This window comes from Candidatus Nitrosocosmicus sp. T (genome assembly GCF_054408485.1).
On record NZ_CP166992.1, the window covers coordinates 1,384,115 to 1,441,785 of the forward strand.

The window sequence follows — 57,671 nt, forward strand, 5'->3', positions numbered from 1 at the left end:
CAAATCTTGGTATGCTGTTTTGAATATTGCCCCATTGAAGGTGGAATTGGTTCATCTAGTAAAGGGAGATTATAGTCTTTAATATCCACCAACTCATACTCAGCGTCGTCTCTACTCTTGGCTATTTCATATATCCATCGACTTACTGCTTCCCCGTTTCGTCCTGGTCTAGTACTGCCAATGATAATGGCAATCCTTAGTCTTTGGTCATTCACATACCACTTTACCTGCTCTATAAATTATAGTTTATGGGCCGGACAGATTCATCAAATCGTAATCCAATGAAAAAATTGAGTAAGACATTATGGATATATTTTATTCAACCCTCTAGCAATAACACAACTAGTTATACAACGAGAAGTATCAAGAGTAAATTGTGATCAGAAGTAGTCGGAGTTTGTGATTTCTCTATTTAGTCAGACATTTATCCGCCGCATACTATGCTAATATAAAAGATCAAAATAGTAAGAAATAGCATACATCAACAAGTAAAGTTCATAATAAATTAACTACTAGAATATAAAATTCAAGACTAAAAAATAATAAAGATCTAAAATGATAGCTTGTATATGAGAGTCCAATCGTCACCCTAGTCTTCACCATTGACTTATGGATTAGATTGTCCTAGTTATTATATCAGATGATAATAAAAGCTTTGGAATTTAAACAAATGTGAAAAATTGCGTTTTTATTCTCATGCTTATTTGATAATTAACATCGGACGTTTGCTAGGATAAAATACATTATGAGCAATACTCCCCATGGAGGCCGTTTTGATTTTTCAATGTTCTCTACTTCCGATAATCATAACTTTAACGTCATGCTGATCAGCATATTCAATTATACTAAATGCAATATGATGTCCTTTTACCAATCTTGGTAGATAGCTTACATCCAAACCTCGAAATTCTACATCAACTTTCTCAAATACTTTTTTTATTATAGACGTGTTAAAATAATTTTTTACTAAGGGTTTTGAACCTCTTATTAATATCGCTAATGAATTTAGTTTATTCCTCAAATTAATTTTTATAACAAAAGAAAATGTACTAATCTAGTTAAGGAAAATTGTTAGATTAAATACAACGCATTCTTAATATAACTATGAATATAGATGATAATCCTTTTGTTATCAATTCTTCAATGAAAATAAATCATGTTCACCTAAAAGTATCAAACTTATCAGAATCTGTTAATTTCTATAAAAAAATTCTTGGATTTAGGATTCTAAAAGAAGATCTATATGGTAATACTACATATTTGACACCGGGTCCTCATTATAAAGATAAGGACCAGATACTCGATCCTCAATCATCCCTAATTATTTTAACTCAGCTGGAAGATAACTTATATGATCCAAATTATTTGGGTAAAGTAAAAAGGGAAGCAGGCCTTTATCATTTTGCCATATTACTACCTGAAAGAGAATGTTTAGCAGCCTTTCTTCGACATATCAAAGAGAATCTTGAACCGAAATATTATGAGGGTATGGCAGATCATGCTGTATCTGAATCGATTTACATTCATGATCCTGACGGTATGGGGATTGAAATTTATAGAGATCGGTCGCCCTCAGAGTGGATCTGGAATAACAACAAAGTCCATATGGTTACCGAACCTTTGAATGTGACAGGTTTATTAAGTAGATATGATTCCAAAACTTGGAATGGAATGCCTGTAGGTACAATGATAGGGCATGTTCATCTGCATGTGTCAAATCTTAAAAAACTCAAAATTTCTATAATGGTGTACTTGGTCTGTATCACACTGCCACTTATCCTGGTGCTTATTTCTTTGCTGCTGATAGATATCATCATCATATAGCTACAAATACCTGGATTGGAACCAATATTTTGCCTGCTAATAACGCTGAACAACATGGACCCTGTCTTGATCATTATGCGATTGCATTACCTAATAATAACGGAGAAATAAGAAAATTAAGAAATAATTTTGCTAACCTAAGAATAGATATTGATAAAAATATGACTGATGACGATAAGCAATATCATAACAATACATTCTATGTCTATGACCCAGATGGAATAAAAATACAATTTCTATTTAGTTAGGTTTGTAGTATGAAATCGATTGACAATTGGTTGAAGAACTAGATGTATAAGTAAATAGCAAAAAAAATATCGATAGTCGACTTTATTATGGAAAACTAATTGTCACATCGGCCTCTTTTTAAGATAAACTTATCATATTGCTCTTAAAACATTAAATGTACACCATCCATAGTTTTTACCATTAAATAGAACGCATGGAATCATATACAATTCTGTTATCACTTTAACTCAAGAATAATTTATGAATACTTTCTTTGGTAATATTTATTTTGTAAAGCTCATCATCTTTCATCACAAGAATTTGTTGATGTGTTTGAAATAGCGTGAAGATATCTGATACAGATGTATTTGTCAGATTTTTTATTTTGTAGAGACAAAAAGCGAGACCTTCTAACTTTTTTTGATCATATGCTCTTTCAATTTTAATAGTCTCTTTAATAGATACCTTTGCGATATCATTAAGAAGAAAGTCAACACAACATAATTCCTTATTTTTGGACTTTTTTAAAATGTTAGGTAAAATGTTGCTAAAATATTTCATTATATTTTCTTGAGAATACTTGTAACGTGAGTTTGAGTCGTTTGTATCATACCAATCTAAAGCTTTTAGTAATTCTACAAAAGTTGCATCTGATGATGGTATAAAACATTTGAACCATTTATCTTCATCAACCATGAACCTGTCAATTAATTTAAGCAGGCGAATCAATGCTTTATCATCCTCATAAAGAAGTAAATGATGTCTCTTTGGAATTTCATTTTATTTTTTAAGCCATTGATCTACAGCATCTTTTACTATCGAGTTTACCGATACCTTTTTTTTCTTTGATCTATGGTGCAGGGATTCATAGGGATTAAGTTCCTAGTGGCAATGGGGTTCTATAAAATAAATGAATATTATTACAGATAACAATTTCTTATAACACCACTAATTTGATCATTCTGTTATGGTTACGAATTAAAAGATACTTGTACTAATTTATTAAAGCCACCAAATGACACTACTGAACCTGGAGTAATTAGTTGCATAAAATCTTTATAAAGTGGCTCCATACTTGTGTCGCCTTCCATGCTTTTAGAAAATTCTTTTACATGTTCTACATCTCTATAGGATTGGATCTCAAGCCATACCTCTTCCTCCTCAGAAGCAGAAATAGTTTTTGACAGATTTACAAATTCCATTATGTTGTTTCTATTTTCAAGAGAAAATACCTCAAAGTTAGAAGCCCCGTGTTTCATAAAGAAATCTCTAGATTTCCTGTTAACTTCCATCATTGCATCATGGTTTTTCTTTGGGGCACGGTAAAGGAAAATCTCAATATGTATATTGGGATATTTTTCTTTTAAGGAGCTAGTGCTTGCGTGGCTCATGAGGATTCATTCTCTTAAAGATATAAAAATCATAAAGGGATCAAAAGTATAGTTGTTCTATTACATTGAAGAGGACGGATTAGGATAGAATGCATAACTAAATTGACATGAATATTTGGAAAAAGGTAATAATCTCGGCTTGATCTACCTTCATTACAATAACACAGTATCATTCAGTTTGGGCACGTGAGGACCAGTGCCGATATCGGTATTTTAAGTAGGATTCCAGCTTTTTTAGCAGATGGTAAGTTATAAAGATTAGTTGAAGGAATCTTACAACTTGTAAGTGCGTAAATATAATCTATCTCCTTGAAATAATGGGTGTTCATATACAGATTCTAAAAAATAATCTTGAAAAGAGATAAATGAATATATAATCTTGACAATGAGTTTTTATGTGTACTTCTTATTTTTTGAAAAACAACGTTACAACGATTCAATAGACAATTTTTAGTTCTTACGAATGGATATAGTTTTTTATCGGATGATTTTAACGCGATAGATTAACCGAATTTCGTTCCAGATAGTCAAGGGTCATTATTCCTAAGTTCTGAGTTGTGAAGAAGACAGAAAAAGATTTGTTTTATAAAGATGAAAATTAAGAATTACCCTACTTCTTATGCCTTCCTATGTCGTTACTATAATAAGGTAGTTAGTTCAGTGAGATTAAGTTCCGTATGCTAGCCGAGTTCTATGATATGTGAAACAAATTTGGTCTGAATAGTGGATTTTACTGTTAACTTTTTTAAAAATCTCAAATGGATTTTGCATCTTAATTATCACGATTTTCTCGTACTAATCAACTTTCTCTTCTACTTTTTCTGACCTACCATATGTTTCATCTATACGAATTGATGAAATTATTCGTGGTATTCCTATACCCTGAAGAGATAGATGAGCATACTCTATTGCTTTCAAAATATCTTGAATTGAATCCGCTTCCATTTGGATACTAGTGCCAGTTACCATAATCTTAATTCCTTTAACTTTTTTGATACTATTAATAGCAATGGCTAATTCGTCAAGCATACTAGGAGGTAATTGATCATTTGAATAGTGTTTTCCTAAGAAGATTATATTCATCTCTGCAACTACTTTATGATTTTCTAGAATCATTTTTAATCTAACTTATTTTTGATAATTAAGGTTTGATTTCAGCTAATATCGATAATTTATAGGAAATTTATATGATTTGACAAAGAATAGGAATAGGGAGAAGTCCAAAGTCAAATTATGGTATTAATCTCGGTGACAAATTGGAATAGTCGTAAGAAATAATAATCATAAAAAGTAGACAGTTGAAATGAAAGACTTGTGGTTGTTGATATTTGAGAAAAATACAATATAGAATACTTTGGCAGTATTATCAGTTATCTACAAAAATGTAACTTATTAGAATCTTGCTGATCCTTCAATAAATGGTTATATGATATTTATGGAAAGGTGGATGGAAACTAATGAAAACGTTCACGTATGTTCTGTTTTAACAGTAGCACACGACAATAAATACAGACACATACAGAATTAAGACTAAATGTAAGAATCAGGAAATTGCGATTTTGTTTTATTATCTCCTTTACTTACATTACCCAACACCATAATGATATTCTTCTTTAGTTTAAAAATGCATGTTCTTTTAAATAGATTTATGGCTTAATATTGCGGGCTGCTCATGTTTGAAAGTAATTTCGATTTTATCACCCTGTTCATAGGTACAGTTATTAATTTGTCTTGGAACGTTGTCTGATGCTTCAACTATGCATGTTCCGTTCTGTTTTAGAATTACCGTAACCTCTTCGCTTATACCGGGAGACAAGACATCAAATATTTGAAATCCAGAAATAAAGAAGACAGCAATTACACCCACAGCAACCAAAGCCAATGCAATTACTTTCGGAGATAAATCCAAACAAAAAAGAATATAGATTAACTCCTATATTACTTTACCTACATACACACAAGCTCTGATTACTGAGAATATACAAAAAGCAATGAATAATTTACTATTTATAACGCCTTGTGTTATTCAATTGAATTAATCATAGTACTTAATTCAATAGTCTGATTTAGATTTTGCACTTTCTAAAATATCTTATGTAACAAATACTATCATGTTTTGACATTGCAATAACCATTTACATAAATCAAAAATATTTTTGAATATAGAGATCAAGGTATTAGTATGGATGGTGATAATTTCACGGATGCTCCTATTTTAGGTAAGACTATTCAAGATATCAATGATGGTATTTCCACAGCTTTAGTTTTTCCAAATTAGTTTGCTAAAGAGTTGCATATAGGAAAATCATGTTAAAGTCTGATTAAAGACTTAGATGAGAACAAGCATTTACTTATATCAAAAGCTTTTGTTGAAATAATTTTGAAGTTACCGATCAGGACCACCTGAAGCCAATGATAAATTCCGTTCGAAACTATAAAATTGGTGTTAAATAAGGAAATGCTAGATATATGTTATATAAACTATTACACGAAAGTTAATTCAAATGATATTTATAAAATTGTGGGGTATTACCCCTCAATCTAGTAAAAAAGCAATATCGATTACTATAGCAATTCTTTTGTTTACCGGAGTCTACGCTGTAGCCTTTTCAATAGAGCAATACGGGACTGCACAAGCTCAAGGACAACCAAATAGTACTAGCCCTATACTTATGAATGCCACACAAGTTAATGCCACTTCAGCCAACGTAACAAAGCCAGTTGACGGATATGGAGGTCCACCTACAGGTCCATTGACTGCCGTAAGACATGTATTTGATGATCCGACTCTGAGGGTTTATCACTTTTGCAAACCAAATGATAAGATAATGATGGTATGTCAGCTATATGACAGTAATTCTCCAAATGCAACGTTGATAGGAGTTGAATATATGATTGACTCAAAAACATATCAAGTATTACCAGATAGAGAAAAGCCAAACTGGCATTATCATAAAGAGGAATTTTTACCAGATAGAGCAAACCCCAAATTCCCATTGTTAAATGACCAACAACAAAAGCAGTGGCTAACAAAATTATCTGAATCTTATGGAAAAGTCATACTCAATTGGAATCCAATGGACTCACTACCTGTATTTCCTCCACAAATAGAACAGGTTCAGCATCCTTTCATGGTGAATCAGTCAGTTAACAACCAAACAGAAAAACATGTAGGTAGCTTTAACCAGACATTAAGCTACTAAACTATTTTTTTGAAATAGTTTTTAAAGTTATATAATTAATTTAGCTAGTCTGTCGCTATAGTCGTATGTTCAACTTCTAGTAATTTGTAACTTCTAAACCCGACGAATAATTATGAAAGAGCTTAATGACATAACAAAAGAGAAGATTAAACAGGGTATCCATTAATTAACAATCCTAAGAAATAGACTATTAATATGACAAAAATATAATAAACAGTATTGACCTTGACAAAATCCGAAAAACAACAGAAAGTGGGCAAAAAGATAGACAGTTTTTGAAGAAGTCAGTCAAATTGGAAGGAGAATGGAATTTTGATATTCAAAAAGGATATCAATTCAAAACAGAATTAGCATATGAGAAGGCCAAGGAAGTAATTGAAATAGATTCACCTTCATTCTTGGGAGGTAGTGGTAACAGACTAGGCCCTATGGGCTATTGTGTAGCAGGAATAACGTCTTGTTTTATAACCACATTCGTAAGTATTCTATCAAGTCATGGAATCAAACTTAATAAACTACGAATAAATGCAGAATGTAACATTAATTTTGCCAAAACATTTGATATCTCTGATGAACCTATTACAGAAGGGATAAATTTCGAAATTGATGCACACATGGAAGAAAAAAATACAATGGATAAGCAAAAACTTCAACAACTCATTGCTATGGCTGAGGAGAGATGTCCCGCTATTTACAGTATGAGTCATATAATCAAAGTAAGTGCAAAATTAAAATAGCAAAGTTACAGAAATCCAGAATTAATTTTAGGCAATAAAAATCGTAGATAACTGGAAATTTCTTTCTTAAAAATTTTATCGTAATTTATTATTATCCATAAATTTATTATTATCCATACGTAGTCTAGCAAATCGAAAGAAACCTATATACAATAAAATATGGAGCTATAAATAAAACAGACACCCTTATCGACTTACATCCTTTTTACAGCTGTATTTAATATGTCTATTGAATCTTAAGCATGTTACTCAAAATAGTAGCGCGTTCGGAGACTTTGAATCGATGAAGTATATAGACTGATTTTTTTATTTATACTTGTATAGAAATATGTATAGTTATGTATTCTCCCTCGATTTATACAGATGTTACAAATATCAATATCAGGTCTTTTCAGATCAGTTTATTATTAGCAGTTTAGACCATTAAAATTAATAATATAAAAATTAGATCCAACATTATAAAAATAACAGAATAATCATAAGTCATTATGAATTAAATCCGTCTCTATAATTTTTTATGGACTGAATTTGACAAACTTTCAATAATAAATGTCTGATTACCAAGAGCCATAAGAATAGATAAAGGGTAGAATTTAGTATATGAAATAAAATATGAATAATGAGTATCAAGGAAAACCTTCACCAAATAAAGGTGAAATACTGCGAGTTTGTATTCAATTATACTCTTACCATGATAGAAGAATTAATGAAACCGAGTTGTCTGTAGGTGAACTATATCATGAAATATTTGGTAATGATGGCCGGTTAGACTTTAATAATTTTAAAAGCGATATAGACTGGCTAAATTCAAATGGTCTAATATCCATAAAGAATAATATCATAGTTATCAATAACAACGTAGCAAAAACGTTGATAGATTACGTTTTTAAACATAAAAATGAAATCTAATTTTTTTAGAAGATTTAGATCTCCACGAACTTTTTAATTTAACGATAATAACTTCAAGTATTCAATCTTTAGTATCTTAATTTGAATTCCAAAGAGGTCTAAAAATGACCATATACGACTAGACGAATAAGAAACATTGCACAAAATAATGTTCCAAAAGTCTTTATACAAATAAACAAATTCGTATCGAATACCTAAAATTATCTCTGCATTTTTTGAAGAATTTGCAGTTAATTTCCACCATAGAATGTCAATCAAAGATTATATAAAAACTATACCTCATTTGTTTTGGCGGCAGCCTTCAAGAAATTTGGCCCGTACAAAAGGATAGCATTCAAACAAAAAGGATTTAATCTCTTTGTTCTTTTCAACCTGATATTAATAAAAGATGAGGTACTCCAATTACCGTGATATACTGTATCTATTTCTTTATCTTTCGTGTTGATTAGCCATCTGTAAAAATATTTTATTCTCCAGAGATAATCATTCCAACTGGTTATCCATTTTTTATCCGGATCTTCAGTATCCTTTTTTCTTTTTAAATCTAAGAATTGCATTATTTTTTCTTAATCCTGTACTTGATAAAATGTTCTGCTCTTTCCGAGATATTCTGCAAATCTAATGAGGACTTTGATCGATCCATTTTGATAATTGTCGGAGGTATTAATGCTTGTCAAATATTTATAAAATTCTTTTATTAGCTGCCTATTAGTTTCATTCTCTACTTTAATTTCTATATTCTTTATTGTTGTAATTAATTTAGCAGGCAATGATATCTCCTATTTGTAATGTATTCAATGAAATATTTGAACCCATGTGATTAACGGGCCCGAAGGGCTTCGATCCCTCGACTTCCGGCTCCCTTCTTAATTATGATATTAGATAGAAGGCAGGCGCTCTATCCATGCTGAGCTACGGACCCTTAAAAAACTTTGATTGACACTTCCCTATAAAATTGTTGGGCCTAAACTCGGTCGGGTTCATTTGAAGGTGCATATTTCATTTCACTATTTCAGGGCGATTACTTATCATTTCTATGATGCAAGTTGCGGCCACACAAACCAATGACAAAAAACCTTATGAGATAGGATTTTCAACCACCGAGATTTTACCCCGGTGAATAAAGCCTGACAGTATAAGGATGATTCTTGTTTCAGCCGACAAATACACTACAGGTAAACCAGAGTGGAAAAATGACATTATCTAACACTATGACTGGTTAAAGATGAGAATCCATTCATCCATTCATCCATCCATTAACGCGATGACACCTAGCCACTAGGTAGATTAGCCATCTTTTGAGTACCCCACTATATTAATGTCAAATTTTTTAGTTATTGCATAGACCTTTTATAGACTTCGGTAGATAACATGGGTAGGAATCCTAGTTTGTGCTCTTGAAGAATATTTGACGAGTTTAGAAAGCGCTTTTAGCGATTAAGTTCGGTATCTTGGTATGCGCCTAGGACATCACCAACCTTCAAAGAGTATTTTGTGTCTTAAAAATCATACATTCGATAGACGAAATATCCTACTTGACACCTTTAGTGACATCATATAGCCTAGAGCCCTAATCAACACTATTAATAGGACTTTGTACATCGAGTCTATAGGTTGATTGGATATTAGTATTCTATCTGATAAATCGCATTTTAAATGGCATGATATCAACATAATGCCTTGGTTTGAAGATCGAGCGAAAACAGGCTAGTCAAAATACATGACTGAAAAAGTAGATAGAACAGCACCATCTTTTATCATTCAAACTGCAATATGACTTTCTCCAAATCAGATGTTTATTCAGTTTTTTTACTTGATTGAAACACTTTTCAGACCAAAACCCCTAGGTTAGTATTATCAGGCATTCGGGTCCAAGTATCTTAACCTTAAAACTGTGAGTTGTTTTATAAGAGGGTTTTTAGAACAAGGTTAATAACCGCTGTAGACTTAAAAAAGATATCAACTTTAAAGCAAATCTTATTAATTACGAAAATTATGTTTACAAAAATGAGGTGAATAAAATAATTGCAATATGAAGAAAAGGACCAAAAGAACACGGAATATGATACGGCTAAACTACCATTCGTTAATGAAAAATTCGTCAATTTATTTGAAAACTTCTTCAAGCAGTTAACCGAATTAAATAGAATTTCAACAGTCGGTCCTTTTATTTCGATGATAAATGATCCTCAAATAAATATTAATAATATGCGAGAATATGGAAACGTTTTGATTAATTATCAAATATTTCTTAATAAATATCTGACACAAATGATTAACTCATATTTTCTAGCTCTAGATAAGGTTTCTGCCGGAATGCCGGGTAAAGATTCGCAAGAAACTCGTAAGCTAATAATCAATTCTTTTGAAGATGTTTTCTCCAATATGTTCGAGTCAACTGATTTTTCAATCAATTATAACAATTTAATTAATATTGTTATTGATCTAAACAAGAGTTATCAAAAATTTCTTGACTCCTCTGTTCCTTTCTTGAACAGGCAGTCACTCAGTAAAGAAGAAAAAGATTTATTGTTCAAAGATCTATATGAAATAAAGAAGACGACGTCAGAGATCAGAAACAGGATGAAAGAGAATAAAAATGAATAAAACAATTCTAGACCACTATTTGAATGAATATGTGAATTTTATAAATGAGCCAGAAAACTTTAAAAAATTAACAGAGATGAAAAGGTTATTATCAAATATTGAAAAAATCGAAACAGGGCAAACAGAGTATGAGATCATCAAGGAGACCAATCTTTTTAGACTGTTGCATTATAAGTCGAATAAAGAGCGTATATACAAATATCCTTTGATTATAGTATATGCCCTAATCAACAAATCATATATCTTAGATTTGCAACCTAACAAAAGTTGGATAAAAAATATACTAGATCAAGGTATCAACGTCTACCTTATTGACTGGAAATCACCGGGCAAGTTTGATAAATATACAACTATTGATGATTATGTTAATCGCTTTATCTACGAGTGCGTGGAACTTGTTAAAAGTATTGAAAATATAGATAAGGTATCCCTGCAGGGATACTGTATGGGTGCCACTATGTCGTTAATCTATACCTCATTATATCAGAAAAATGTTAAGAACTTGATAACCGTAGCACCGGTGGTAGATACCGATAAGGATAAGACAGTAATAAAGAACATGTCTCAGAATATGGACATCGATAAAATTTTATCCCATTACGAAAATTTTCCTTATGAGCTATTGTACAGCCTCTATGCTTCTTTAAAACCATTCAAACAGGGTGTTAGCAAATACCTTAACCTTTTTGATAATCTTAAAGATGAAAGTTTTGTCCAAAATTTCTTGAGAGTTGAAAAATGGTTGTATGATACTCCTGCTATTGCTGGAGAAACATTCAGACAGTGGATAAAAGATATTTATCAGAATAACCTTTTCTCTAAAAATAAACTGGTTGTGGGTGAAAACAGAATAAATCTCTCAAATATCAAAGTGCCTCTATTGAATGTAGTGGCGGATCAAGATCATCTTGTTTCTCCTGAGTGTAGCGTATCATTAAATAAGCTGGTATCTAGCACAGATACAAATTTGATGAGATTCTCAACCGGACATGTGGGTTTGATAGCAAGTGGGTATTCTCAAAATGTGGTGTTGCCAAAGATAGGCAATTGGATAAAGATTCATTAAATCAATTTTAGTTTTTATGTGAATTCTTTTGTTTGCGAGCAAGGGGTATGATAATAACTTGTACTAGGTCACCCTCTTCTATCCCAAGCGCTTGTCGTTCTGCTTCTGGGATTGAAATTCTACCACCGCTTTGAACATTAGTTTTGAACATAGCATTGTAATTGGTAAAGCCTTGAAGCGAGGAAAACATATTTTGAAATGCGTTATATTGAAAATTCGAAAATTGTCTAACTAAATCCTGCTGAAATTCTGTAGTTTTCTCAATCGTCTTTTTCAAGTCAATGGTCTTATCATTGTTTTCACTTTCATTACTCATAGAAAATTAAATATCCCATCAATATTTTAATGTTGTAAAGATTTTATTAGTTTAAATCAAGAGTCTATAAACTTTTCAATTATTTTATAAAATTCCAATGGCTTTTCAACATAGGGAGTATGACCACATCCTTCCATTATTAATGTCTCAACAATCGGCATCGCTTTAAAATATTCTATATTTTCTACTGGGATAGTTGTGTCATTTCTTCCCCAGATAACCAATGTGGGAATAGATATCTCAACCAATCTATTTCGTAAAGTCTGTTCTTTACGCATCGCAAGTAGTGTAGAGATGAGCGAATATTTTGCATTAGGAAGCCTCATTCTATTTACATAATCTTTAACGGTAGTTTCATCCACAGCATATTCTTCATTATTAGCCATCATTTCGAAGGCTCTATGAACATTTTCGATAGTTGGATATAAACCGGCGAATATATACTGGCTCAGAACAAATGTTGGCTTTTCCAGTGTACCTGCAGGAGAAATTAAGATGATTTTTTCAAAAAAATCCCTATATAACAAGCTGTACTCCAAAGCTAATTGACCGCCAAATGAAGACCCCATCACTACGGGATTTCTAATTTTCATTTTTTCAAAGAATTCTTTTAGGAATTTAACGAAGAATTCGATAGTGTACTCTACCAAAGGCTTTTCACTATACCCAAAGCCTACGAGATCAGGAATTATTACATTGTATTTTTTAAATAAAGGCCATAATTCCGCCCATCTTTCTGCGGATGCTCCTAAACCATGTAACAGGACTAGGGTTTTCTTTGATTCTGGATTATCTAACTTTACATACCTGACTTTGTAACCGAGTATTTCAATAAAATCCATACTTTGTTTGATGTTTTTGTGTTGATTAAATTCCAGACTCAATTTGTTGAATAATTGTGTATAATTGATATGTTTAATATATTTAATTTTCAAAAGAAATGCTAATTTTTATTAGCATAATATAGGATAAGACTCCATCAAATTATCTTCCATATAATTTTAGAAATTTTAACTAACGACCATTCTTTACGCATGAAATAGCAAGTTGTAGTTCATATTTTTGTGTGCGTGTAGTGCTTTGCTGCTGTTGTTGTTTTATGCCTTATGCCTTATACCTTCTATCTATCTATCTATTTTTAACCTACTTTTTTTTCTGTCGGTTGTAATTATTTTATTTTATTTTATTTTTAATTACAGATCAGGTGCGTTGGGCTATTGGTGATGGCAGGCTGAATATCTCGCCCGAAGGCTTGATAATTACACCTCCATTCCATCAACGCCATCTTCTATGGCCGCCCTCCTCCTTACGGAAGGTTGTCTTTTCTCGGGAAAGGCTTCCTCCTTAGATGCTTTCAGGAGTTATCCTAAACAGCTTAGCTGCTCAGCTTGCCCTGTCGGACAACTGATAAACCAGAGGCTGCGCTGCCCTGTTCCTCTCGTACTAGGGGCAACTTCCCCTCAGACAACCACGCCCCTGTCAGGCAGAGACCGACCTGTCTCACGACGGTCTAAACCCAGCTCACGTTCCCCTTTAATGGGCGAGCAGCCCCACCCTTGGCTCCTGCTGCAGAACCAGGATGGGAAGAGCCGACATCGAGGTACCAAACCGCGGGGTCGATGGGAGCTCTCGCCCGCGACGAGCCTGTTATCCCTAGGGTAACTTTTCTGTCACCACCAGCCCCCAATAGTGAGGACATGATGGATCGCTAAGCCCGGCTTTCGCCTCTGAATCCCGTATCATTGGGAATCCAGTCAGACTGGCTTTTGGCTTTGCCCTCACCGGCGGAGTTCTGTCCCGCCTGAGCCAATCTTTGGGCCCCCTCGATACATTTTCAAGGGGGTGCCGCCCCAGCCGAACTGCCCACCTGCCGATGTCCCTGTTAAACAGGTTAGCGATACGGTAACAAATGGCTGGTGTTACACTTTTGCCTAGATCAGTCCCGGAGAACTGACCATAACGGCTCCCAGCTACTCTCTGCATTTGACACCATATCGCAACAACAGGCTGCAGTAAAGCTCCACAGGGTCTTCTCTCCCCGACAGAGGTTCGGGGACTGTTCGTCCCCGTTATGTGGCTTCACCGGGTTGTAGGCAGGGACAGCGGGGCCCTCGTTGTTCCATTCATGCACGTCGGAACTTACCCGACAAGGCATTTGGCTACCTTAAGAGAGTCAGAGTTACTCCCGGCGTTTAGCGGCCCTTAGCCCAGTTGAACCCAGGTTTTAGGTACCGCCACTGGCCAGGATACAGAGGCCATACACATCCTTTCGGACTAGCGACCACCTGTGTTTTTATTAAACAGTCGGGACCCCCTAGTCACTGCGACCTGCAGTCCCTACTCCTCGTAAAAACTGCAGGCACTCCTTATACCATAGGTACGGAGCTATTTTGCCGAGTTCCCTTGCCATACGGTATACCCGATAGACCTTAGACTTCTCATCCAGGGCACCAGTGTCGGATCTCGGTACGGTCTTGAAAGTATCTTCCTATTTCTGCTTTCATTGTCTCCTGGAATCAAGCAAACCCTCCTTGCGGAAGGCCATTGGTATCTCGCTTTAATTCTCGCCATTACGGCACTCCTCAAAGCTAGAGTACTTAGACAGAACGACGGTTCTGCTTACCCTATCCGGAAGCGACAGAAGAGGTATAACGAACTTTCAAGGCACTGGAATATTAACCAGTTTCCCATTCAAACAATTCTGTTGAGGTTGTTTTTAGGACCGGCTAACTCCCGGCTGATGACGCATTGCCGGGAAACCCTTGCCCATGCGGTCGCCGAGATTCTCACCCGGCTATGCTGTTACTACCACCAGGATCTGCACTAGTAGTTCGGTCCACTGGACTTTACAGCCCAGCTTCTACCCAAACACTACGCCCACCTACCACGCACCGACATCGTCGGTGGTCTAAAGTATCGGTAGTCTACTTGAGCCCCGAACATTTTCGGGGCTTTCGAGCTCGGCAGGTGAGCTGTTACGCACTCTTTGAAGGATGGCTGCTTCTGAGCCTACCTTCCTGCTGTCTTTGCTCGAAAACACCCTTTGGTTTGACACTTAGTAGACATTTGGGGACCTTAACTTTAGTCTGGGTTGTCCCCCTCTCGGTTATGAGGCTTACCCCACATAAACCCGCCTCCTAGCTTCTACGACGCTTGCACATTCGGAGTTCGAATGGATGGCGAGCTCTTTCGAGCCCTTACCGCCCGATCGGTGCTCTACAGTACAAGCAATCTCAGCTAAGGCAGGACTGCGATCCACTTCGGTGGGAACTAGCGATCACCGGACTAGATTGGTTTTTGACCCCTAATCCCAGATCAGGGGACCGATTTGCACGTCAGGACCCTTGCAGACCTCCAGCGAGCTTTCGCTCACCTTCGTCTTATCCAGGACTAGATCGTCCGGTTTCTAGCCTTACTGCCATGACTCAAGACCCTTTCAGATCCATTGCCTCTTTTTTCAGATGAAAAAATGCGCAAATTCGGTTTCCCTTCGCCTTCCCTCTGTTAAAGGTTAAGCTCGCCATGACAGCAATCTCCCTGGCCCGTGTTTCTAGACGGAACGTATGACTCTAGAAATCCTTTCGAGCCATACACGTCTGTAACCGATTGGTTTCAGGCGCTTTTAACCCCCCTTCCGGGGTACTTTTCAACTTTCCCTCACGGTACTAGTATTCTATCGGTCTTGATGAATATTTAGCCTTGGATGCTACTTTCACCCATCTTCACTGGCCACTGCCAAGGCCAGTTACTCTGAATATGACAGAATCCTGCTCTCATTCGCCTACGGGGGTATCACCCTCTATTCCGGTACTTTCCAGTACACTTTAGCTTCGATTACAGGATCCTATACGTCATATCCGTAACACCACATCTCTATCATGTTACCATAACAGATTCAGTTTGGGCTGTTCCGCTTTCGCTCGCCGCTACTAACGGAATCTCAATTGATTTCTCTTCCTCGTCCTACTCAGATGCTTCACTTCGGACGGTTTGCTCTCCCTAGCTAACTAAAGCATGGGAGTGTATAGAGAGACCTCATTCGGAAATCCCGGGGTCGTCGGTCGCATGCACCTAACCCAGGCTTATCGCAGCTTGCCACGTCCTTCATCGCTTATCAAGCCGAGTCATCCACCAATCGGCGTCTTTGCACCAGTCCAGTAGTTATTATAAACTAATTTTTGGAGTTTTTTCCTTTCTTTCTTTGTCCTTTGGATCTAGTTAGTTCTTAGTTCCACTTGTGGTAGAAAAGTCTAATTCAATTCAATGGTTGGTATATGTATTTCGTATTGGTATTGGTATTTCGTATTTTGTATGATGTAAAAGTATATGCATATTTTTTATATACATATACATTAAATCTCTGTTTGCACTACAAACCAGTTACACATAATATTTTACTACATTTCACTATTCCATTATTACGCGAATAGAATATTATTATTATCATAAATAATTTTGAATTAGTATTATCTATTCTATGTATTTTACTTTGATAATTTAATGGAGTTTTCCTATACATGATGATTATTGTAAACTCACGTTTACTACATCAACTTCATTCTTTATCTTCTACTCCTTCTCATTTACATGAGACAAAGAATTGCATCCGATACTACATTTGCTGATTTTTTTTAATTGGAATGATCAGATAGATGATATCATAATTCTTCACTTTAGTGATATCTATTATAATATTTACACAGACTACACCTATAAAATTTGGGCTAGTAAATATAATTATTTTTTTGCATAAAATTACAACATACAATTCTAATTTTTCAAACCGTATGAAAAATGAAGGAATTGATTGATCAGTTTTGATTTGATTGATTGCCTTATCTTTATCATCCACTCCCAAGATTAAGATTAGGGATTTATTTATTTTATTAGTATAAGTATTGTAAAGTCTCGCAGATTAGAAAGAGCACAAGGCCCATTCTAACCCACTACCACTACTACAATATAATAACTAAGGAGGTGATCCGGCCGCAGGTTCCCCTACGGCCACCTTGTTACGACTTCTCCCTCGTTGCTGACCCCAGGTTCGATAGTACCAATTAGGCACCACCTCGCCAAGAACCAACTTCGATGAAGCGACGGGCGGTGTGTGCAAGGAGCAGGGACGTATTCACCGCGCGATAGTGACACGCGGTTACTAGGGATTCCATATTCATGAGGGCGAGTTTCAGCCCTCAATCATAACTGTGGTAAGGTTTAGAGATTGCCTCCTCCTTTCGGAATCGAAACTCATTGTCCTTACCATTGCAGCCCGCGTGTGGCCCGAGGGTTTCGGGGCATACTGACCTGCCGTAGCCCCCACCTTCCTCCGTCTCAGCGACGGCGGTCCCTCTAATTAGCTCCACTACTCCTGAGAATAATGGTAGCAACTAGAGGCAGGGATCTCGCTCGTTACCTGACTTAACAGGACACCTCACGGCACGAGCTGGCGACGGCCATGCACCTCCTCTCAGCTTGTCTGGTAAAGTCTTCAGCTTGACCTTCACTCTGCTGTCGCCCCCGGTAAGATTTCCGGCGTTGACTCCAATTGAACCGCAGGCTTCACCCCTTGTGGTGCTCCCCCGCCAATTCCTTTAAGTTTCAGTCTTGCGACCGTACTCCCCAGGCGGCAAACTTAACGGCTTCCCTGCGGCACTGAGTTAGCAATAAGCCAACTCATCACCGAGTCTGCATCGTTTACAGCTGGGACTACCCGGGTATCTAATCCGGTTTGCTCCCCCAGCTTTCATCCCTCACCGTCGAGCGCGTTCTGGCAAGCCGCCTTCGCCACTGGTGGTCTTCAATGGATCAACGGATTTTACCCCTACCCATCGAGTACCGCTTGCCTCTCCCGCCTCCTAGCTCTATAGTATCTTCCGCAGCCCATCTGTTAAGCAGGTGGATTTAACGGAAGACTTGTAGAACCGGCTACGGATGCTTTAGGCCCAATAAACGTCCCGACCACTCGGGGTGCTGGTATTACCGCGGCGGCTGACACCAGACTTGCCCACCCCTTATTCTGCACCATTTTTAGAGGTGCCAAAAGATCTCCTTAACGGAAATCACTCAGAGTAACCCTGTCAAGCTTTCGCCTATTGCAGAGGTTTCGCGCCTGCTGCGCCCCATAGGGCCTGGGCCCTTGTCTCAGTGCCCATCTCCGGGCTCCTCCTCTCAGAGCCCGTACCGGTTACAGGTTTGGTGGGCCATTACCTCACCAACAGCCTGATCGGCCGCAGTCCAATCCAGGGGCCATATAGATTTAAGTCATTACCCATTCCAGAAGTGATGACCTATCGCGGTTTATCCTCAGTTTCCCGAGGTTATCCACGTCCCCTGGGCATGTTGACTACGTGTTACTGAGCCGTATGCCACATATTGCTATGTTGACTCGCATGGCTTAGTCCCACTCTGATAGCAGTCGGGTCCGGCAGGATCAACCGGAGTCAAATAAAGTAAATAACGGCTGTAGAATTATTATTTACTTTATTATAAATCGTCGGTTGATTCTCATATAAATAAACAAACAAACTAACTTTTTTTTACGAGTTTGTTTGTCTGTTTACTTGTATGTGTTTATATAATAATTCGTCCAATTCTCTTCTTACTTCTTACTTCTTACTTCTTATCTCATTTAGATTTTAGATTGTAGACAAAATAAGGAATAAGGAAAAGTAATAAGATTTGAAAGGACGTTTATTGAGTTCTTTCTTTATTATTAAAGCTCTATTTTTTAGAGATTAACAATAAAGAGAAAGAGTACGATCGAAAAACTAGATTTGTATGTTGTTTTTTAGTTACAAATAAAAAATTACAATTAACTAGATTTGTTCTATAGGATCATCTTTAATGCAATTATAATAGCATTATAATGACCTATTATTCGATATCATCTATCTGATCATTCCCATGTCAGATTCAATCTATCAGGTCAGCACTGATTTTTTGATCGAATCTCCAATATGTTATGAATGAATCTATTTAGACGTATTCTAATACCCAATCCTTTTAGGATCGGTCTAGTATCTAAATACCCACGATTCTATGATTATTGTAAAGAGCGCATCTGGAGGTCTGTAAATCACATTATGGCATTAGCCAACTTCATTACCGACGCCGCCTTTTGTCTTGGACGCGTTCAATACTATAACGTTAAATGATAATATTAACTTTAGGGTTGGATAATATTTTGAGACAGAATTCCACTCAAAGTGAATACTAAATAAATGTACAATCAATTTAAAGAACTTTTGTATTGTTTTTTTCCGCTTTTATTTAAACCAAAACCATTTTACCTTAAAATCCTCTCAAATTTTAAATGGTATTAATTCATACAATTTGATATTTGAGACCCAATATATAATATTTAACAAATTATTCAAAGTATGATTAACTCTAAAAATATAAAATTAGACAGTGCTTTCGTAATCTGTAATTAATTGGAGATGAGATTAATCTTTTCGCCAAGTCTGAAAATACGCTTTTAATCAGAAGTATCTAGCATCCAAACCATTCATGTAAAGTCGGGTAGTTTCAATTATTTCCTAGTAATTTACTTGATTTGCTGGGCCGATACTCAACTAATTAATTTTTAAAAGGTATCATAAGATAAAGAATAGTGCAGCAAGTAAATTTGGCATCAGATAAGAAAGATGAATATTATTCAAAGAAACTTCCTGAGAATGTACCATCCTTACTTCTTTCTTCCTTTTATGTAGGGGAAAAAAAGTCTGTTTTCCTCAAATTTTATGATCCTTCTGAGTCACAAATCTATTTTTGGAGCGAGTACTTTTTTGAGAATGCTGACTCAAAAAAACACCAGCCATACTGTTTTGTTAAAAAAAAATTTTCAGCTGAAGCAAAGAGTATAGTAGATCAAGATCCAACTAAATTCAAAATTCAAGAAGTGAAAAAATTAGATGATATAGTAGACGAAGAAATAGAAATATTCAAAGTTTTGGCTCCTGACCCACTGTCGATTGGTGGAACGGATAATAGTTTTAGAGAGAAAGTTACTTGTTGGGAAGCAGACATAAAATATCATGAAAGCTATCTCTATGACTTGGGATTAATCCCCGGTGCCTTTTATGAAAGAGTCGGGAATAGCTTGAAATTTCATGAGTTCGCAATACCTAAAAAAGTTGACCAATATTTAGATAACCTTTTTACATCGAATAAATTCCAGAATAATTTCAACAGTAATGAATATGACAAGTTCTTACTAAAATGGTCACGATTATTGAATCAACCTATACCTGACATAAAGAGAGTAGCTATAGACATAGAAGTGGATTCTGAGGAGGGTAGGATGCCTACGGCAAGGGATCATGACCGAATAATAACTGCCATTGGCCTGTCTGCTTCTGATGGGTTCAAAAAAGTGTATGTACTCAAAAGAGATGAGAAAATAGACTTTACAACTTTAGATCCAAGCATCGTATTATGTAACTCGGAAAAGGAGATGCTTTTGTTAGTTTTTGATATCTTAAAAGAGTATCCTGTTGTATTAACGTACAATGGTGATGATTTCGATATGCCTTATCTTTATACAAGATCTCAGGATCCAGCGATTGATCCTGCAGATGGAAAGCCAATTGATAAAGACCAGGTACCAATTCTTGTGAAAAGAGAATCATTTATGAAGAGAGGTATTCAAGCCGATCCAGTCACACTTAAGTCGGGAATTCATATCGACCTATTTAGGACATTTCAAAATAAATCAGTACAAAATTATGCCTTTAGTCATAAATATTCAGAATTCACTTTGAGAGCCATATGTGAAGCCCTATTAGAAGATACAAAAATCGAATTTGAGGGCAGCATTAGCGATCTTTCGTTAGAAAAACTCGCAGAATACTGTCTTAAAGATGCCGATCTTACTTACAGACTGAGTGCATTTAACGATAACTTGCTTATGAAACTAATAATAATTATTTCGAGAATCTCTAGAATGTCTATCGAAGATATTACAAGATTTGGGGTGAATCAGTGGATTCGTTCTTTGATGTTTTTTGAACATCGACAACAGAACATACTTATACCTAGAAGAGATGAGTTACTTCAGAAAGGATCATCATCAACTACTGCTATCATTAAGGAAAAAAAATATCGTGGTGGATTAGTTGTTGAACCTCAGCTTGGCATTCACTTTAATGTGGTAGTAGTTGATTTTGCAAGCTTGTATCCTAGCATTATAAAGGTACACAATTTATCATATGAAACGGTGAATTGTCCTCACAAGGAGTGCAAAGACGATTCACTTAATCATATCGAAGGAACTACCCATTGGATATGCAGGAAGAAAAGGGGGATGACATCAATTCTAATCGGAACACTGCGTGATTTACGTGTAAATTATTATAAACATCTTTCTAAAGATACGAGCTTAAGCAAAGATGATAAACAACTCTATGGAGTTGTAAGTCAAGCCATCAAGGTAATCTTAAATGCTACATACGGAGTTATGGGAGCTGAGATTTTTCCACTCTATTGCCTACCTGTTGCAGAGGCTACTGCAGCCATTGGCAGAACGACTACGACTAGAACAATCAAAAAATGTGACGAAAATAATATCGAGGTAATATACGGTGACACAGACTCGCTATTCTTAAAAGACCCCAGTCCTGATGGTTTAAATACGATTTCTAATTGGGCCAAATCTGAATTAGGGGTTGATTTAGAGATAGATAAGCGTTACCGTTATGTTGTATTTAGTGATCTAAAGAAAAATTATTTGGGTGTACTTGAAGATGGCACTGTTGATGTCAAAGGACTAACTGGAAAAAAATCTCATACACCGCCATTCATTAGAAACGCATTTTACGGTATTTTGAACGTACTAAAGGATATCTATACGGAAAAAGACTTTGCAAATGCCAAAACAAGGATAAAAAAAATAGTACATTCTCTTGCAGAAGATCTTGAAAAGAAAAATATCCCTCTACCCGATTTAAGTTTTAATGTAATGATAAATAAATCTCCAGAGAAATACGGGATCAAATTTTTAGAAAATAAAAATCATCACGCCATATCTTTAGATGGTAAAGATAAGAATATGGAAAGTACAAAGGGTATCCCTCAGCACATAAAGGCTGCAAAACAGCTTGTCGAATTGGGTCGACAACTCAAAGCTGGAGACATCATTTCCTATGTTAAGACAAGGACTATTGAAGGGGTAAAACCTGTCGAATTAGCTAACAAAATGGATATAGATACTGAGAAATATTTAGACACCATGGAATCTACCTTTGATCAAATCCTGTCATCGCTTAATTTGAATTTTAAATCTATAATTGGAAAACCTAGGCAATCCAACCTTGATGAGTTATTTTGGACTTGAATATCATTCAAATAATAAATTCGTTGAAAACTAAGTAAGCAAGCATGGATATATTTTCTTATTTAGAACGGTTCTTTAATCCCCCGGAAAACACAAGTGCAGGATGCAGTTTTGGTGATATCCCTATTCCCATTACTTTTGATGAATCAAAAATCTGTATTGTTGGAATCCCCATAGACATTACAACAACATTTGGAAAAACAGCATCTTTTGGGCCCGAAGCAATTCGAACCACTTCAGCAAAGCAAATTGAAACACTAATTTATGAAATGGATTCTGAGATTTATGAAAAGGCTTTGATTTTCGATATGGGAGACTTAAATTTTGTGAAACCAAAAGAGGGTAAAGTAAGCGACATTAAAGATATTAACCAATTTTGGTTGGACTTTGATTCTATTATGTCTTCTGTAATGGGAACAATAATTGATTCAAAGAAAATGCCTGTCATCCTGGGGGGCGAACACACAATTACATATTCAGCGTATAAGCAGCTTTCTGAAAGACACCCCCTATTGATACATTTTGACGCTCATCGTGACATGAAATCAATCTACCAGGGTATGCCGATGTGTCATACAACTCCATTTTACCATCTGATTAAGAGAGGTTATCTTAGAGGGACTGATTTAGTTCAAATCGGTATAAGACAAGGTGATAGGGAAGAAAATAAATTCGCAACTGAAAATGATGTTACTACTTTTGATGCATGGGATTGCAACAGTTCCTTGGTAGAGATAGTAGACTGGTTAAATTCACACACATATAAACGGGATATTTATGTATCATTTGATATTGATGTTTTTGATATATCATATTTACCTTGCACTGGAACACCTGAACCGTTTGGCTTGGATCCCTTTCAAATATTAAAGTTGATAAATAGCATTAGCGACAACGCACGATTGGTGGGACTTGATTTTGTTGAAACAGGATTGAAAAATAATGATTATAGAGAAGGAACGTTGGCTACCCAAACTTTACTTCGGATCTTATCCAGACCATATATGTCTAATATTTGATGGTGTTCCTTCTAGTTCGGTGTTCCTTATACTTAGTTCCTTCTGGTCATTGTGTTCATTTAAGTAGTTGAAGCATTCTATGAAGCAATTTTAGGTCTTTTTGAGAGGTATTCAGGCAAATTAATGGGAAGAACAGGTTTGCCTTCTATTTGTTCTTTTATCATATCTATCAATTCCTCTACTTTTATGGAATGATTTACTTTTTTTAACCTATCTCGGACTGAAATCGAATTGGTGGTCACTTCCTTTTCACCAAATATTATCGTATAATGAATCCATTCAGTTTCTGCTTCTCTAATTTTTTTAGATAGAGTATCTTCCCTATCATCAATGTCTGCACGAATATTATTTATCTTCAACTGCTCTAAGAGTTTGATACATCTTGGGATAAATTCGTCCCTAACAGGAATTATCCTTACTTGGGTATTCATTAACCAATTGGGTAGATATGGAGTTTTACCTTCTTTCATCATTTTAGCAGATTTTTCTAGTAGTGCAAAAATGACACGCTCAATTGCTCCACTAGGTGAATTATGCAAAATTATGGGGTTTTTCTTATTGCCTGACTCATCGATAAAAGTTATTCCGTATCTTTCGCCGTTCTCAATGTCAATTTGATCAGTAGATAGGGCAGAAGCTTTACCGGAGTTGTCTAGAAAATTAAACTCCCATTTTAAGACAAAATAAAAGAACCTATCATCCCACATCTCTACTAGAACAGGTTTACCAATTTTAGTAACTAAGCACTGAACAAATTCTTGATTATTGCTGTAAAATTCATTAGTAAATCTGATGGCCATCTCTAAATCACTGTCAATGGATATTCCAATTTCTTCCATCACAGAAACTGATAAATCAAGTCGTTTCAAAAATTCGATTTTTGCTTGGTCAATATCCTGACAAAATGCATGACAATCAGGCATACTAAATGCACGCAATCGCCTTAATCCTACTAGCTCACCGCTCTTTTCTCTCCTAAAACTGTATCTTGTTAATTCGTATAAATTTAAAGGCAAATTCTTATACGAAATTTGAAAGTCTTTAGTCATTAAAAACTGGCCAAAACAGGCTGCAAATCTTAAAAACAAATCTTTTTGATCTGACTTGATATTATACTGTCTTGCAGGAAACCGATTAAAATAGCTCTCCATCGATGGATGGTGCGAATCATACATTATTGGTGTCTCAACCTCTAATCCTCCATATTGGGAAACTTTCTTAGTTACAAACTGTTCTAGCAATGATTTTAACAACCTGCCTTTCGGATAAAACCTCATGTTACCGGAATCAGAAGCAGGCTCATAATCTGCAATGCCTAACTTCCGCATTAACTTTACATGAGGGGGCTGGTCTTCCACTGTTCTTTTTCGAAGTATTTCATATTTGAATAGATTCTCAAGGTTGATTTCTGATTTTTTGAATTTATAATCATTGTAAGGTACCATCGACCCATCTGTATTTAGTACATACCATCTTGATTTCAAATCATTCTCGGCAGATAGGGCGTTGGAATACATTCCTTCGCTTTCATGAGCGTCAGATCTTGAGGGAGCAATTTCAACAATACCACCTACCTGTTTTTCTGGATTTTTTTTAACTATAAGGCGTGAATTTTCAGCTAATGGGTGCCCTTTTACCTTGATTCCTAGTTCTTTTGTCCATCCAAACGGAGCTCTCCTAACTACAATTGTGTCCGAACTTTCTCTTAAGGCATTTTGCAGCTGGACCAATATATTAAATGCATTTTTTGGAGGCTCTAAGGTCGAGCTAAGATGGGCATAGGGATAAATTAATACAGAGTTGCACTGGATTTTCTTGAGATATTCTAAAGTTTCCTTTATAAAATCTTCAATCAGACTTTCATCATCTCCTTTTTCTATCGATGTTAATATAACGACGCAATTTTCAAATCGTTCTTTTTCATTCTTCAACAATGGTTCAGCAAAATCTATTTCCTTTTTGACGGGTAAATATTCTACAAAATCTACATGTAACTGTAATATTCTCATATTTACTAATTGAAATATCTAGTTTGATATATTCCATACCTATTCGACGCCGAATGAAATGTTTTTTTCTTAGAATTAATGCTCATATAGTGTGGGAATAGTGGATTTCACAATGGCTTGCTCGTATGATGATTCTCTAGAATACTGTACATATGATAATCCCGCTTCTTATACGGATAATCAATTGGGTTATTCACTAATGTTTATCGCTTCCAAAGAATCAGAATTAACCAACTCTAAAAGCTTCACCAATATAGAAGATCTGATAGAAAGAGTAATTTCACATGAAACTATTCACATAGTTATCTTAGAATTAGAAGGAAAGGATTCATCGGATAAATTAGATGATCTTGAAATTTCTGTTACTTTTGGAGCAGGAAGGACCCATATAATTAGGATGAATTTCTTAGGATATGCTAATGATAATACCGGTTTAGTGACTGCTACTCTGTAAAATCTGTAATTTTGTAATTCTTATATTGTTTGATCGTCTTTATGATCTCTTTTTTAACGTTAATTTTTTGATTTATCGATGATAGTTCCTTTATGAATGCAACTTCGTCCTCTAGAAGATAATGCTCATCCTTGAATATCTGATTGTAGATTAACTTTTGATGTATTGATTGAAGCCTCCGTAAATTATTATACAATCTGGTCAAATTGATATTGCAATCTGTTTTTTCTAAAGTTTTGATGAGAGTTAATTTATTTATATTTAATAGACTATCCGAATAGACTCGGTCATGTCTATTTATAACTGCAAATTCATCAGTTTCATCAGAATATCCTATCAATGTGGAAGGCAAAATCTTTGCCAACCCATTTTTCGTTATCTTTGAAGCATGTTTACTGTCCAAAATTACTATGGAACGCCCAAATGACAGGATTGCTTCAATCACCTGATTAGCCAGCCTATTATCAAGCTTGTCTTTATTTGATTTAATTTCAATTGGATAAATAGAAATTTTCTGAATATTTACTTTGTAACTTTCAGATATTGTCTTTAGTAACATTGTTCTAACAAATATATTTTTTAGATCATCATCCATCTCAATTGTACCATTTCTAATATCCTTTACCTTGTGGTTTTTTGTTTTACATGCCGCCAATATGAAATCAAATTTTCTGTTTAGTGCTTCGTTTTTAATTTCAATATATTTTTCATTACGGTTGGAAGTATTTCCAAAAAAGTCGTTTTTTGGATTTAGATTTATAAAATCCAAGAATCTATTTTTTAATTGGATCTCATTCATATTCTCAGATTACAAATTATTACAAAATTCTCAGCTTGGGTGTTTGCAAACCGCCTTTAGTCCTTTTACAAAATTGTCTAATTCTGACATCATCTTACCTTTATCATGCATATTTTTTGTAATTATTTTAATCAAAGAACTTCCTACAATAATGCCATCTGCTCCTGACTTTATCATCCTTCTTGCATCCTTCGCGGTGCTGATCCCAAAGCCGACAGCTAAACGTTTTCTATATGAAGTAACAATAGTTTTTGATCGAGATATAGATTCGAATGTGTATTTTTCAAATTTATTTCTCGATCCTGTGATCCCAAAAACAGATACCATATAAACAAAACCAGTAGATAGTGATGCTATCTTCTTTAATCTAGGGATGCTTGTATTAGGAGAAGTAAGGAAAACTGTTGCAAGCCCTAATTTGCTTGTTTCTTTCAAATAATCATCAGCTTCCTCAAAATTCAAATCTGGTACTATGAAACCATCTAAATTGCTGGCTTTAGATCGAATTAAGAATTTAGACAACCCATTAGAATAAAGTATATTTGAATACGCCATCAATAGCAGCGGGGTTTCTTTGTGTCTTTTCTTAATTGATTCCACCAAATTCAAACAGTCCATAGGTGTAATCCTGGAACTAAGGGTCTTCGTGAATGCATCCTGAATCACTGGACCATCAGCCATTGGATCAGAAAACGGGACTCCAATTTCAATAATATCGACTCCAGAAAGTATTAGTTGTTCAATTATTTCCCTAGAAAGTTCCAATGTAGGATAACCACCAACAACATATCCAATCAAAGCCTTTTCATTCTTGTGGACTAGGTTATTAAAAGTTCGAATAATATTATTGTCCATTTTCAACTACTACCCGAGCCTTTTGTTTCTTTATTCTTTTCAATTCCTCCCTACCTTTGATCCAGCAAGATATTCTCTTACTATTTGCAAATCTTTGTCACCTCTACCGGACACGGTAACCACAACTGTATCATCCTTTTTGAAATTTCTCGCGTTTTTCATAATATACGCAATAGCGTGTGACGATTCCAAAGCAGGAATTATTCCCTCTAGCTTTGACAATAGAATAAAAGCTTTAACTGCTTCTTTATCGGTAATGTGAAAGTAATCTGCCCTCTTAGTATCTCTCAAATTTGCATGTTCAGGCCCAATTCCAGGATAATCGAGTCCTGCAGAAATACTGTATGCCTCACTTATTTGTCCATTTTCATCCTGTAAAAAATAACTTTTCATTCCATGGAATATACCCATCCTTCCCTTAGACAGGGTAGCAGCATGGAAATCAGTTTGTATTCCCTCCCCTCCAGCTTCTATACCAATCAGTATAACTTGTTTGTGATCGATAAATGGATAAAATGATCCAATAGCGTTACTTCCACCTCCAACACACGCTATTATGGCATCAGGTAATTTTCCCGCTATTTTTTGTAACTGGTCCTTTATTTCTTTACCTATAACACTTTGAAAATCCCTTACCATTATAGGGAATGGATGAGGTCCCATTACAGAACCTATCAAATAATGCGTATCTTGCACATTAGCAATCCAATCTCTAAGTGCTTCATTTATGGCATCCTTTAATGTTTTTGAACCTGAATTTACAGAGTGCACTTTTGAATTTAGTAAATTCATCCTAAAAACATTCAGCTGTTGTCTCTCTACATCTTTTGCACCCATGTAAATTTCTGATTTGAGATCGAAAACTGCTGATGCAATTGAAGTAGCCACTCCGTGTTGACCTGCCCCAGTTTCTGCTATGATTCTCGTCTTGCCCATTTTTTTGGCGATTAAAGCTTGTCCTAAAGTATTGTTTATCTTATGAGCTCCACTATGAAGCAGATTTCTCTCTTTAAATAAATTTTAGGACCGCCAAGATGTTTGGTTAAATTGCTAGCAAAATAAAGTGGAGTTGGCCTGCCTGCAAAGTCTTTGAGTAATCCAAACAACTCATTTTGAAAAGACTTGTCCACTTTCAATCTTTGGTACCATTTATCCAAATCTTCTAAAGCTGGAATTAATGTCTCTGGAACATATCTTCCTCCATACATTCCAAACTTTCCTAAATTACTGTTATTTTTCAAATATGTAGAAATGAAAATAGGTTATTGCTACATAATACTTTATCGATTCAAATTAGCTCTCGATTAATTCTTTTATTTTTTGGTCTATTTCTTTAGAATTTTCCATTAAGGTTGTCCCAATTAAAAATGCGTCAGCTCCCGCGTTCTTCAACTTTACTATATCAGATGGATCTTTAATACCACTTTCTGAAATCACAGTGTTATTGCTCTTGGAATTTTCAGACAGAATTCGAACTGTATTATCTAAATCTACTTCTAATGAATCCAAGTTTCGATTGTTGATACCAATCAGACCAAAAAGCTTGTCTGTTTTATTGTTAAGCTTGACAGCTTCATTAAACTCTATTTCATCATGAGTTTCTACGATCACTTCTAATCCGATCTTCTTCGCATATTCTGCCAATGTCTCTAAACTTCCCTCAGACAAATTGCTATCAAAGACTGTTTTTATTAGCAGTATGCAATCAGCTCCGGCTTTTTTTGCTGCCTTAATTTGGATGTCGCTAACTACGATATCTTTCATTAGAATGGGTACGGTAACATGCTTTCTTGTTCTAAATATGTTATCAATTGATCCATTAAATAAATACGGTTGAGCGAGAATCGATATGCCAATAGCTCCGGCATTTTCCATTGTCATAGCAATTTCCTCAACATTCTTTTCTCTATAGTCTACTAGCGTTCCCCTCGTTGGAGATGCATACTTTATCTCAGTGAGGAGTGGATTCTGTTTGCAACGTAGAATGCTGTTTCGCATGCTTATAGGTGTATGGCTGCTATAATCTCGGTCTCCTGTAGTATCATACATTCCGTTGTCAATGGCTTTAAAGGAATTCCTCACAAGTGTATTTAGCATGGATTTCGTAGTCGGAAATCTCAGATTATTTGGGATCATATTGACTGAATAAATTATAGTGTCATAAATTAAACTATACAATCGTCTAGTTGTAGAAGTTGATGTATCTATCTTTGATTTTAGTCTCTTTTTGATTTTTCATTATACTTATAAGAATATCAATACAGGTATTTTCGCTCATTTCACCAAATGCAACCTGGGTGGAAAGACTTTTTAAATCAAGGTGACTCTCAATAAAAGCACTCATACTTGACAATATTTCAGATTTTTCTATCATTTTTTTTAGTCGCAAAAAATGGTAGTTTACGTGAATTTCGTTTGCCTCTTCGTAATCTACTCCATATATATCTGAAATTTTTAAGCCAAGATTTTTTTCCTTCTCCTTGATTATATCTTCATGCAAAGCATCTAAGGCATTCTTTCCTTTAAATGGCTCCCTACTATCAATAACATTTTTGTTATTATCATTGCCAAAATAATTGTCACTATTTTCATAAGAATTCATTATGATATACTTATTATATGTAGAATACCATAATAAAACTTTTCATTATAGTAACATTTCCTTAGCTCAAAATAATAATAAACACTTAATTATAATTGATTCAATCAACATTTTCTATAAAGCAATCATGACCAATTCTCCAAAATTTATATTTGTAACTGGGGGAGTAATGTCTGGCTTAGGGAAAGGAATCGTAGCTTCATCTATTGCCAAATTATTACAACTTTGCGGGTTGAAAGTAACATGCACAAAAATAGATCCTTATTTAAATTATGATGCAGGAACGATGAATCCTCTCACTCACGGAGAGGTATTCGTTACCGATGATGGCGGTGAATGTGACATGGATATAGGAAACTACGAGCGATTTCTGAATATCAGTCTAAGATCCAGCCATAATTTGACAGCGGGACGAGTTTTTTCAAATGTGATAGGACTAGAAAGAGAAGGGAAATATCTAGGACAATGCGTACAGATAATACCGCACATAACCGATGAAATAAAAAAACAGTTGAGAAAAATATCCTTAGAAGAGGATCTGGATATTTTGGTAGTGGAATGCGGTGGGACGGTAGGAGATATTGAAAGCTTACCTTTTCTGGAAGCATTAAGACAGATGGAGTTGGAAGATGGATATACAAATACTTTCTTTGTGCACGTTACGCTGGCACCTGTTCTGGATGCTGTAGGAGAGCAAAAAACAAAACCCACTCAACATAGTGTCCAGGAATTACGGAGGATAGGTATTCAACCAGACCTATTGGCGGTGAGATGTAAAACTCCGTTAACAAAAGAAACAATAAGAAAAATTTCATTGTTTGCTAGTATTCCCACAGATTGTGTAATGTCTAGTCATGATGCAACTTCAATTTATTCTATACCTAAAATCTTATTAGATCAGGGGATTACAGATGTAATTTCAAAGTGCTTGAATTTGAACCTAACTCCAAAAATTTTAAAATGGAATAAGATTACAAACTCCTTCCTAAAATTCGACGGAAGTGTGAAAATAGGAATTATTGGAAAATACGTAAATCTGAAAGATAGTTACGTAAGTGTATCTCAGGCGTTACTACATGCAGGGGCCAAATTCGGTAAGGAAATTATTATAGACTGGATAGATTCAGAAAAATTTGAAGTACCCGGACATAACAAGACGAGTAGAAAGAATAACCCAAGGATCTTAGAATGTTTAAGGGAATATGATGGTATTTTAGTTCCCGGAGGGTTTGGAGGTAGAGGTAGCGAAGGCATAATAAATTCATGTAATTTTGCACGTGTAAATAATGTTCCTTTCTTAGGGATTTGTTTTGGATTCCAACTTGCGATAGTTGAGTTTGCAAGGAATGTTTGCAAGCTAACTGGTGCAAATTCAACAGAGATCAATTCTCAAACCAACTATCCCGTAGTGCTATATATGCCAGAACAAAAACAAATTAAAACAATGGGAGGCACTATGAGATTGGGCCTTCATGATATTCAGATTGAGTCTGATTCTATTGCTTCAAAAATATATCGTAAAAACATTGTCCAAAAGCGTCATAGGCATAGGTATGAATTTAATCAAGAATATAGAGATCTCCTTAAAAAAAACGGTATGAAATTTACCGGCTCCTCCGATGATGGAAAAAGAATTGAAATTCTAGAAATCCCAAGTCACAAGTTTTACCTGGGCATTCAGTATCATGGTGAATTTCACAGTCGCCCAGGATTCCCCGAACCAGCATTTGAAAATTTCATCAAGGCAACTCTTGCAGGAAAAAAAATTAATTAAAAGACTTGGTAAAATCCTATTATATCTTTAATTCATAAATTTTTTGTCTTGCATCTCTAAGTGAGATTTTCTTTTTTACATATCCCCGGTTTAACAGGTGGGATAGTGATAACCTAATGGTTCTTTCTGGTAACATAGTCTTATTAATCAAGTCCTTTTGAGTCATAGCGCCTTCATATTCTAATGTTTTAAGAATTAATTTAGCACTCGGTGGCATGCGTAAAAGATCCTCAGCATACTTTACTTTTTTTTCTATTATTTTGGTGGCTGAATAATTGTTATTAAGCGTTACCAACCGCGCAGGAAATTCATGCTTCCTACACTGCAATTTATCCGTTATTTTGACACGAGATGTTCCATCTAATATTACCTCACAATGGTGACTTGATGTTATATCTACTATTTCTATAAAACTTTCATCAGACACAATAAGCGGACGTCTAGTATTGTCCAACGAATTGACTGAAACTATTACGACTACGTGTGAATTTTGAAGAACAATAGGACCACCAGAGGACATCGCGTACGCAGTGGAGCCAATAGGCGTAGCCATAATTACACCATCACTATTATCATGCCAAATATCTTTATTGTTTATCCTGAGAAAATGTTCCATGAGAATAGCACTCTTATTTGAAAAAATTGCAACATCATTTAGAACTGGCTCTATTTCTTTACCATCTACCGTTACAGCCAGTCTCTCTTCTTCTCTTATTTCATAGTTACCGGACTTTAATGAATCTTTTATTAAATCTATACCTTTTACATCAATCTGGGCCAGAAATCCGGTCGAATTTGATTCATAAAGGCCCAAAACAGGAGCCGACTGCACAGATGTTTTATGAAAATAATTAAGAATACCTCGGTCGCCGCCCGGTACTAATACCATGTCAACTTCTTTGACAGCTTCTTGATTTGAACTATTCATAATTAATGTCTGTATGTGTGATTCTTCCAGTGTTTTTACCACTTGGCTTAATATCGTTGAATCTTTACCGGTAAATCCTGACAAAGCAATTCGCATTATAATGAATCTTTGTTTGATTAAGGTAATTTAATAAAGTTTGTTTTTATTTCTTTTTTTGTAACTAATTAACTACCTTAAACTTGATAGTGTTGTAGAAATAAGATGCAGATCTCTCGATATTCTTTATACTCTGCGGAACCTTATGAATTCCTCTCTTTTTTGATTCTAGAGAAGAAATTACAGATCCAGCCCCAAAACAAATAGCCCAAAGTGGGTCTCGCTCTTTTAAAAAAGCACATGAGAATCCAGTTGCTAGAATATCTCCAAGACCTGTGTGATCAGGACTGTCGATCTGATTAAACTTTATTGTATAAACGATATTCTTATGCAAAAAAATGATGCTATTAGTACCAGTAGATATTACAAATTTGAGATCAAATTTATCTCGTAATTTTATCATTCCTTCGACTGAACGAGTCCCCCCGGTAAGAGCCGATAATTCTTCCTCGTCAGCTTTTATGGCTGTTACACCTTTGAGATCCAGAGCAATACTTTTTCTGTTTAAGATTAGTCCTTCATTGTTTTTATAACGAAGAAATCCTTGCGGGTCAATCATTATGAAGCTGTCCCTGTAATTATCTAGTACTTTACGGAGAGTACTTTGAGAAATTTCTTCGAATATAGGACTAATTAAAACCGCGTCGCTATCTACAAAATCATTCACCTTAATTTCAGAACATCTTGATATAAGGAAAAGCTGCCGACCTCCGTTCCTATTTAGGATTAGCCTGAATTTGGTACTTGGACTCGCCATGTCAATTTGATTATCCTTTAAAAATATATTGGAATTTCTCAACATCTCTATTTTTCCAGACATATCGTTCCCAACTCTAGTTGCAACAAAAGTGTCAAAGTTGAATGTTTTCGCTAGTAAAGATCCATAGCAAACGGGTCCTCCTAGACTTTCGGTCTTTTCACCTTCCAGATCTATTATTTCATCTAAGGCTACATGAGAAGCAATACAGATTTTCATGAAATTTATCTTTCATTTTTCCAAAATTTTAAAGCAACATAATAAGGTTATCATAAGCTTTAAAGGATAGAAATAGATTCAAAAATAATGGATGCCTAAGAAAAGAACCAGTAGGGGAAGAACTAAGGGTGGAAAGGGAAGTTCAGGAACCGTTCATTGCAGTCAATGTGGCGCAATGGTCCCAAGAGATAAAGCAAAAAAAATTACAGGAAGAATCACCCTTGTAGAGCCTCAATTAGCTAAAGAACTAAAATCACAAGGTGCTTATATTGCCCCTTCGACTGATGTCAAATTTTATTGTGTTTCCTGTGCAGTACACCGAGGAATAGTAAAAGTAAGATCGGAAAACGATAGACGCAACTCAGGAAAATTAGGTTAAATAATTTTTTAATAGGCTGTCATGAATTTCTTAGCAGTTTCATGAGGTCTATTTACAATTAGGTAATCAATATTTACCAAATAACTCTAAATGATTTTTAGTTTAAAAAAAATTTGTTTTTATTGATTATTAGTAGTTTTAGACGATGACTTTGTAGTATCGGTATTGCTACTATCGGTATTACTAGTGGAGCTAGATGCCGTATCGGTATTGCTACTATCGGTATTACTAGTGGAGCTAGATGCCGCGTTACTCTTTGTAAATTTCTTATAGATCTCATCCTCACCCTCCTGTTCAAACACAATTTGAGCAACATTTCTTCCAGTTTCATTTGGATCAGTTGAATCTAAAAATTGAGCTTTAGTTTCAGGTTTTGAGGTTGATGGGGCAGGAGGAGGAGGAGGTAGTGTCGTAGATGTAGATGTTGATTTGGAAGCTCCATCAGTAGTTGTCCATTTCTTACTATCTGTCTTATCGAGATAATCATTAACATTTTTTGTGATTCTTGATAATGAAGTTGATGGCTCATTAAGCCTAGAGGTCATAGTACCAGCTGATAGCTCGTAATCATGATTTCTACTGCACATATCTCTGAATGTTTGAATTGAGAACAGAGGGGTACCGAACTTTGCGGATACGACTTTCAATCTCTCAAGGACGGTTATAGCAGATAAGATTGAAATTATCCATAGTGCTACAGAAATATTATCTTGGAATGGTATAAATCCAAGAATTACAATTATGAGTATTCTTTCAGCTCTCTCTGCAATGCCTTTTCCTTTTAGGTCAACGCCTAAACCTTCACCACGAGCCCTTGTATAACTTACTAGCATTGAAAGCGAAAGAGCAACCAGAACGAGTACTGGGTTTGTGAAATTGCCTATGAGGATACCTACAAAGACGACAATTTCTGACACCTTATCCAAAACTGAATCAAGATATCCACCCAACGGTGAGGTTCTCTTTGTTACACGGGCAACCGCTCCATCTACGACATCGAAGAAGCCTGCCAAAATGAGGAATAAACTACCTAAGAATGTAGCAGTATACCAGTCCACTCCTATGGCAGGAGAGTGTAAAGAAAACATAATAGCTGATATTATCGAAAGACCTAAACCTATCCATGTCCAGAAGCTCGGTCCAAAGCCTAAACTTGCGAATCCTCTCCCTACCTTTTCAAATAAAGGATCAAATTTCTCTCTTAAGTTGTTAAGCACGTAATAATTTGACCCGTGTCGTAATATATAACCTTTTACTATTTTCTTTTTGGTGTTATAGACTACTTATCTAATTTCTACTAGTTTCAGAATTTAAATAATATAATATTATAGAGAAATTAATTTCGTGCTAATTGTATCTTAATTCTTTAATAATTTATGATTTGACTATGACTATATTTGTCCAACGAAAATAAGTTAAAAAATTTATCATTTACGTACAACAAAGTAGTTATTATAGGACTAGGCCAGCTTGGTCTTCCAGTTGCAAAATATGTTAAAGAACATGGTTTTGATACCTATGGATACGATATAAATCAAAAAACCATGCAATCAGCTGAGACCAATTATGGAATAAAACAAGCAACAAACTTTGGTGATTTTGACGTATTAATTATCTGTGTATCCACACATAGACCAGATGATATGTTTACACCACAAGTAGATGGTTTGATGTCCGTTGTTGAAAAGATATCTAGAGAAGCAAAGACAGGTGCACTAATATCAGTTGAAAGTACTATACCAAAAGGTACATCAAAAAAAGTATTTGAAAAAGTAGATCATAGACTACACGTTGTACATGCACCACATAGATGGTATGCATTAGAAGAAGAAATTCACGGTGTAAATCAATTACGTATTGTAGGAGGTGTAAGCAACTGTTGTCTACAACATGGTCTTAACTTTTATGATGGACGTGAGGTAATCCCACAACAAAAAACCGAATCTACCAATACCGAAACGCTTGGACTAAAAAGTCTATCAATTCCAATGCATCCAGTATCATCAGTTGAAGTAGCAGAGCTAACCAAAATAGTAGAGAATGCTCATAGATATCTCCAAATAGCATTTGCAGAAGAGCTTTACCTTTACTGCAAGTCTAATAGTATCAGTTTTTCGGAATTACGTGAATCACTCAATACAAAATGGAATGTAGAAGTACTAGAACCAAGAGATGGGATAGGTGGTCACTGTCTTCCCAAAGATACAAAGATGTTTATTAATTCATCTAATACAATAAAAAGCAAGATTTTACAAGCAGCCATGGAAATTGATGAAGACTATAGAGGGTATTTTCAGAATGTTAAGGGATTTAAAACATCCCAAGAAGAAAAAGACTTTGAAATAATAAAAGCTTTAAGATGAATTAACCAATGTCGAATGATCCAAAAAGTAAAAATATACTAGTATTTGGTGCGCATCCAGATGATTTGGAAATAGGCATGGGTGGAACTATAGCAAAGCTGTCTAGACTTGGCTATAGGGTGAAATTAGTTATTGCAACCCTTCCTAATTTTACTCAGAGTGATAAAAAAGATGAAAGGAGAATGGAAGCAGTTCGATCATCAAAGGTAATGGGATGTCCAGAACCTGACTTTCTAGATCTTCCTCCAGCGGAGATGACCCATAGCAGGAAATTAATAGGAGTAATGGACAAGTACATACTTGATTACAAACCTGTAGCAGTCTTTACTCAATGGATCGGGGATTCCCATCAGGATCATCAAGCCCTCACTAAATCTGTAATTTCAGGTAGCAGGGATACTACAGACTTGTATATGTATGAAACAACGATCCCAGGAGGGATTACTGAGCAAGCATTCAGACCTCAGTTATTCATAGATATGTCCGACTACATGGAGCCAAAAAAAGCTGCCCTGGAATGTTTTGAATCACAACAACTAAGATGCGGTCCGATTTGGATAGATGCAATCATCGGTAGGGCTGCTTTTAGGGGATATCAACTGAATTGTAAATATGCTGAAGCTTTTGAAGTAATAAGGATTTCAAAGTGGTAATGGTAATTTTTAAGTTTTTTCATTTGTTGTATTTTTCTTAGAAGTAGTCTACAATAGAAGAGTTTAATGTCTTGACAGATTTTCTTTGCATCATTACCCTTTCATATTTTTTCATATCAACGTAAGTTTCGTTCCAATATCTGAAACAAGCAAGTGATTTATGGTCCTCAACTTTTACATTCTCGTTAAGTAGAACGTTCCTGACCATTATATCGGGTTCATTCACGCCTGCGACTGTTCTCATAGGACCAGATGCCGAAAACCGAGGATTTATTTCTATAATTTTGACTTGATTGTCATCAATATCGATTCGAGATTGTATATTTAGAGGACCAAATGTTTTTAATTTTCTGGCTATTTTATTGCAAATGCTTGTAACCTTTGGATATTTGTCTATAAATGCCTTATAGGTCTGACCGTGCTTCAATATTTTCTTGAGAGTTATTGTTGACATGATGTGATTCTTGTCCTTAGAAAGAGTTAATCCCGTGGTATACTCGTTTCCGTCCCCTTGCAGATACTTTTGGATCATTGGTTTCCATCCTATCTGATTTATTGCTTTAATGGCAAATTCTAATTCATCCATCGAGTTAACTATTTGAAATAGCTTTGAGCCAAACCCCTCTCGCGGTTTTACCACTAGTGGGAACTCGTAATCCTTCAAAAAACCCTCGATTTCGTCGTACAAACAAGTTGGAATGAAATTCAAATTATTTTTCTGCAACAATTCATTTGTCTTATATTTGTCTCGACACATCTCAATAATGTGGGGATGGCTGGTTATGACGACTGCACCGGTATTATCCTCAATGTAGTCTTTATTATTACATAATATTGGCAATTCTACATCTGAGCCTATGAATAGCGCTTGAATTCTATTTTTATTGCACAAATCCACAACTGACTTTAGGTACTCTTTTGCTGTAGGCTTTTGAAGAATGGAGAATTTGTGAGCCCTGTATAAACCGGCTGCCTCATAGCTAATATCGGTTGCCAAAATTTTGTACTCATGACTTTTACTCCTGGCATATTTATTATGATATTTCAATGATTTGATAATACCCTGTGCTACTATTCCACCAGCTGATGTAACCACAACATTAATGCTTTTCATGGAACTTTATTATTGAGTGATATTTCACTTTAGTAGCACTGGTTCAGCCAAGTCGTTACTGTTAACTAATTTATTAGACCATTTTTGCTCAACTCGCTCGATCCCAAAATTAACGGCATAATCAATTATACATGATTTTAATTTCAATGCATTTTTAGATTTTTGGGTGTGCTTTATTATATCCTTAATTTTCCTTTGCTCTTGTTTATAGTAAAATAATTTTTCTAATAAACTTTCTAATTCGTCTTTATTTTTGTAAATTCTGTTTCTGCTTAAGATTAGTGGTTCAATTATTTTCCTTAATTCATCGTTCTTCTGGTTGATTTCAATAAAGAATTCAGAGATGTTAGATATCCCGTTCTCCTCTAAATATTTTGATGCTTCTCTTTGGGCAAATCCTGTATAAAGATCATTTCCAGCCCAGAGGACCATAGTAGGCAATCTTATCTCTAACTCATCGAATACTCTCTTCCCTACAATGGTATATCCTATACTTCCCCCAGTGCCAGAAATGTAGCCAGAAATTGCAAGTTCTCTTGATAGCAAGAGTAAAATTGGGATTGCTCGTGGCGAAACCATATTGAGCATATTCTCTGGTATTGATATTTTCTCATTATTGCCTATTGATAACGATAAATTTTTCTTGCATGAAATGCATTTGCCCATCAATACTACTTCTCCATTAGCATGCTTGCTAATCTTAGATGAGGCTTTGCTCCCACAATCACAGTGTAACCACAAAGGTGAATGCTTATTTGGGTTTGCGCTAACTCCAGTAAATATACCATGTTCTCTAAAATAACTTTCTGATTTTTCTAATGAATTTAGGTAAATTTCATTTTCAGATAGGAGGTAATTATATCCCCTCTGAAACACTTTAGATAAATCTGACAAATTTACAAATAGCGTTCTATAATTCCAAATAGTATTGGCGATCTTTGACATGATGACTGCATTGAATTCGGAATAACTATCTGATATTAAAAACGACTCTTCAATTATTTTCCAGAAGTTTTGGAATCTTGCATACAGAGCCTTAACTTCAGATTTTGACAAATCATTATTATTTTTTATCCAATTATAGATTTGATTTTCCCAATAATTTATCAAGGAGCGAGTAGGTGGATCTGTTCTACTAGAGATTTTCCACCTCTTAGAATCATTAATTGGATATCTTATATCAAGAATACCGGTAGCATTTTTAATACTAGGTAATTTTGCTACATGCATCCATTTGTCATCCATGAAATCATGGTCGACTACCAAAAATAGAGGGACAATATTGTAATCTTGTTTATTGGAGTGATTAGCTAATGATTCTAGTAAAACTATTTTCTTAAAGACACCGCTAAAAGCAAATAAATTAGGTTGATGAATTCCTACGAAAATTTTTGATTTTTCATCAGATAAAAAGTCAATCTGGTTTTTTATCTTTTCATCCAAGGTTCCTGCCTTGGTATGAAAATTTGTAACGGCCTTTTTAAGAAGTTCACGATTTAGATTAACAAATTCATCTTTCGTTGGTAAGGGGCTATTGTCCAATTTTTCAATTGCTTCGTCGAACTTTGACGGAATGGATTGTATAAATTTACTAATTTCCGAATCTGATGAATTCAGATACTTGGAAAATATTGTACTAAATTTACTGTCACCGTCAATAGTGGCTACCGTATTACTTCCCAAACCTTTTAACCATTAATATCTATTTAAGTTTCTTTTTAACTATATCTCATTTTCGTTCTATAAGATTTATCAAATCTTTTATTCTATTAAAATTCCCTATATCATTAATAGAGTGCGCATCGCTACCAAGATGAAATTCTACACCATATTCTTTAAAGATTTTAAGAAAATCTTTGGGTGGACGTATATATTTTGAATTAATCTCAATTTTTTTCTTATTGGCAACAACTAATTCAGCTAAATTTCTTATTTCATCGTCATTGACTTTGAAGCCAATTTCTGGAGCCAGATGCCCGATCACGTAAACGTAGGGATTTTCAATTGCTTTTATCAAAGCCTCGTACCATTGTTCTTTGTTGTATTTTGTATGAAAACTAGCCACAATGAAATATTGCCCATTTAAGAATTCAGCGGGGCAATCGATATCTCCATTCACTAGAATCTTTGCCTCAAACCCTTTGAGTATCTTGATTTTAGATTGGGAGATGTGGTGGTTTAGTTCATCTATATATTTTTCAGTCCATTCAGAATTTTTTCGTACGTGTTCGGTGATAGCTATCCTTTCTAAACCTAAATGTTCTGCTTTTGTTATGATATTTGGTATGGTCAAATCCTTTGAAGAATGATCATTATAGTTACAATGAATATGCAGGTCTTCTTTTAAATTTAACATCATAATTTTATCAGAAAAAGTTATATGAATATGTTTTATAATTTTTCTTGATTATAACAGTTAAAAATATTTATATCTTTAACAAAATTAACTTTATTTAAAAACGGATGCCGATTGCGTAGAAAAATATCCACAGTTTTGATTCCGGGTGCCTCTGCACCAGCTGGAATAAATACAATAAAATCATTGAGATTATCAGATTTTAGTGGTAAAATATTATCGACGGATTCTAACAGTTTATCGGCAGGGTTCTATTTATCTGACTATTACGAGGTGATACCAGAAGCCGAAGCAGATGATTACTTGGAGGTATTGCTTAACATTATTGACAAATATAATATTGAGGTTTTAATGCCTTCATCAGGTTATGATATATTTCCGTTTAGTGAATTTAAATCTAAATTAAAAAAGCATGGAGTGTTTCCGGTTGTAAGCGACAGGAAAATCTTAGAAATTTGCAGAGATAAATTAAGCACTTTTAATCACTTAAACAAATTTTTTAGACTTCCACAGACCACATTAAATCCCGATGAAATAGATACTTATCCAGTAATTGCAAAGCCCCGTTATGGAAAAGGCAGCAGGGATGTGGTCAAGATACATGACGAGCAAGAAAAGAAATTCATTAGCTCAAGATATCTCAACATGATTTATCAAGAATTTTTGCCTGGGGATGAATATACTATTGATGTGTTAAGTGATCTGGAAGCTAATCCTATAATATCTGTACCACGTGTGAGATTACAAACTAAAAGTGGTATTTCTACTAAAGGTAAAGTTGTTCTTGATAACGAATTAATTGAAGAATCAATGAAAATAGTGAAAAAACTTAAAATAATTGGACCCTCGTGCGTTCAAATGAAAAAGGACAAATTTGACCGTTTCCAGTTGGTGGAAATAAACCCTCGACTCGGCGGAGGTACTATTTTTACCACACTGGCCGGCGCTAACTTCCCTAAAATGGTGCTGGATCTAGTGGAAGGAAAGAAAATAGATCCACCAAAGATATCTGAAATAACGGTCCTAAGATACTTTGAAGAAATTGTATTAGATGAGCGTAATAAAATTAATTACATTGGAAAAGACCTTTTAACCAGTAATGCATGTCATATCTGATTTTGTTTAAAGGATCTGTTGAATCTTTGAGCGTGTCGACTGGGATATGTTGATCTATAGCCGCCAACAGGTTACAGGGCCACAAGTCTGTCAAATGCATGAGAATAACAAAAAAGGCTATTATCATAGCCAAAGCGACAAAAATTACGTCGACGTTTTTAAATTCAAATCGTGATTTCAAATAGATCCCTTTATTAAATATTTTTAAATCTTTTCAGCCTGCAAGCATTATCTCCAACCGGTTTTCTTTATAGTAATTGCAGCATATATCAGTAGCCATGTGTAGACGTAGGTCGACAAAAGTGTAAAGAACGGTCTATAAAGCCAATTTTTATCACCAGGGTTTCTTAGCCTAAAATCAACGGCATAAATCATTCCAGTAAACAGTACTCCTGCAAACCATACAATGGGAGTCGTGTAATCACCCATAAGAGGCATAAAGATAACCGTAGAGGCTACTATGTATGGTCTGATAAATTTCATTGCGGTTTGCAAATAATATAATAGTGCAACATACATTGGCCTTTTCCAAAAAATGCCCCCAGCAGCAAACAAACTTCTGATAAAACTTTTCCTCCATCTTACCTGTTGTTTTATTAAAGAGACAAGCGTAGGTGGAACTCCAATATTTACTCTAATATTTTGAGAATACAAAACCTTCCAGTAACCATTGACATCTTGCTTAGATTTACCTGCGTTATTCTGGTTCTCAAACATATTTTCGGTCGACGACCTCTTGGCCATGCCATCCACGTTGAGAATTGGAACTGAAGAGTATTGTTGGTTAGTTGATATGTTAGATATTTTTGGAGGGCGTGTCGACAGAACATGAGCCGTCATTCTCCTGTCAGTAGCAAACTTGAATTCCATCCCAAGAAATCTATCTCGTGCCCATTGAGGGATAAATTCTTGGATGGCAGCTCTTTTATAGAAACTGAGCGACCCTGCACAACAGCTTACAGATGAAAAAACACTTTCGGCTCCTTTTTGCGCTCTACAAGCGCCGTCTGCGTAAACATCCTGTAATTTCTCAAGAAAGTGATCCCAGAATCCTCCTGCATGTCTATTTTTAACTCTTCCATGTCCTGTGAGGGCTCCCACTTGGTTATCTGAGTGGAAAATTTGCACAGCCTTTTCAGTCGCATCGATGGCCATATCACAATCGCTATCCATAAAAGCGTATATTTCTCCTCGGGCTATCTTGCTAGCAGCTTCAATCGCTTTCTTCTTTCCTACACTTTCTTTCAAATGTACTATTCTAAGGTTAACTGATTTGTTTTTGTCTTTTATGCCGTCTAGAATCTCACCAGTCTTATCCGTACTGCCATCATCAACTACAATTATTTCCTTTTTTTGATATGTCTGGTCTATACAGGACTGTACGCATGTACTAATTTCAGCTTCCTCGTTTTTTACAGGGATGACTATTGATACCAAGGGCTTTTCGTTTTCAGGAATTTTTTTATCGAAATACTTTAGATAGGGGTCTCTATATCTGAAATAAGAAATAAATAAAATATTAAATAATACAAATGAGGTTAAAATACTATAGATTCCTACTCCCATGTCTATTACGTAAATGGTCAAAAGAATCTTTGTACACAAAATTGCTAGTACGGCTGATAAGAGTAATGCCCTAACAAACCATCTTTTGTTATCCAATTCTTTTGTTTTTGTGAATTTAGGTAAATTACTCAAAGCCAAACATGAATCAACTCGTCGATAAATTAATTGAAATAAAGCTGTTTATTACTTTTTTCTTATTAGCTTCCTAGGGTTAGTTATATAAGATTCTTATAGTAGAAAGAGAGAAATTAAAAAAACGTATTAAAAAATTTTTTCAAAAGCAGACTATAATCTCTAATTCCATCTCAATCTTTCATTTTCTCTATCCTCCTTTGATGATTTTTTCCAATCCTTGTAATGATTTCTACATAAATAAACACGCTTTTTTGAATTATCGAAATCTAAATCTTGTGACATTTTTGCCTTTGCCAAACTCATTGATCTATCTGCAGACTCTTCGCAACTTGAAACACTACAAGTAATTCCCTTCTCTACTTTTCCCATTAGAAAGCAAAAACCATGATAATATAATAAAGTTAATGGAACCTGGATAACATTCTATAATGTGAAATATTGTGCCTCTGGGTTATGCACAACAATTGCAGCGGTAGAGAACTCCGGATCAATCTGACCACTTTCAGTAAGATTCATCCCACTAATCGATGGGTTCAACAATTTCCATACCAGGAAATGCTGGGTTATATCTGGACAGCTCGGATAACCCCAGCTGTATCTCAATCCTCCCTCCATTAGGCTAAGTTCCTGCTTGATTTTGTAGTTTATCCAATCTGCTAGAGCTTCTGTTGTTTCAACTGCCAACCCGTGCAAATAATATGCATCGGTGTATAGGCCTTGTTTGTTCCATTCCTCTATTATCTGGGCAACCTTATTTCCCATTGTTACTGCTTGAAATGCAACTACATCATCAGCATCTGAGTCAAAGTAATCTGCAAGACACAAGTGCAAAGAATTACTAGATCGTGGAAACTCAAATATGACTTCCGAATCATTTTTGTTTTCATCTTGATATTTTACTAAAAGACTGTTATTTCCAATCTTCCTACATCGGAAGTAAGAATAAACTGCGTTAGGATCAAATAATTTCTCCTTTACAACTTTTAATTTCCATTCTTTAAGGAGTTCTTCAAACTCTTCTTTCAATTCTGTAGCTTTCTTTCCCCTCAATCCCCAGGATAAGACAAAAAGCGATTTCTTATTCAAGTATTGCCAGATTTCATCGAGTAAGAGATCTGTGTTCCCCAAGCGGGTAACAAGATTAAAATTAGGTGCAACAGGCTTTTCCTTTACTGGTTTCACACTGCTTACAATATCGCCTAGATTTTGCAAATTGGTTGTTTCATTATATTTTCTCTCCTTCCAACTTGTCAAGTTTTGTAACCACTTTTTCATGTATTCTTCTTTATTTTCTGTCATCAAATTGTTCATCACTTTTAGCCCATCAAAGGCAGTTTTGCAGTAGAATATTCCAGCTTTGTAAATATTGCCGTCTCCCTTTGCTATTCTATTGATATAATCACTATTTATTGCAGCACCTCCGCATAGAACCGGAATATCGATCTTATTTTCTCTCAGAAATTCTGAGAAAAGCTGCATTTGTTTTGAAGTAGAAACCAATAACGCAGATAATCCCACAGCATCTGCATTTACTTCTTTGATTTTGTTAACTATGCTAGGAATTGGAACTTGTTTTCCTAAATCAAATACTTCATAGCCATTATTGACCAAAATTGTCTTTACCAAATTCTTTCCTATATCATGCACATCTCCGTAGACGGTGCATAAGACGATTTTACCTTTGCTAATCCCCTCTTGTTTTATCAAGTATCTTTCCAGCTCTAAAACTGCAGCCTTCATACATTCGGCTGACTTTAGTACAAATGGTAAGATCAATTCGCCTGCTCCAAATTTATCTCCAACTTCCTTCATCGCAGGTAGGAGCACTTCATTTAGTGTTTCTACAGCGCCATCATGCAATTTTTCTTTATCACCATTTAGTGTTTTTCGCTTTATACCATTTTCTAATATTTTTTCAGAAATGCTAAAGGCATCTTTGGATGGAATTCTTTCCGATATGGCCAAAACCACATCATTTTCAATCCCATCCTTTAGCCTATTGACGATTCTAAAATAACATTTTTTACCAGAATCCCAACTTGCATCCATTTCCATCAAATTGTTCTGTTTTTGAATACCAGAAGTTCCCGTTCCCGTTCCTTTGACACCATCATTGGAACTAAAATAAGATATCAATTCAGACAATGCGTTACTATTAGTGTTAAAAATGAGGTCTTCGCATATTCCTTTTTCCTTTGAATTAATTTGCGGATAAGGTATAATGTCTTTTGGATTAATTATAACAGTATCCAGGCCACTTTTGATTGCATGAAATAAGAAAACGGAGTTTAAGTATTTCCTAGCCAGTGGTGACAATCCGAAGCTAACATTACTTAATCCTAGAGTGGTTAAAGACTTTGGGTATTTTTCTTTTACTAACTTGATTCCCTCTAAGGTATGAGAGGCAGAAGCAACATATTCATCCTCACCTGTTGCTAGTGTAAAGGTTAATACATCAAAAATTAATTGCCAGGGCTTCAAACCAAATCCAATTGCTTTGTCATATAAAATGCCTGCAACTTCCAATTTTTCTTTGCCAGTCTTTGCCATCCCATTCGGGCCTATACACATAGATATTGCAGGCGCCCCGTACTTTTTCATTAGTGGAGTAATATCACTGAATCTACTTCCATCGCCTTCAAGATTAATGGAGTTGATTATGGGGACTCCAGGAATCTGCTTGAGAGCTGTAGCAATAACCTTCGAGTCCGTTGAATCGATTACTAAAGGAGCCTCTATTTCTAAACTAAGTCTCTTGACAATTTTTTGCATGAAATCTTGTTCATCTGAACGTTCTGTTGTTGCAACACATATGTCCAGACAATGTGCGCCATCCTCTACTTGATATCTGGCTAACTCTATTAACCCATCAAAATCATTCTCTAATACCATTTTCTTGGCTTTTCTTGAACCTTGGGAATTCAATCGCTCTCCAATGATCAACGGACGCGGATTCTGATGTAGCTCTAGGGATGTTAAAGCTGAAGATACTTTTGGATTTTCATTGTAAATTTTTTTCATCTCAAAAACACCTCTGTATCATTATATGTTAGATGTCCGTTCCTCTGCCAAGAGACTTATCGTGGATAGATTCTTTTCTTGAGTCGAGCATGGAGCGTAAGTGCTTTACATGATCTGGAGATGTACCGCAACATCCTCCAATAATTTTTAGCCTTTCATATTTATTCACGAATTCAGAAAGTTTTAAAGTGATTTCATTCGGGGTCATTAAATATTTAGCTAAACCGTTTTCATTGATTGGCATTCCAGCATTGGGCATAACTAAGATGGGTAACTCATTTTGTTCACATAACCAATGTACACTAGGCGTCATTTCAATTGGACCAGTCGAACAATTCAACCCAAATACATCTATGTCTAGATTACTTAAGGTTGTATAGGCCGATTGGACATTAGTTCCTAAAAGCATTTTTCCATATTGGTCTAGGGTAGCATTAGTAATTATTGGTAAAGATTTTTCTAACTTGTTCAGTGCACGGAAGCAGCTCTCTACAGCCAGTTTCATTTCTAGGACATCCTGACCTGTTTCAATTAGGAGGGCATCACAACCTCCGATTATCAGTCCCTGAGCCTGAACAAAAAAAGCTTCTTCTATTTCTCCCAATGATATGTTACCTAGATCAGGATCGTTTGAACTTGGTAAATATCCTGATGGACCCATCGAACCAATTATGTACACTTCTCGACCTAATTCTCTGGCTGACTCTTTTACAAGTTTTACGGCTTGAACATTAAAATCAATGGTTTTATTACCTTGTCCATACTCGTCTAATTTGAGCTTATTGCTACCAAATGTATTAGTTTCAATACAATCACTGCCTGCTTTGATGTAGTTCTTATGGATAGTCTTTATCCATTCGGGACGGGTAAAATTCAAGCTGTCGTTAAATCCCTCCTTGTTATTAAGATAATCGTTCTCTATGGGTTCGTATTTTTGAATTTCGGTACCCATGGCACCATCAAAAAGCAGAACTTTACTATCTAGGTCATTAAGAAAACCATTCAATATTATTATTATTTATGTAAACGTCTCTTTTGTTTATAATCCTTTCACATAGACACAAAGCAATTAAAAAGAGATTTATAGAAAATTACTATTTAGAATACTGGGTTCATAGTTCAGCATGGATAGAATGACTGCCTGCGGAGCAGCTGGTCGAGGGTTCAAATCCCTCTGGACCCGATCTAATTCTATAGAGACACGACTCCGCACCAGCCCATCAACTTTTTTTAATTGGCTTCAGGTCAATAATAAATGGAAAAAATATGATTTGCTGCAGTAGATTGCAAAATTATAGACTTTTTCTAGTTTAAAAGATCGAGTTAATCTAAATGCATTTTGTTTAATCGGTCTCTTAATTCTCTCAGTAATGTCTTATCCAGGACCATTTCTTGAACATTGATCAACTTTCTATCCTTTTTGACCTTTGTACCTATTAGATATTGTTCTTTGTACTTGTCTGTCCTATGAATTCTGTATAAGTCATTAATAAACAACTCTTCAGGATATGAATCTAGATTATCTTCTGCTACCACCATCTAATTAAACACCAAATACAATTCTTAACCCGTAGTTAATATGCTTAGACCGTCGTTTATAGTCTATATCACTGATTTTGAAAATGACAAGATATCGGTCATTATCTTTCAAAACAGTTAATATCTGCCTTTTCAATATCGGTTAAACTTGACATCTCATTAGTGTGCGAGTTTGTCCATTCAATTACCGATGCTCGTTTGACATGTTATATGGCCAGCGAGAGACACCGAACTAAATTTAGTGTCTTTACCTTACCTCCAGTTGTTCATAGGTCTCATTCTCGTCAGACCTAGACAAATTCAGGGTAGACAATATAAAATTGTAATATCTTCAGCTAACCTTGCCAATTCCATAATCTTTTCTATATTAATTATTACAAAAATTACAGTCAGGTATCTATAAACTTGTTCTGACCTTCTGCCAGTGGATATTCAAATTTATTCAAACTGGCTTTCCTATGAATAAATAATATGCGAATTCTCTAACCTAAAAATAGGAGTCAATTAATGAGTATTAGAAAACATATTCTATTTTAGAGATTGTGAGAGATAAATAATCAGTTTTTCATAAAAGGTTTAAGTATACTATTTCTGTCTATATCCTAGATGACTTCAGGTAAATATTTCAATAAAGGTGTTAAGGCATTAGATGAACCAAATGTAGGTTATGTAGTCAGAGAAACACCAGATAAGATAATAGTATTTGGGGAAAAAAATGAAAGATATGATATTCCTATAAAGGAAATTCAACAAGTAGGCGCCAATGTATTAATTGGATTAAATACAGCAGACCTTCGTAAATATGCTGTGCGACGAGACGCTCCACTTCCAGCAGGCAGGGAAGATCCGTGGGGAGAAGCAGACAGGGTGGTTGATCTAGCATCTTATGAAGGTAAATATCCTAATACTCTCTTCAACAAAGGGGTCAGAGCGAAGAATGAAGATCATGTTGGTCATGTAATGAAGGAAACTAATGATAAAATAGTGATTTTCGGACAGAATAATAAAAGATTCGATGTTTCCAAATCTGAGATTTACCAGGTCGGTATGAATGTAATATTAAAAATCGATTTTCCTGAAATATTCAATTATGAGGTACCAAAGGAAGCACCGTTACCAACAGGCGACCCAATTGAAACAGTTGAAGCAGATGCATTCCCCGACGAATATCATGGTCCTAAATAATAAACCAAATTAGCCTTTTTTGCCAATTCTTTTATTTTTTTTTTATACTAGTCCATATTCTTTCTATTTGGGACAATAAATTTAGAATTTGATATTCCTGAGGAGATTCTACACTTTAATCACATGAGATTACCGAATAAATCTAAAAAAGTCTAACTAATATAGCATTATTAAATAAATGCACTATTTTGAAAGAAAACAGAAATTCCCTTAAATGATAAAATCAAGTTACAATGTACAAATATTATTAGGAAATAATCCGAAATATAGGATATAAAATACGACCAGGTGGTATGTATTGGCAAATTTGAATGTCAGAATTTTTGGCTATATTTTGCTATATTTAGTAGCAGAGTTCTGTTGGATTGTGCTCTATAACATGCAAGTCGAGAAAAAGGTGGGATGTACATACGAAAAAGCACACTTGAATATGAATAAATCTAGGCACAAAATAATGATAATACTATATGATTAAGGATAAAGTCATACTAATCACAGGTGCAAGCAGTGGAATCGGTTATTCAACTGCCTTAACTTTGTCTAGAGCAGGAGCTGCTATTGTCGCAGGAGCGCGGAGGCTTGACAGATTGGAAAGCTTGAAGAAAGCAGTTGAAGAACAAAACGGCAAGATTTTAATAAACAGATTAGATGTAACGAATAAAGAAGGTTGTACCCAATTTACTAATTCAGCTATTAATGAATATGGAAGGATTGACGTTCTCATCAACAATGCAGGACTGATGCCATTGAGTTTTGTAAAGAATCTCAAAATAGACGAATGGGATAGAATGGTTGATGTAAATATTAAAGGCGTGTTATATAGCACAGCATCCGTCATTCCGCATATGCTAGCAAATAAGTCTGGTCATATAGTAAATGTATCCTCGATAGCAGGCAGGATAGTTTTTCCAGCTGGTAGTGTTTACTGTGCAACAAAGCATGCAGTTACCGCCTTTAGTGAAGGATTGCGACAGGAATTAGGCCAACGTTCGAACATTCGTGTAACTTGTATAGAGCCCGGCGTAGTTGATACGGAACTTAACAATACCATTACTGATAGTTCTCTACAAGGGTTTATAGAAACCGTTAAGAAAATGCAGCCGTTGCAAGCTCAAGATATTGCTAATGCTATTCTATATGCAATAGACTCACCAAATCATGTGAATGTAAATGAAATTATGATAAGACCAGTACAACAAGAAAGGTAACGAATGCATTCTAGGCTAGCTCTGAACTAAATTTATTAAAGTAAGAATATTCATTATGGATTATTACTTTTTCTACTTAGTTGAAGTAAATTTAACGCTTATCTTTGTTATATCTCTTAATTTTCATCAAATCTACTCAAGTAATCTTTCTGGATTGTATATACCTAAGGGTTAACATAATTTGATAAACCCCACCACCTAAGCAAGATAAGATGGAAACTGTACAAAGTATATCATGTTTGTCCTTGACCTTTTTGTTTGCTTTGTTAATATTCTTTGGTCTTCAAGAAGGTATATCATTAGGGCAGATAGAACCAACGTGGATTAATTATACCTTCTCGGATGATAATGCAATTTCTTTCAGTTATCCATCAATTTGGACATTTATTAATGATACAAGCAAGCATAACGATGTTATTGTTACTTTGGTGCCTCCAAATAACTTTGACTTGTTTGCAGAAAAGATGATATTCGGAATGGAAAGGTTACGACCAAACACGTCTCTTCATGACTACTCCAATAATGCAATCAAAATTCTGTCTATGACTATGGATAATTTTCAACTGCTCGATTCAAATTCATTTGTTGTTTCAGGTACCGAATGGGAAAGAATATTGTTTACCCATGAATCAGATAAAAGAGTAATTAAAGTTTTGCAGTTTTGGTCCATCAAAGATGATTATGTTTATATTGTTTCATTTGGCACCACGTCAAATAGTTATCTCAGTTACCTTCCAACAGTTGATAAAATAATTTCAAGTATTAAGATTATTACAAAAAATACAACAGATAATATTGTCAATGGTACCGTCAATGGTACTATTTTTCAGTCTCCAGAAGGGTTTGTTTTAGAATATCCGAGCAGCTGGAAGCAAGTATCGGGACAAAACCGAGTATCTTTTATATCAAATCAAGATGATCCTCAAGATCGATATTTGGAAAGAGTTGATATATATCATTACCGGAACGATGACAATTATCTGTCTGATAACATAATGGTCGAAAACAGTTCCTTAAACTTTGATTTAATCAGTGAAATTAACTACTTGGCAAATAATTTAAAGAATCTTGATTTGATTTCGCTGAATAATATTAATTTCTCTAATGTTTTGAATGGAAAAGAGCTGATATACACTTTTGATTCAAATTTGGGCCCTACCAAATCGAAAGAAGTAATGGTAAAAAGCAAAACTCATTTGTTTGTAATCATATTTACAGCTCAAAAAGATGAATTCGATAAATTCTCTCCCAATATTAACAAAATATTACATGGCTTCCGACTAAACCCTTCTAATGTGTCTGAGTAGGTGGATTTTTGAGAATTGTAGTACATTTATATATTTACCTTGGGAAGGGAATTCGAATAAGATGGATAGTACGGGATGCAAAGATGAACGAAAATATCATATGTAGAAAAACTCAGGATGACTTGATAAAAAAACTTGACAACCCTCCCTTATTTTCAATTATTATTCCAACTTTTAATGAATCTCAAAATGTAGTAAAATTAGTAAATTCCATTAATGAATGCGTCAAAGACCAAGGCTGTTATGAGATAGTAGTAATTGATGATAATTCTCCTGATTGCACAATTGATAGAATTATGGAAGCTTTTGATGAAAAAAAAGGGTTCTATTTATATAAAATACGAGATACGGTGGGAATTCAATCTCATAAGCATTATTTGATATATCCACGTAAGGAGGAGAGCTTTTTTATAAAAATTGTAAAGAGAAAAGAGCGTTCGGGTTTGATATCAGCTATTTATGAAGGATTTAAGTCATCAGTTAGTGACTACCTCATAGTAATGGATGCTGACTTCTCTCACACTCCTTCACATATTAATAGTTTGATGAGGGAGATAAGGACTTCAAACTGTGATTTAGTAATTGCCTCACGATACTTGAAAGGAGGCAGGATAGTGGGATGGACTTCGAAGCGAATTTTTTATAGTAAGTTTGCCACCAACTTATCAAAACTCTTATTTAGATTATCCGATGTGTCCGATCCATTGTCAGGATTTTTTGTAATCAAAAGACAGGTCGTTAGGAAAATGGAGTTTAACACTTCTGGTTTCAAAATTCTTCTAGAGATATTGGTCAAGTCAAGATCATTAAAGATTAAGGAGATCCCTTATACTTTTACTGATAGAACAAATGGTTCAAGTAAGCTTAATTCAAAAGTCACTATTGATTTTTTTAAGAGCTTGTATATTTTACATAAACATCATTGAAAATGAGGAATTTGCTAAAATGATTGTTGTGCGTACTAGGCAGGTGAAATTTTAATACCAAAGTATTCTAAAATCTTGTCCTTTTTACCCAGTGCAACTGAAATTTTGTTTGCAGTAGGTCTTGAAGGTCTCCTCAGAGGGGTTACTCACGAATGTACCTATCCCGAAAAAGCTTTGTACATACCAAAAATAATTCAACCAACTCTAGATTTTGATCAAATGGATAGTTCCCAGATAGACAATAAGGTAAGGCAGATGTCAAGCAAAAATCAGCCTTTATTTAAAATTGATGTGGACAAAATAATGGAAATAAAACCTGACTTGATTATTAGTCAGAATCTATGTTCAGTATGTGCTCCCTTTGATAAAGAAATACAAGCTACTTTTAACATATTAGGATATAAACCACATAATTTAGTATTGAATCCAACGAATCTCTTGGAAATATTTGAAAGTATACTGTTAGTCGGTAAAGTATTGGATAGAGCAGATAAAGCTTTAAACATTATTAATAGTCTTAAAGAAAGAATCAACACAATAAAATCGATTATCGTAGAACCTGGTAACCAACATCTTGTTGATAATCAGCCTAAGATAATGTGCTTGGATTGGTTAGATCCATTTTATCTTGCTGGACATTGGATACCGGATATGCTGAACATATTTGGCGCCAAGAGTTTAAATGGACAAAGTGGTTTAGATTCACGCCCAATAAATTCGCGGAAAATTTCAGAATTAGATCCCGACAAGATGGTGTTAATGCCATGTGGATTTGATACTCTCAGGTCACATAAAGAATGTGAACAGATTAAGGATTCCTACTGGCTCTCTTTAAGAGCAAATAAGAAAAAGGAAATATATATTGTAAATGCCAATGCCTATTTTAGTAAACCAAGTCCTAGAGTTGTGACCGGCGTCGAAATATTAGGCAAGATTATTTATCCTGAGGCGTTTGAGAATATAAAAGTTCCAAATAATAGTCTGGTTAGAATCTGATTAATTACTGTCTTTTAGGAATAAGCCAAGAGATAGCATATATCTAATTTACCAAATAACAGATACACCCGTTCCTCCTAGTGATATCAGAGAGTTTTGCAGGATACGAGCGGACCGTATTATCTTTGTTTTCATAAATCGAGGAGATAGGGAAAAACACTTTGGAGTTCGGATCTTCTAAATCGTCGTTATACCCATACATCAAGTTTGATATTTCAACTTCATACCTGATTGGATAAGGATGATATGAAATCCTGTTCCACCATTCAAGCCCCGTGAAACTTTGATGAAACTGAAAAGTAAACAAGCCCCTATCTACGTTAAGAAAAAATTTTTCGTCTTCATTTAAATTGATATCTTTTAAATAGAATTCCAACGTTGAATCTTTATCGACGAAATTTATTTGTCTATGATATGAATGTCCTATTTGTGGTAAGACTTTCTTAAATCGATACTGGTTATGACCTTTGAAAATTGCCTCAAAATAGTTCTGGTTATCGAATTGGCATATCAGGTTTAATTCTACTGCAACATGCTGAGTATTGAATATTTCTAATAAATATAGCATCCAAGACTTGTCTGGGATGCTATTACCTTTGTCTCTAATTATTCGTAGATTATCTGTGATAATTCTAAATTTTGACACATATTTCCTGTAGTCATTATGAGGAGTATCAATACATCCATACCAATAGTGCATATTGACTTACAGTAGATTCAATATTTATTCTTGAGTACTTTTATTAACATGACTTAATTTTAATAGACTATAAAAAATTAATGAAAAATCAGAACTGAATCAACCTGTTTAAAAGCAATAAAATAAAAAAAATACGAATTCACAAGTTCCTAAATGCATCGGGAAGATATTTAAATAGTCTATTTTATAATAAGTAATGTCAAAATCTCAACCATGGTTTTCAAAGCCTGTTACTATTATGATCCTACTATGAGAATACAAAGATTGCATAAACATATGCCATAATCCTGAAATCTGTAGAGTAAAATAAAATATAGGATGGCCACGACTTAATTACATGGTTGACGAAAACATGGAACTAGATCAAGTTGCAACTAAGAAAAAGATTTCTCAGCCTCCTTTAAATTTACTTTTTAATCCCTCTTTGATAGAACGAAATGATGTCTGGAAGATTGATATCGTAAGACTCTTAGAAACCCTACTATCCACTTTAACTAAATCTTCATATAAAGACTTGCGCGTATGCGGTGTGGCAATCTTAACCTCGACTTTGATACATAGACTCAAAGTGGAATCGATATTTCGATTAGAAAAAATTGCTAGTAAAGATCAACAAGGTATATCTGAACGGGACAAGGCATTCAGTGAAAAAGTGCCCATCCCACAGATTTCTAATATTACATTGCCTTTTAGAAAAGAACTATCATACCCGGTCTCATTAGAGGATCTTATTTCTATTTTGGAAACAATGATAACCGATCTTACTAATCCTGTTGTAAAACGAACTAGCCTGAATTTGGAGCCAGTCGAAGTTATAGACTTTCAGCATTATCTAATCAAATTTGAGAAAGTAATTGAAGATTTCGAAAATAGGCTAATGACAAAACTACAAAATAAAAGCGAATTGGACTTTAATGAAATGATGGTTGGGTTAGATAGAATTGAAATAGCAAGATACTTCATTGCTATGCTCTATCTTAGTATGAAAGATAAAATAAACATCATAACAGGATTTACAGACTTGAATTCGGGGATAGAATATTTAGATTCTTCATCACCGCCTTTTGAGGCAATTGAGACCACAAAGAATGTTACAGATTGGATCAAAATCACCCTCAAAAATACCTTGCAGGAATAATTAAATGACTAAATTACCTACTGACGAAATCATTGCGCGCATTGAGGCATCGCTTTACTCTGCCGGGCGTCCTCTTACAATAGATGAGATACTAAAGGCATCAGGGACGGACTCTAGAGAGAGAGTAAAGAGACTATTAAATGAACTTATAAACAAAACTAAAGTCGCATTTAAAGCGTTAGAGATAGCTAAACTTGAGGACGGTACATATGTATTTCAATTGAAGTCCAGTTATGCACCAATCATAAAGAAGTTTTCTCACAAGCCTCAAATTTCTAATTCTGTAATGAAGACGCTATCATATGTAGCATATGAACAGCCCGTTACTAGCAAGAGATTAGTTGAAATTAGGGGCTCAAAAGTTTATAATCACCTAAAGGAACTACAGGATTTGGAATTTATTAGTCACAATAATTCAGGAAGAGTCAAGGTATACAATACTACATCGAAATTCAAGAACTATTTTGGAATAAGCGATATAGCGATGCTTAAAAAAAGTTTGCTGCTCAATCCTGGAGAATTTGCAAAGAAAAACACTTAATTATAGTTTCGCTAAATTTGAACTGTGCGTAAGTCTAGCGAAAATTTGGGAGGCAGGAAATTAACAGGTGGAAGGATATTTCCTAGTCGAATTAGAAGGAAATATGAAATAGATAGATACCCAAATGAACCAATTGTAGGCGAAACTAAGAATGTTATTCGAAGGGTTCGTGGAAATAATGTTAAAGTAGCTTTCAAGTTTGCCGAATTCGCAAATGTAAATGATAAGGATACCAAGAAAACAACCAAGGTCAAGATAATTAGGGTCACAAAGAATCCTGCCAATAAAGATTATGAGAGAAGAGGCGTAGTTACCAAAGGCTCAATTTTAGAGACTGAATTAGGTCTGGCGAAGGTTATCTCGAGACCGGGGCAGGATGGTATTGTTAATGCAGTTATCATTAAACAATAAATCAAGTAATTTGTTTTTAATAAAAAAAGAATAGGAATTTATAAAATATAATTTCAATATCCTTATTGGTAAGGATAGGTATTACGGTTTTTCCAGGCAGTAATTGTGATCGTGATGTTCATCATATATTAAACAATGTTCTCCATATAGATGCCAGATACATCTGGTATGAATCATCTTTTGATAATTTTGATTGTATAATAATACCTGGCGGATTTACCTACGGAGATAGGTTAAGAGCAGGTGCAATAGCAGCACATAGCACAATCATGAATAAAATAAAGGAGTTGGCAGACGATAATGTTCCGATATTGGGAATATGTAATGGCTTTCAGATACTAGTTGAATCTGGCCTACTACCGGGCGCACTGATTGTCAACGAGTCATTAAGTTTTATTTGTAAATGGATCAATGTCGTGGTTACTAATACTGATACTCCGTTTACAAATCTGTTTGATAAGGATCAAAAGATTTCTATACCTATTGCGCATGGGGAAGGAAGATATATAATAGACAGTAAATCTTATCGCAATATCAAAAACAATAACCAAGTCACCTTAGAGTATTGGAAAAGCAATCCCAATGGATCTTTAAACAGCATTGCCGCTGTCTGTAACCCAAGAAGAAATGTTATGGGCATGATGCCTCATCCTGAAAGGGGTAGCGACAAAGATCTGATCCCTTTAGGTTTTAATCAGAGTTCAATATTGATATTTAAGTCTATGATTAACTATTTTAAATAAAACCTAGGAATTAGAAATGAATATTCTCAACATAGATGAATATAGTTATTTGAAGAAGAAATTACAAAGGGAGCCAAATGAGTTGGAGCAGTTTATTATTAGTGCTGAATGGTCTGAACATTGCTCTTATAAATCATCTAAAAAACTT

Annotated in this window: 52 protein-coding genes, 1 tRNA gene, 2 rRNA genes and 1 pseudogene (2 of these 56 running past the window's edge); 26 read left to right on the top strand and 30 right to left on the bottom strand. The window is 35.0% G+C overall.

The genetic code is table 11. The features are described 5' to 3' along the window. Both AB0A59_RS07220 and AB0A59_RS07225 read right to left on the bottom strand, forming a co-directional pair. Nucleotides 1–215: the 5' end (the start) of an NADPH-dependent FMN reductase gene (locus AB0A59_RS07220; RefSeq protein ID WP_458747401.1), read on the bottom strand. Its footprint begins 373 nt before the window's first position; only the first 215 of its 588 coding nucleotides appear in the window; the start codon lies at nt 213–215; the stop codon falls past the left edge of the window. 566 nt (nt 216–781) lie between these two features. Further along, on the bottom strand, nt 782–1,021 hold the full coding sequence (locus AB0A59_RS07225; protein ID WP_458747402.1) for a hypothetical protein: 240 nt from the start codon (nt 1,019–1,021) through the stop codon (nt 782–784). An 83-nt stretch (nt 1,022–1,104) separates the two neighbouring features. Between AB0A59_RS07225 and AB0A59_RS07230 the strand changes: the two genes are divergently transcribed. Then, entirely contained in the window at nt 1,105–1,824 is a 720-nt protein-coding gene (locus AB0A59_RS07230; protein WP_458747403.1) for a VOC family protein, read from the top strand. A 29-nt stretch (nt 1,825–1,853) separates the two neighbouring features. Then, complete coding sequence (locus tag AB0A59_RS07235; RefSeq protein WP_458747404.1) at nt 1,854–2,072, top strand: hypothetical protein; 219 nt, start codon at nt 1,854–1,856, stop codon at nt 2,070–2,072. A 223-nt stretch (nt 2,073–2,295) separates the two neighbouring features. Here AB0A59_RS07235 and AB0A59_RS07240 read toward each other — a convergent pair whose 3' ends face one another. The 4 genes from AB0A59_RS07240 to AB0A59_RS07255 all read right to left on the bottom strand — a co-directional run bounded on the left by AB0A59_RS07240 (nt 2,296) and on the right by AB0A59_RS07255 (nt 5,352). Then, nucleotides 2,296–2,781: a hypothetical protein gene (locus AB0A59_RS07240; protein ID WP_458747405.1), complete on the bottom strand. Its 486-nt coding sequence runs from the start codon at nt 2,779–2,781 to the stop codon at nt 2,296–2,298. Nucleotides 2,782–3,023: 242 nt separating this feature from the next. Continuing rightward, nucleotides 3,024–3,443: a DUF1428 family protein gene (locus AB0A59_RS07245; RefSeq protein WP_458747406.1), complete on the bottom strand. Its 420-nt coding sequence runs from the start codon at nt 3,441–3,443 to the stop codon at nt 3,024–3,026. Between the two features lie 795 nt (nt 3,444–4,238). Next, nucleotides 4,239–4,559, bottom strand: coding sequence for a thiamine-binding protein (locus AB0A59_RS07250; protein ID WP_458747407.1), 321 nt, complete (start codon nt 4,557–4,559; stop codon nt 4,239–4,241). 520 nt (nt 4,560–5,079) lie between these two features. Next, nucleotides 5,080–5,352, bottom strand: a complete 273-nt coding sequence (locus AB0A59_RS07255) for a hypothetical protein (RefSeq protein ID WP_458747408.1) — start codon at nt 5,350–5,352, stop codon at nt 5,080–5,082. 595 nt (nt 5,353–5,947) lie between these two features. Between AB0A59_RS07255 and AB0A59_RS07260 the strand changes: the two genes are divergently transcribed. The 3 genes from AB0A59_RS07260 to AB0A59_RS07270 all read left to right on the top strand — a co-directional run bounded on the left by AB0A59_RS07260 (nt 5,948) and on the right by AB0A59_RS07270 (nt 8,292). Further along, complete coding sequence (locus tag AB0A59_RS07260; protein WP_458747409.1) at nt 5,948–6,646, top strand: DUF1264 domain-containing protein; 699 nt, start codon at nt 5,948–5,950, stop codon at nt 6,644–6,646. Nucleotides 6,647–6,921: 275 nt separating this feature from the next. Continuing rightward, on the top strand, nt 6,922–7,383 hold the full coding sequence (locus AB0A59_RS07265) for an OsmC family protein (protein ID WP_458747410.1): 462 nt from the start codon (nt 6,922–6,924) through the stop codon (nt 7,381–7,383). A 612-nt stretch (nt 7,384–7,995) separates the two neighbouring features. Next, nucleotides 7,996–8,292, top strand: coding sequence for a hypothetical protein (locus AB0A59_RS07270; RefSeq protein WP_458747411.1), 297 nt, complete (start codon nt 7,996–7,998; stop codon nt 8,290–8,292). Between the two features lie 272 nt (nt 8,293–8,564). On the opposite strand, the gene AB0A59_RS07275 is transcribed toward AB0A59_RS07270, so the two are convergent. Further along, nucleotides 8,565–8,849 carry a hypothetical protein gene (locus AB0A59_RS07275; RefSeq protein WP_458747412.1) on the bottom strand — a complete coding sequence of 95 codons (285 nt, stop codon included), beginning with the start codon at nt 8,847–8,849 and terminating at the stop codon, nt 8,565–8,567. A gap of 9 nt (nt 8,850–8,858) precedes the next feature. After that, nucleotides 8,859–9,062, bottom strand: a complete 204-nt coding sequence (locus tag AB0A59_RS07280) for a hypothetical protein (RefSeq protein ID WP_458747413.1) — start codon at nt 9,060–9,062, stop codon at nt 8,859–8,861. A gap of 1,255 nt (nt 9,063–10,317) precedes the next feature. On the opposite strand from AB0A59_RS07280, the gene AB0A59_RS07285 reads away from it, so the two are divergent. Both AB0A59_RS07285 and phaC read left to right on the top strand, forming a co-directional pair. Continuing rightward, a complete protein-coding gene (locus AB0A59_RS07285) occupies nt 10,318–10,899 on the top strand; it encodes a hypothetical protein (protein ID WP_458747414.1) in 582 nt (193 codons plus the stop codon). Then, complete coding sequence (phaC, locus tag AB0A59_RS07290; RefSeq protein ID WP_458747415.1) at nt 10,892–11,965, top strand: class III poly(R)-hydroxyalkanoic acid synthase subunit PhaC; 1,074 nt, start codon at nt 10,892–10,894, stop codon at nt 11,963–11,965. The genes AB0A59_RS07285 and phaC overlap by 8 nt, the downstream gene beginning before the upstream one ends. Before the next feature lie 7 nt (nt 11,966–11,972). Here phaC and AB0A59_RS07295 read toward each other — a convergent pair whose 3' ends face one another. The 4 genes from AB0A59_RS07295 to AB0A59_RS07310 all read right to left on the bottom strand — a co-directional run bounded on the left by AB0A59_RS07295 (nt 11,973) and on the right by AB0A59_RS07310 (nt 18,722). Beyond that, complete coding sequence (locus AB0A59_RS07295; RefSeq protein ID WP_458747416.1) at nt 11,973–12,281, bottom strand: AbrB/MazE/SpoVT family DNA-binding domain-containing protein; 309 nt, start codon at nt 12,279–12,281, stop codon at nt 11,973–11,975. 56 nt (nt 12,282–12,337) lie between these two features. Beyond that, complete coding sequence (locus AB0A59_RS07300; RefSeq protein ID WP_458747417.1) at nt 12,338–13,165, bottom strand: alpha/beta fold hydrolase; 828 nt, start codon at nt 13,163–13,165, stop codon at nt 12,338–12,340. Nucleotides 13,166–13,479: 314 nt separating this feature from the next. Next, a 23S ribosomal RNA gene (locus AB0A59_RS07305) occupies nt 13,480–16,437 on the bottom strand. Between the two features lie 816 nt (nt 16,438–17,253). Continuing rightward, a 16S ribosomal RNA gene (locus AB0A59_RS07310) occupies nt 17,254–18,722 on the bottom strand. Together the 16S and 23S rRNA genes form the textbook arrangement of a ribosomal RNA operon. Before the next feature lie 1,171 nt (nt 18,723–19,893). Between AB0A59_RS07310 and AB0A59_RS07315 the strand changes: the two genes are divergently transcribed. Next, nucleotides 19,894–22,614, top strand: a complete 2,721-nt coding sequence (locus tag AB0A59_RS07315) for a DNA-directed DNA polymerase I (protein WP_458747418.1) — start codon at nt 19,894–19,896, stop codon at nt 22,612–22,614. A gap of 44 nt (nt 22,615–22,658) precedes the next feature. Continuing rightward, nucleotides 22,659–23,633: an arginase family protein gene (locus AB0A59_RS07320; RefSeq protein WP_458747419.1), complete on the top strand. Its 975-nt coding sequence runs from the start codon at nt 22,659–22,661 to the stop codon at nt 23,631–23,633. A 77-nt stretch (nt 23,634–23,710) separates the two neighbouring features. Here AB0A59_RS07320 and AB0A59_RS07325 read toward each other — a convergent pair whose 3' ends face one another. Beyond that, nucleotides 23,711–25,642: a threonine--tRNA ligase gene (locus AB0A59_RS07325; RefSeq protein ID WP_458747420.1), complete on the bottom strand. Its 1,932-nt coding sequence runs from the start codon at nt 25,640–25,642 to the stop codon at nt 23,711–23,713. A gap of 112 nt (nt 25,643–25,754) precedes the next feature. On the opposite strand from AB0A59_RS07325, the gene AB0A59_RS07330 reads away from it, so the two are divergent. After that, nucleotides 25,755–26,096, top strand: coding sequence for a hypothetical protein (locus tag AB0A59_RS07330; RefSeq protein ID WP_458747421.1), 342 nt, complete (start codon nt 25,755–25,757; stop codon nt 26,094–26,096). On the opposite strand, the gene AB0A59_RS07335 is transcribed toward AB0A59_RS07330, so the two are convergent. The 5 genes and pseudogenes from AB0A59_RS07335 to AB0A59_RS07355 form a co-directional block, all read right to left on the bottom strand. Then, nucleotides 26,086–26,865, bottom strand: a complete 780-nt coding sequence (locus AB0A59_RS07335; RefSeq protein ID WP_458747422.1) for a hypothetical protein — start codon at nt 26,863–26,865, stop codon at nt 26,086–26,088. The two genes, AB0A59_RS07330 and AB0A59_RS07335, sit on opposite strands and share 11 nt — an antisense overlap. A 60-nt stretch (nt 26,866–26,925) precedes the next feature. After that, nucleotides 26,926–27,750 carry a tryptophan synthase subunit alpha gene (trpA, locus tag AB0A59_RS07340; protein ID WP_458747423.1) on the bottom strand — a complete coding sequence of 275 codons (825 nt, stop codon included), beginning with the start codon at nt 27,748–27,750 and terminating at the stop codon, nt 26,926–26,928. 39 nt (nt 27,751–27,789) lie between these two features. Then, nucleotides 27,790–28,958 (bottom strand): annotated as a pseudogene (gene trpB, locus AB0A59_RS07345) (tryptophan synthase subunit beta). A gap of 85 nt (nt 28,959–29,043) precedes the next feature. Continuing rightward, on the bottom strand, nt 29,044–29,886 hold the full coding sequence (locus AB0A59_RS07350) for an indole-3-glycerol-phosphate synthase (protein ID WP_458747424.1): 843 nt from the start codon (nt 29,884–29,886) through the stop codon (nt 29,044–29,046). A 46-nt stretch (nt 29,887–29,932) separates the two neighbouring features. Continuing rightward, a complete protein-coding gene (locus tag AB0A59_RS07355; protein ID WP_458747425.1) occupies nt 29,933–30,352 on the bottom strand; it encodes a hypothetical protein in 420 nt (139 codons plus the stop codon). Nucleotides 30,353–30,479: 127 nt separating this feature from the next. Here AB0A59_RS07355 and pyrG point away from each other — a divergent pair, with 127 nt between their 5' ends. Further along, nucleotides 30,480–32,126, top strand: coding sequence for a glutamine hydrolyzing CTP synthase (gene pyrG, locus AB0A59_RS07360; protein ID WP_458747426.1), 1,647 nt, complete (start codon nt 30,480–30,482; stop codon nt 32,124–32,126). A 19-nt stretch (nt 32,127–32,145) separates the two neighbouring features. Here the strand turns inward: pyrG and AB0A59_RS07365 are convergent, their stop codons facing one another. Both AB0A59_RS07365 and AB0A59_RS07370 read right to left on the bottom strand, forming a co-directional pair. Beyond that, nucleotides 32,146–33,150 (bottom strand): sugar kinase, encoded by a 1,005-nt coding sequence (locus tag AB0A59_RS07365; protein WP_458747427.1) that lies wholly within the window; start codon nt 33,148–33,150, stop codon nt 32,146–32,148. Between the two features lie 64 nt (nt 33,151–33,214). Beyond that, nucleotides 33,215–34,126 carry a carbohydrate kinase family protein gene (locus AB0A59_RS07370; protein WP_458747428.1) on the bottom strand — a complete coding sequence of 304 codons (912 nt, stop codon included), beginning with the start codon at nt 34,124–34,126 and terminating at the stop codon, nt 33,215–33,217. A 91-nt stretch (nt 34,127–34,217) separates the two neighbouring features. On the opposite strand from AB0A59_RS07370, the gene AB0A59_RS07375 reads away from it, so the two are divergent. Continuing rightward, the gene (locus AB0A59_RS07375) at nt 34,218–34,505 is read left to right on the top strand and encodes a 30S ribosomal protein S26e (RefSeq protein WP_148686747.1); all 288 of its coding nucleotides are present in this window, start codon (nt 34,218–34,220) and stop codon (nt 34,503–34,505) included. A 119-nt stretch (nt 34,506–34,624) separates the two neighbouring features. Here the strand turns inward: AB0A59_RS07375 and AB0A59_RS07380 are convergent, their stop codons facing one another. Further along, on the bottom strand, nt 34,625–35,722 hold the full coding sequence (locus tag AB0A59_RS07380; RefSeq protein ID WP_458747429.1) for a CDP-alcohol phosphatidyltransferase family protein: 1,098 nt from the start codon (nt 35,720–35,722) through the stop codon (nt 34,625–34,627). A gap of 180 nt (nt 35,723–35,902) precedes the next feature. On the opposite strand from AB0A59_RS07380, the gene AB0A59_RS07385 reads away from it, so the two are divergent. Both AB0A59_RS07385 and AB0A59_RS07390 read left to right on the top strand, forming a co-directional pair. Then, nucleotides 35,903–36,868: an NAD(P)-binding domain-containing protein gene (locus AB0A59_RS07385; RefSeq protein WP_458747430.1), complete on the top strand. Its 966-nt coding sequence runs from the start codon at nt 35,903–35,905 to the stop codon at nt 36,866–36,868. 8 nt (nt 36,869–36,876) lie between these two features. After that, nucleotides 36,877–37,521: a PIG-L deacetylase family protein gene (locus AB0A59_RS07390; RefSeq protein ID WP_458747431.1), complete on the top strand. Its 645-nt coding sequence runs from the start codon at nt 36,877–36,879 to the stop codon at nt 37,519–37,521. 37 nt (nt 37,522–37,558) lie between these two features. Here AB0A59_RS07390 and AB0A59_RS07395 read toward each other — a convergent pair whose 3' ends face one another. The 3 genes from AB0A59_RS07395 to AB0A59_RS07405 are packed head-to-tail and all read right to left on the bottom strand — an operon-like array spanning nt 37,559 to nt 40,994. Continuing rightward, entirely contained in the window at nt 37,559–38,635 is a 1,077-nt protein-coding gene (locus AB0A59_RS07395) for an ATP-grasp domain-containing protein (RefSeq protein ID WP_458747432.1), read from the bottom strand. A 24-nt stretch (nt 38,636–38,659) separates the two neighbouring features. Then, nucleotides 38,660–40,318, bottom strand: coding sequence for a bacillithiol biosynthesis protein BshC (bshC, locus tag AB0A59_RS07400; protein ID WP_458747433.1), 1,659 nt, complete (start codon nt 40,316–40,318; stop codon nt 38,660–38,662). Nucleotides 40,319–40,364: 46 nt separating this feature from the next. Continuing rightward, the gene (locus tag AB0A59_RS07405; protein ID WP_458747434.1) at nt 40,365–40,994 is read right to left on the bottom strand and encodes a PHP domain-containing protein; all 630 of its coding nucleotides are present in this window, start codon (nt 40,992–40,994) and stop codon (nt 40,365–40,367) included. Between the two features lie 111 nt (nt 40,995–41,105). Between AB0A59_RS07405 and AB0A59_RS07410 the strand changes: the two genes are divergently transcribed. Beyond that, on the top strand, nt 41,106–42,107 hold the full coding sequence (locus AB0A59_RS07410) for an ATP-grasp domain-containing protein (RefSeq protein WP_458747435.1): 1,002 nt from the start codon (nt 41,106–41,108) through the stop codon (nt 42,105–42,107). Between the two features lie 228 nt (nt 42,108–42,335). Here the strand turns inward: AB0A59_RS07410 and AB0A59_RS07415 are convergent, their stop codons facing one another. The 4 genes from AB0A59_RS07415 to AB0A59_RS07430 form a co-directional block, all read right to left on the bottom strand. Further along, nucleotides 42,336–43,805: a glycosyltransferase family 2 protein gene (locus AB0A59_RS07415; protein WP_458747436.1), complete on the bottom strand. Its 1,470-nt coding sequence runs from the start codon at nt 43,803–43,805 to the stop codon at nt 42,336–42,338. A 162-nt stretch (nt 43,806–43,967) separates the two neighbouring features. Further along, nucleotides 43,968–44,177 (bottom strand): hypothetical protein, encoded by a 210-nt coding sequence (locus tag AB0A59_RS07420; RefSeq protein ID WP_458747437.1) that lies wholly within the window; start codon nt 44,175–44,177, stop codon nt 43,968–43,970. 54 nt (nt 44,178–44,231) lie between these two features. Continuing rightward, the gene (locus AB0A59_RS07425) at nt 44,232–46,829 is read right to left on the bottom strand and encodes a dihydropteroate synthase (protein ID WP_458747438.1); all 2,598 of its coding nucleotides are present in this window, start codon (nt 46,827–46,829) and stop codon (nt 44,232–44,234) included. A 28-nt stretch (nt 46,830–46,857) separates the two neighbouring features. Beyond that, nucleotides 46,858–47,835 (bottom strand): homocysteine S-methyltransferase family protein, encoded by a 978-nt coding sequence (locus tag AB0A59_RS07430; protein WP_458747439.1) that lies wholly within the window; start codon nt 47,833–47,835, stop codon nt 46,858–46,860. Nucleotides 47,836–47,937: 102 nt separating this feature from the next. Between AB0A59_RS07430 and AB0A59_RS07435 the strand changes: the two genes are divergently transcribed. After that, a tRNA-Arg gene (locus tag AB0A59_RS07435) sits at nt 47,938–48,012 on the top strand. 140 nt (nt 48,013–48,152) lie between these two features. On the opposite strand, the gene AB0A59_RS07440 is transcribed toward AB0A59_RS07435, so the two are convergent. Next, nucleotides 48,153–48,368, bottom strand: a complete 216-nt coding sequence (locus AB0A59_RS07440) for a hypothetical protein (protein WP_458747440.1) — start codon at nt 48,366–48,368, stop codon at nt 48,153–48,155. A gap of 606 nt (nt 48,369–48,974) precedes the next feature. Between AB0A59_RS07440 and AB0A59_RS07445 the strand changes: the two genes are divergently transcribed. From AB0A59_RS07445 to AB0A59_RS07465, 5 genes are all read left to right on the top strand, one after another. Beyond that, nucleotides 48,975–49,553: a hypothetical protein gene (locus AB0A59_RS07445; RefSeq protein WP_458747441.1), complete on the top strand. Its 579-nt coding sequence runs from the start codon at nt 48,975–48,977 to the stop codon at nt 49,551–49,553. Nucleotides 49,554–50,020: 467 nt separating this feature from the next. Next, nucleotides 50,021–50,761 carry an SDR family oxidoreductase gene (locus AB0A59_RS07450; protein ID WP_458747442.1) on the top strand — a complete coding sequence of 247 codons (741 nt, stop codon included), beginning with the start codon at nt 50,021–50,023 and terminating at the stop codon, nt 50,759–50,761. 212 nt (nt 50,762–50,973) lie between these two features. Beyond that, a complete protein-coding gene (locus tag AB0A59_RS07455) occupies nt 50,974–52,068 on the top strand; it encodes a hypothetical protein (RefSeq protein WP_458747443.1) in 1,095 nt (364 codons plus the stop codon). A gap of 8 nt (nt 52,069–52,076) precedes the next feature. Beyond that, entirely contained in the window at nt 52,077–52,994 is a 918-nt protein-coding gene (locus AB0A59_RS07460; protein ID WP_458747444.1) for a polyprenol monophosphomannose synthase, read from the top strand. 75 nt (nt 52,995–53,069) lie between these two features. Beyond that, nucleotides 53,070–53,990 (top strand): ABC transporter substrate-binding protein, encoded by a 921-nt coding sequence (locus AB0A59_RS07465; protein WP_458747445.1) that lies wholly within the window; start codon nt 53,070–53,072, stop codon nt 53,988–53,990. A 43-nt stretch (nt 53,991–54,033) separates the two neighbouring features. On the opposite strand, the gene AB0A59_RS07470 is transcribed toward AB0A59_RS07465, so the two are convergent. Further along, entirely contained in the window at nt 54,034–54,690 is a 657-nt protein-coding gene (locus tag AB0A59_RS07470; RefSeq protein WP_458747446.1) for a hypothetical protein, read from the bottom strand. A gap of 337 nt (nt 54,691–55,027) precedes the next feature. On the opposite strand from AB0A59_RS07470, the gene AB0A59_RS07475 reads away from it, so the two are divergent. From AB0A59_RS07475 to purL, 5 genes are all read left to right on the top strand, one after another. Then, nucleotides 55,028–55,828, top strand: coding sequence for a hypothetical protein (locus AB0A59_RS07475; protein WP_458747447.1), 801 nt, complete (start codon nt 55,028–55,030; stop codon nt 55,826–55,828). A gap of 4 nt (nt 55,829–55,832) precedes the next feature. Further along, on the top strand, nt 55,833–56,369 hold the full coding sequence (scpB, locus tag AB0A59_RS07480; protein WP_458747448.1) for an SMC-Scp complex subunit ScpB: 537 nt from the start codon (nt 55,833–55,835) through the stop codon (nt 56,367–56,369). Nucleotides 56,370–56,393: 24 nt separating this feature from the next. Continuing rightward, a complete protein-coding gene (locus AB0A59_RS07485; RefSeq protein ID WP_458747449.1) occupies nt 56,394–56,780 on the top strand; it encodes a 30S ribosomal protein S8e in 387 nt (128 codons plus the stop codon). Between the two features lie 65 nt (nt 56,781–56,845). Then, the gene (gene purQ / locus AB0A59_RS07490) at nt 56,846–57,523 is read left to right on the top strand and encodes a phosphoribosylformylglycinamidine synthase subunit PurQ (protein WP_458747450.1); all 678 of its coding nucleotides are present in this window, start codon (nt 56,846–56,848) and stop codon (nt 57,521–57,523) included. Nucleotides 57,524–57,539: 16 nt separating this feature from the next. Then, on the top strand, nt 57,540–57,671 hold the beginning of the coding sequence (gene purL / locus AB0A59_RS07495; RefSeq protein WP_458747451.1) for a phosphoribosylformylglycinamidine synthase subunit PurL. 2,058 nt of this gene lie beyond the right edge of the window; the window shows 132 of its 2,190 coding nt (coding positions 1–132); it begins with the start codon at nt 57,540–57,542; its stop codon lies beyond the right edge, outside the window.

Coding starts and splice junctions, on each gene's coding strand:
- pyrG (WP_458747426.1), top strand. CDS start 30,480: ATGACCAATTCTCCAAAATTTATATTTGTAACTGGGGGAGTAATGTCT.
- AB0A59_RS07245 (WP_458747406.1), bottom strand. CDS start 3,443: ATGAGCCACGCAAGCACTAGCTCCTTAAAAGAAAAATATCCCAATATA.
- AB0A59_RS07445 (WP_458747441.1), top strand. CDS start 48,975: ATGACTTCAGGTAAATATTTCAATAAAGGTGTTAAGGCATTAGATGAA.
- AB0A59_RS07320 (WP_458747419.1), top strand. CDS start 22,659: ATGGATATATTTTCTTATTTAGAACGGTTCTTTAATCCCCCGGAAAAC.
- AB0A59_RS07260 (WP_458747409.1), top strand. CDS start 5,948: ATGATATTTATAAAATTGTGGGGTATTACCCCTCAATCTAGTAAAAAA.
- AB0A59_RS07355 (WP_458747425.1), bottom strand. CDS start 30,352: ATGAATTCTTATGAAAATAGTGACAATTATTTTGGCAATGATAATAAC.
- AB0A59_RS07350 (WP_458747424.1), bottom strand. CDS start 29,886: ATGATCCCAAATAATCTGAGATTTCCGACTACGAAATCCATGCTAAAT.
- AB0A59_RS07270 (WP_458747411.1), top strand. CDS start 7,996: ATGAATAATGAGTATCAAGGAAAACCTTCACCAAATAAAGGTGAAATA.
- scpB (WP_458747448.1), top strand. CDS start 55,833: ATGACTAAATTACCTACTGACGAAATCATTGCGCGCATTGAGGCATCG.
- AB0A59_RS07295 (WP_458747416.1), bottom strand. CDS start 12,281: ATGAGTAATGAAAGTGAAAACAATGATAAGACCATTGACTTGAAAAAG.
- AB0A59_RS07420 (WP_458747437.1), bottom strand. CDS start 44,177: ATGGGAAAAGTAGAGAAGGGAATTACTTGTAGTGTTTCAAGTTGCGAA.
- AB0A59_RS07275 (WP_458747412.1), bottom strand. CDS start 8,849: ATGCAATTCTTAGATTTAAAAAGAAAAAAGGATACTGAAGATCCGGAT.
- AB0A59_RS07395 (WP_458747432.1), bottom strand. CDS start 38,635: ATGAAAAGCATTAATGTTGTGGTTACATCAGCTGGTGGAATAGTAGCA.
- AB0A59_RS07230 (WP_458747403.1), top strand. CDS start 1,105: ATGAATATAGATGATAATCCTTTTGTTATCAATTCTTCAATGAAAATA.
- AB0A59_RS07405 (WP_458747434.1), bottom strand. CDS start 40,994: ATGATGTTAAATTTAAAAGAAGACCTGCATATTCATTGTAACTATAAT.
- AB0A59_RS07440 (WP_458747440.1), bottom strand. CDS start 48,368: ATGGTGGTAGCAGAAGATAATCTAGATTCATATCCTGAAGAGTTGTTT.
- AB0A59_RS07425 (WP_458747438.1), bottom strand. CDS start 46,829: ATGAAAAAAATTTACAATGAAAATCCAAAAGTATCTTCAGCTTTAACA.
- AB0A59_RS07330 (WP_458747421.1), top strand. CDS start 25,755: ATGGCTTGCTCGTATGATGATTCTCTAGAATACTGTACATATGATAAT.
- phaC (WP_458747415.1), top strand. CDS start 10,892: ATGAATAAAACAATTCTAGACCACTATTTGAATGAATATGTGAATTTT.
- AB0A59_RS07375 (WP_148686747.1), top strand. CDS start 34,218: ATGCCTAAGAAAAGAACCAGTAGGGGAAGAACTAAGGGTGGAAAGGGA.
- trpA (WP_458747423.1), bottom strand. CDS start 27,750: ATGGACAATAATATTATTCGAACTTTTAATAACCTAGTCCACAAGAAT.
- AB0A59_RS07390 (WP_458747431.1), top strand. CDS start 36,877: ATGTCGAATGATCCAAAAAGTAAAAATATACTAGTATTTGGTGCGCAT.
- AB0A59_RS07370 (WP_458747428.1), bottom strand. CDS start 34,126: ATGAAAATCTGTATTGCTTCTCATGTAGCCTTAGATGAAATAATAGAT.
- AB0A59_RS07475 (WP_458747447.1), top strand. CDS start 55,028: ATGGTTGACGAAAACATGGAACTAGATCAAGTTGCAACTAAGAAAAAG.
- AB0A59_RS07470 (WP_458747446.1), bottom strand. CDS start 54,690: ATGCACTATTGGTATGGATGTATTGATACTCCTCATAATGACTACAGG.
- AB0A59_RS07450 (WP_458747442.1), top strand. CDS start 50,021: ATGATTAAGGATAAAGTCATACTAATCACAGGTGCAAGCAGTGGAATC.
- AB0A59_RS07455 (WP_458747443.1), top strand. CDS start 50,974: ATGGAAACTGTACAAAGTATATCATGTTTGTCCTTGACCTTTTTGTTT.
- AB0A59_RS07250 (WP_458747407.1), bottom strand. CDS start 4,559: ATGATTCTAGAAAATCATAAAGTAGTTGCAGAGATGAATATAATCTTC.
- AB0A59_RS07365 (WP_458747427.1), bottom strand. CDS start 33,150: ATGCGAATTGCTTTGTCAGGATTTACCGGTAAAGATTCAACGATATTA.
- AB0A59_RS07325 (WP_458747420.1), bottom strand. CDS start 25,642: ATGAGAATATTACAGTTACATGTAGATTTTGTAGAATATTTACCCGTC.